Raw genomic sequence first — 55,208 nt, forward strand, 5'->3', positions numbered from 1 at the left:
GAGGTGGTGCAGATCGATATCGCGCTTCTTGTTACACATGCTTGCCTTGCCACGCCCCCACACGGGGCAACAACGAAATCAGGCGTCGAAACGCCAACTTCTCATGCAAGGCACAACGTCTCGGACTCACGGGGGGCGACTCTGCGGCCGCCTGACCAGCCTGGGATCTGGCGCTAAAGCAGGTGCTGCCACAGATCAATGTGAGGTCTCGGCACCGTCATGCTGTGAACCAGCAGGCCCTTTTCCCCAGCGCTCTGCGAGGCGACCCGCACAGCTGTCTCCACATCGGCGACATCCCCGGTCAGCACCAGGTAGCACTTGCCGCCAATGCCGAAGGCCATGTGCACCCGCACCAGCACCACATTGGCCGCCTTGACGGCCGCATCGGCGGCCTCGATGCAGGCCGCCACACTGAAGGTTTCCACCACGCCCAGCGCCTGCGTGCGCTCGACCTGGGTGACGCCGCTGATCGCCGGCAGCACCGACTCGTGGATGTTCGGCAGGACGAAGCGGTCGACCAACATGTGGCCACCCGCTTCCTCGCCGGTCGCCACGGCCTGTTGCACCGCGGCGATCTGCCCGCCGACCATGGCGATGTACTTGCCGGGGCAGATGGTCTTGGCCGAGAGCAATTGCACATCGGCGCTCTTGAGCATCAGGTCGGCAACCTGGACGCCGCGGGCAATGCTGGTCAGTTCGATCAAGCCGATGGCGTGGTGCATGGCGGCACTCCTTTGAGACTCGGTTCGGTGGCATGGGCAACCAGGCGTATGACGTCGGCGCCGACTTCGGCCACCCGTCCGTCGATGCTGGCGTGCAGCGGGACGCCCAGTTGGCCGTCGGGCAGCGTGGCGATGCATTCGCCCAGGCGTACCTGCTGCCCGGCCACGACGCAGGGCTGCGCGGCGGCGCCGATGTGCTGGCGCAGAGGCAGGCTGACTTCACGCGGGGCATGGACGGCAGTGCGCATGGGCGCCTTGTGATTGAACGGTTTCAGTTCCAGCCGCGAGATCAACCGGCTGACCGGCAACAAGCGGTATTCGGCCATGGGGTCGGCATCGCGCAACGTGCCTTCGTAGCGAGCACCTTCGGCGCGCAGGCGCGCCTTGAGCGCCTGGTTCAGGCGCATCGGCGAGATTTCTACCGGGCAGGCATAAGCCTCGCAGATGCCGCACTCCGAACAGGTCAGTGCCGAGAGCAGCACGCTGGGCTGGGCCAGGTGCTGGTAGTTGGTCGCGCGCACGATCAGGTGCGGCGGCAGTTCATGGCCGATCAGGTGCCGCGGGCACAACTCGGTGCACAGGGTGCATTGCTCGCAGACGCTGCGCGCCATGCTCAGGACGGTGCTCATGCTCTGCCGTCGACGGCGCACCAGCAGGTGATCGTCGGGCAGTACGAGCAGGCCACCGGTGGTCTTGGTGACCGGCTCGTCCAGGTCATCCACCAGGCGCCCCATCATCGGCCCGCCATTGATGTAGGCCGGGTTGGCCACGCTCGGCCCGCCCGCCAGCGCCAGGGCTTCGCGCAGCGGCGTGCCCAGCGGCAGGCTGACAGTCAGTGGTTCGCCAACCGCGCCATTCACCGTCAGCGTGCGGTGGGTTACCGGTTGCTCCAGCTCCACCGCGCGCGCGACGTTGATCAGGGTCTGCACGTTGCTCACCACCACGCCGATGGACAGCGGCAGTTGTGCGGGCGGTACGCGCCTGCCAGTGGCCAGCCAGATGGTGATGACCTCATCGCCGGCCGGGTAGATGTCCGGCAGGATGTGCAGGCGCACGCGCTCGGGGAGCAAGGGGGTCAGACGATCGATGGCGGCCTGGTACTTCGCCTTGAGCGCGATGATGCCCTGCGCGGCACCCGTGGCAGCCATGCCATAGAGCAAGCCCTTGAGCAGCCACTCGGCCTGCTCGTCGGCCATCTGCTGGTCGACCTTGAGCAGTGGCTCGCATTCGGCGCCGTTGACCAGGTAGATCTCGGCTTCGGCGTTGAGCTTGACGTGGGTCGGGAAGCCGGCGCCGCCGGCCCCTACCACGCCCGCCTCGAATACCCGGCGGCGGATCTCCTCGCGCCCCGGGCTGCGGATGTCGATCATGCGCTGGCGCCCCCCGCTCGCCGGTAACGGCTACCGCGCTTGCGCAGGCGCCCCTCGTCACACAGGCGATCCAGCCAGGCGCGCGCGGTCTCCACCGGTACGTCGAAGGCCGCCGATACTTCACTGGCGCTGCAGCCCTGGCGGTTGCGCGCGAGCAACGCCAGCAGCGCCTCGACCGGCACATCGACAGTCGGCAACGAAGGGCGCTCAGCTACCGGCGACACCGCCTCGGCGACGGCCATCGGCGCACGCGGCGCTTTCGGCGGCTCCGGCGCCAGCAGGCGAGTCACCAGCTCGGCGGTGTCGTCTTCCGGCCGGCCAATCTCCTTGCGGCTGACCAGCGCCCCCGCCCGCAGTGCCACTGCCGCGCCGGCATCCAGCGCGGCCCGGCAGGCGGCGAGATCCCCCTCCACCACCAGGCTGACCAACGCCGGATTGGTGATGGTCTGGCGCAGCAGCCGTACCGAGGCCGACTTGAGCATGGCATCGGCGGCTTCGATGCCGATGACCAGCCCCCGGACCTCCAGTAAACCGATGGCATTGAGCATGAGCTTTACCTCCTCAGCGTAACTGGATCGGTTGCCGCGCCACGTCCAGCACCGCCTCGCGGAACGCGTTGCAGGCGGCCAGGCAGGCGGCCTGGCTGCCGCTCAGGAACGCGGCCGAGTAGTTGGTCTCGGAGGGCGGCGGCACGTAGGTCACCAGTTGCACGTCGGCGGCCTTGAGCGCGGCATCGATACCGAAGGTGGCCTCCAGCGGCGGGGCGACCAGGTAGGCGATCGGATCGCCTTCGCTGATCCCGGCGGTCTGCGCCAGGTAGCTGCCGGTGCGCGATACCACGTGGGCAAGGAAGGCAATGCTTTGCGCCTCGTTGGCCCAGCGGAATGCCGGGCCGTTTTCGATGGTGGCAACCATCGAGTCGAGGCCGGCGCGCACCTCGGCCGGGTTCGGCCCGCCCAGCATGATCAACACCTCACCGGCGGTGGGCGACGGGCCATTGGCAGCGCCGGCATAGAGCGAGCGGCCATACACCACCTGGACCAGGGCCTGTTTGGTGGCCTCGTCGGCGGCGATGTAGGCGACATCGTCGGAGTCGACGCTGATCAGCCCGAGGCTGCGGATATCGTCGGGGAGTTTCAGTTCGCGGCGGAAATCGTCCTGCAGCGAAGCGATCAGGCGCATCGCGGTAACGCTGGGTTTGATCGGATCAAGGATGCTCATCAGGATTACTCTCTCAACGATTCAGGGCGATACCGGAGGCTTTCTTCTCCAGCATCCGCTTGGCCAGGTCGACGATGACCGCCGCCGCTTCCACCGGCGGGGTGCCGCCACGGTGGATGTTGGAGATGCAGGTGCGGTCGGCTTCCACCGTGCCGGCCAGGGTCGGCTTGTACACGGCGTAGCAGGACAGGCTTTCCGACTGCCCAAGGCCCGGACGCTCACCCACCAGCAGGATCACCACCTGGGCGCCGAGCAGCTCGCCGATCTGGTCCTCGACCTTGACGCGGCCGTAGCGCACGAAGAACGGCGTGCCGACATCCAGCCCGGCGCTCTTCAGGCCCTGCAGCAGCGGCGGAAGGATTTCGTCGAAGTTAACCGTCACCGCATCAGTGGACAGGCCATCGGAAATCACCAACTGTACCTGCGGGTTCTTCTTGCACTCCGCCAGCAGCGTGGCCACGGCCTTCTCGCCCAGGCGACGGCCCATGTCCGGGCGGGTCAGGTACTGGTCCTTGGACTCCACTTCCGATTGCACTTCCAGCAGGCCCTGCTGCTTCACCCAATCGGCGGACACCTCCTTGAGCACGGTGTCCTTGGAGCGCGAGTGGTCCGCCAGGAAGCGCAACAGCGCCTGCGTGCGCGGACGCACACCGGCGCGCCCAAGGCAGACGCGCGCGGCGGTGGACTTGCGGAATTCCTGGAGCACTTCCGGGCGCTGCGCGTTGTCGATGCCGATCCACTGGCGGGCCTCGGCCGAGCCCAGGTCCCAGGAGCACAGGCCATCCTCGACGCCCGCCTGCACGCTCACCGGCTCCGCCTGGGGTGCATTGGCCGGGCGTCCCTTGAGTTCGTTCAGCACGGAGCGAACGATGTCCTCGATCTGCTGCTGATGCATGTCAGTTCACCTATTAGAAGAAAATGGAGGGATCGCCCGCGCGCGGGGTCAGCCGGCCGTTGTGCATCAGGCCCATGCGCTCGAGCCACTGCTCGAACTCCGGTGCCGGGCGCAGGCCGAGCAGCTGGCGGATGGTGGCGGTGTCGTGGAAGGCGCTGGTCTGGTAATTGAGCATGATGTCGTCGCCCATCGGCATGCCGATGATGAAATTGCAGCCGGCGGTGGCGAGCAGGATCATCAGGTTCTCGTTGGAGTTCTGGTCGGCATCGGCGTGGTTGGTGTAGCAGCAGTCGACGCCCATGGAGAGGCCGCTGAGCTTGCCCATGAAGTGGTCTTCGAGGCCGGCGCGGATGATCTGCCGATCGTTGTAGAGGTACTCCGGGCCGATGAAGCCGACCACGGTGTTGACCATGAACGGGTCGTAGTGCCGGGCCAGGCCGTAGTTGCGCGCTTCCATGGTCAACTGGTCGGCACCGAAGTGCGCACCGGCGGAGAGCGCCGAGCCCTGGCCGGTTTCGAAGTACAGGCAGTTGCTGCCGGCGATGCGGTTGTACTCGGCGCCCACGGCACGAGCCTCGTCGAGCATGGCCAGTTCCACGCCAAACTCGCGCAGGCCCTTCTCGCTGCCGCAGATGCTCTGGAAGATCAATCCGCCCGGCGCGCCACGACGGATCGCCTCGACCTGGGTGGTGACGTGGGCCAGCACGCAGCCCTGGGTCGGGATGTCGAACTTGTCGATGGCCTCGTAGACGGTGTTGAGTACACGGGTGGTGTTCTCGACGTTGTCGGTCACCGGGTTGACCCCGATCACCGCATCGCCGATGCCGTAGGACAGGCCTTCGTACATCTGCGCGGCGATGCTCTTCACGTCGTCGCGGGTGTCGTTGGGCTGCAGGCGGGCGCTGAAGTGCCCCGGCAGGCCGATGGTGTTGTTCGCGCGCTTGACCACCGGGATCTTCTTCGCGCCGTAGATCAGGTCGGTGTTGGAACAGATCTTCGCCACCGCCGCGACCACTTCGGAGCTCAGGCCCTTGCGCAGGAAGGCGATGGCATCGGTGTCGGTGCTGTCGGCGAGGATGTATTCGCGCAGCTCGCCGATGCTCCAGTTGGCGACACGGGCATAGGCGGTTTCATTGATGCCGTCCTGGATCAGGCGCGTGACGCAGTCTTCCTCGTAGGGAATCACCGGGTTCATGCGGATATCAGCAACGGTCAGCTCCGACAGTACCTGCTTGGCCGCCACGCGTTCCTGGGCGGTACTGGCGGCGACACCGGCAAGGATGTCACCCGAGCGCGGTTCGTTGGCCTTGGCCAGAACCTCCTTGACGCTGCCGAACTGGTAGATCTTGCCGAACAACTGGGTCTTGAGTTTCATCGCACTGCCTCAATCAGAAAGCTCAGGAAGGGAAAGCCAGGGACTTGACGGTGACCGGGAGGATCTCGCCGTCGAAGATCGGGCTGCCGATATCGATGTAATCGCCATCGCTGGTCGCCACTTCGTCGATCACTGCCAGGGCGCGTCCGGCCAGGTGCGGCTGCAGCAACATGCCGAGCGCCTTGCCAAGGTCCTGGCTGGCGACGACCAGCAATGGATAGGGGTTGGGATAGCGCCGCTGGAACTCGGCGAGCTGCTCCACGCAGCGCTGCAGGGCCTGGTAGGCCACCGGCAGGTCGGCCGGGAGCGCCAGGGCGTATAGGTCTTCGCCGGCGCGCAGGTCCATCTGCTGCAGGCGTGCAAGCCAGGCATCGACCGCGGTCCGGCCGGCCATGCCATGCACGACCGGCACGTTGCGCAGCGGCAGTTGCAGGTCGCGCAGCCAGATGGTGCTGCCCGACAGCGACAGGCTGTGGGCACCCGCGCCAATCACCGTGGCGCGCACCGTCTGGCTCGGCTCGCGCATGGGCAGCCCGGCGAATCCGGCATCCTCGCGCAGCGCCGTCGCCAGCAGCGGGCCGATGTCGCCGTAGCGCAATGCAGCCTCGCCACGGTCCTGGTAGTAGCACTGGCCGACGCCGCCGGAGAGAGTGACCGCGTACAACGGCATCAGCGGCGGCAACGGCTCGGTCATCAGCAGTTGCCGGGCCAGCGGCGACAGGTCGCCGTCGATCACCTCGAACAACAACCGCGCCATGCGCTGCGCCACCCTGCGCAACTGCTCGATGGACAGCCCCCGGCCTTCGTCGACGTGGCCGAAGAGTTCCTCGCAGATGGCCCGAGCCGGTGCGTGCAGGTGCTTGATCTGCCCGTTCGCCTCGACTTCCACCAGGTGGCCGCCGACATTCAGGCAGGCCGATGCCACCACCCGTCCCGCTTCGAACAGCGCATAGTTGGCGGTACCGCCGCCGATATCGATGTTCAGCACGCGACCGGCCGTGGCGCTGGACAGCTCGGCGGCGCCCGCTCCGCGCCCGGCGATGACCGACTCCAGGTGCGGGCCGGCGCTGGCCACGACGAAATCGCCGAGCCGTTCGGCCAGTTTCAGGACTGCCGGGCGAGCATTGCGCGCCTTGGAGGTTTCGCCGGTGATGATGATCGCGCCGGACTCGATGTCCTCCGGCGCGAGCCCGGCAGCACGGTATTGGCCGAGGATGAAGGCGAGCAGTTCCTCCTCGCGCAGGTGCCCTTCGAAATCGATCGGGGTGAAGGTCACCGGGCTCTCGTAGGTGACCTCCCGCGAGGCGAACTCGTAGTGCGGAACCTGCGACAGCGAGGCGCGGTTGACCAGCACCAGGCGGGAGAAGATCACCTGCGTGGTGGTGGTGCCGATGTCGATGCCGACGCTGCGCAATTCCTTCCTGCTCATCGCCGCGCCTCCTACTTGGCCGGCAGCGATGCCGGGGCATCGGCGGCCAGGGTGGCCGGCTCGGACTTGGGCACGATCATCATCGCCACGATCACCGCGGTGATGCCGCCGATCAGCTTGCCGACGATCATCGGGAAGATCATCGCGGACATGTTCGCCGCGGTGAAACCCAGGTGGTCGCCCAGGGCGAAGCCGGCGGACACGGCGAAAGCGCAGTTGATGACCTTGCCGCGGTTGTCCATCTTGCCAAACATGCCGAACATCGGGATGACGTTGGCCAGGCTCGCGACCATGCCGGCCGCGGCGTCCTTGTTCATGCCCAGCAGGTTGCCGACCTTCATCAGCGGCGTGCCGAACCAGCGGGTCAGCAGCATCACCATCGGATAGGCACCCAGCAGCACGCAGGCGATCGAGCCGATCACCTCGATGGCGCGCATGGTTTCACCGGGCTGGTCACCCTTGCTCATGAAGATCGGGTCGATACCGGGGATCAGCGTCCAGCCGACGGTGTACTGCACCACGGCGGCGGCGAGGCCGACGGTGATCAGGCCGACCAGGATCTTGGCGAAGACTTCGAAGCCGGCGATGATCTTTTCCGGGCAGAACTTCAGGCCCAGGGCGATCAGCCCGGCAACGATCAGTACCGGCACCATGTTGATGAAGATCATCGCCACGGTGAACTCCACCGGCAGGCCGTTGACCTCGATGTTCGAGACCATCGCCACCAGCCCGCCGGCAATGCAGCCCAGCGGAATGGTGACAATGCCGGCCAGCGTACCGATGGCGAGGAAGCGCCGGTCAGAGGGCTCGATGATGCCCAGCGCCACGGGGATGATGAACACCAGGGTCGGGCCCATCATCGCGCCGAGGATCAGGCCCGAGTACAGCCAGGCCGCGGTATCACCGCCCGCCAGTTCCTTGGCCAGGAAGAACGCGCCCATGTCGTTGGCCAGCAGGGTGCCGGCGAACATCGCTGGGCTGGCGCCGACGCTTTCATAAAGCGGTATCACCAGCGGCCCGAGCAGCGTGGCGAGCACTGGCGCCAGCGCGGTGATGCCGACCATCGCCAGGCCCAGGGCGCCCATGGCCATGAAGCCTTCCTCGAATTGCGAGCCGGCCCCTTCGATGCTCCGGCCAACCTTGCCCAGGCCGATCAGGCCGAGGACCTTCGCCGATCCGCCGAACTGGCCGAATATCCGGTCAACCGCTGCGATCAGCAGGAAGACCATCATGACGACCATGATGATTTCATTGATGCTCATGACTGCTACTGCTCCTGAACGACTTTTAATTCCTTCGCGGCAGCCGCCTCAGCGCTGCCAGGCATCCTGGTAAATCCCGATGATCTGTGGCGCGCTGGCGGAGCGCGGGTTGCCGGCCAGGCAAAGGTCCTGCAGGGCCACTTCGGCAAGGGCGGCGAAGTCTTCGCGCAGCACGCCGAAGGAGGCCAGGGCGCGCCCGGCGCCAACCTCGTCGATCAACTGCTGCACCGCCGCGATGCTCGCTTCGCTATCCAGCGTGTCGCGGGTCAGGGCGTGGCCGATCTCGCCGTAGGCGCGCTTGCAGACCAGCTGGTTGAAGCGCATCACCGCCGGCAACATCAGCGCGTTGGCCTGCCCGTGGGGAATGCCGTAGCGCGCGCCGAGCGGGTGGGCCGTGGCGTGGCACAGGCCCAGGCCGGAGTTGGCGAACGCCATGCCGGCCATGTAGGAGGCGAGCATCATCGACTCGCGGGCGGCGATGTTGCCGCCCTGCCCCACCGCCAGCGGCAGGGCCTCGCCGATCAGTGCCACGGCGCGCAAGGCCAGGCCCTGGGTCAGCGGCGTCGCCGTGGGCGAGACGTAGGCCTCGATGGCATGGGTCAAGGCATCGATGCCGGTGGTGGCGGTGACGCCCGGCGGCACGCCGACGGTCAGGCAGGCGTCGATGATCGCCAGGTCGGGAATCAGGTCGCTGTGGACCAGCACCTGCTTCACCTGGCGCAGGCTGTCGGTGATGACCGCGACATTGGTCGCCTCGGAGCCGGTGCCCGCCGTGGTCGGCACCGCGATCAGCGGTACGCGGCGGCGCACCGCGCGGCCATCCTGGCCCAGGCTGCCGAGGTCGTGGCCCGGGTTGGCGGCGAGCATGGCGGTGACCTTCGCCGCGTCCAGTACCGAACCGCCTCCGAAGGCCAGCACGCCATCGCAATGGGCAGCGAGCAGTTGCCGGCTGGCGGCTTCCACGGTTTCGCTGTGCGGCTCGCCGCCGGGATAGATCAGGTATTCGCAGACCACGCCGGCATCTTCCAGCGAGCGCAAGAGCCCCTGGTCCAGGCCGTGCTCGTGCAGCAGGCCATCGACCATCACGAAGACCCGGCTGATGCCGCAGGCCTGGATCGCTTCGCTGGCGCGCACGATGGCGCCGGAGCCGATGTAGGTGCTGGGCGGCACACGGAACTCGCGCACGGCGCGAGCATTGAGCATATCCAGGGCGCGGTAGATGACCCGCCCGACATCCTGAGCATTCATCGCGAAGCTCCTTGTGTGTCCCGCAGGCCGCAGCTGGCAATGGCCAATGGCGTGGTGAACAGTGGCGGCGCGGGCAGCACCACGCGCTGGGCGGGGAAAGCGGCAGCGAACAACGACTGCACGCCGGGCAGGGCGCAGGAACCACCGGAGAGGTAGATTTCCGCCACCTCGAAACCCGTCAGATGCTCGCGGACGATGTCGCTCATCTTTTCGAACACCGGCCGCACCAGCGGCCAGAGCGTTTCGCCGTCCGCGCGCTTGCGCTGCTCGGCTTCCTCCAGCGACACCTTGAGATGGCCGGCCAGCACCAGGCTGACGTGATGCCCGCCGGTGGGTTCGTCTGCGGAGTGGATGACCTTGCCATCGCGCACGATGGGCACGCCGGTAGTGCCGCCGCCGATGTCGACCACGGCGGCACTTTCCAGCTGCAGCATGCGGGCGACGGCGGAGGGTTCGTCGATCACGCAGCTGACATCCAGGCCCGCCGCTTCCAGCACGTTGATCGAGATGCGCGGCTCGGTGCCCGGCGGATAGGAAGTCGCTGCCTGGGTGAAACGCACGCCCAGTTGCTCCTGCAGGCTGTCCAGTTGCCGGCGCACGATGTTCACCGCGCCGAAGAAGTCCCAGACCACGCCGTCGCGTACCACGTCGGCCCAGTCCAGGCGCACAGCGACCGGCAGGCCATCGGCGTCGAGCACCATCGACACCACGTCACAGGTGCCCAGGTCGATGCCCAGGGTCAGTGGCCCCGGCTCGACGACGGCCTGCTCGGGCTCGGACAGGTAGAAGGCTGCACGCCGCAGGCGTGGCAGCAGCCATTGCTGCAGATCGCGTTGCATGGCGGCCTCAGACAATGCGCAGTTGATCGACCATGACGCAGCGACGCAGGCGCACGAAGGTCCGCGCCGAGGTCACGCCTTCGCCAGTGGGCGTGGTGATGGTCATGGTGGTCCAGCCTTCGCCGCCAAAGCCCAGGCCGGCGATGCACGGGCCGTTCTTGACGAAGATGCTGGTGTCGATGGCGTTGGCCATGCGGTCCAGGTTGCGCAGGTTGCTCGAATGCATGGCGGCGGTGTGGTGGCAGCCGCCTTCGAGCTTCACCGCCAGGTCGATGGCCTGATCGACGTTGGCCACGCGCACCAGCGGCAGCACCGGCATCATCATTTCGGTGACGGCGAAGGGATGCTCGGCCGGGGTTTCCACCAGCAGCAGCCGGGTCGTCGCCGGCACTTGCAGACCGATGGCCGCGGCAATCTTCACGGCGTCGCGGCCCACCCAGTCGCGTGACACCGAGCCGCGGCCGTGCTCGTCGACTTTCGGCAGCAGCAGGGGCAGCAACTGGCGAGCCTGCTCGGCGCTCAGCTCGACCGCGTCGTGCTTGAGCATCTCGGCCTTCAGGCGGTCGGCCACGCTGTCGACCACGATCAGCACCTTTTCGTCGGCGCAGATGATGTTGTTGTCGAACGAGGCGCCCCGCACGATATCGCGGCCGGCGCGGGCAAGGTCGGCGGTCTCGTCGACGACCACCGGCGGGTTGCCGGCGCCGGCCGCGATCAGGCGCTTGTTGGTGTGCTTGCGCGCGGCTTCCACCACAGCCTCGCCGCCGGTGACCACCAGCAGGCCGATACCCGGATAGCGGAACAGGCGCTGGGCAGTCTCGATGTCGGGGGTCTTCACCGTGGTGATCAGGTTGGCCGGTGCGCCGGCGGCAACCATCGCCTCGTTGAGCAGGCTGATGGTGCGCTGCGACACGCGCCTGGCAGCCGGGTGCGGGGCGAACACCACGCTGTTGCCGGCGGCGATCATGCTGATGGCGTTGTTGATCACGGTGGCCGCGGGGTTGGTCGATGGCGTCACCGAGGCAATCACTCCCCAGGACGCGTTCTCGATCAGGGTCAGGCCGTGGTCGCCGGTCAGTACCTGCGCCTGCAGGCACTCGGTGCCGGGCGTATGCAGAGCCTGGGCGATGTTCTTGGCGGTCTTGTCGTCGATACGGCCCATGCCGGTCTCCTCCACCGCCAGCTCGGCCAGCTCGCGGGCATGGCGCTCGCCGGCCGCGCGAATCGCGGCGATGGCGCGATCTCGCAGCGCCACCGAATGCAGCGACTTCTGTGCCTGGGTGGCAGCGGCGACGGCGTCATCCAGCTCGAGGAAAACGCCCGGCGCGCAGGTCTCGCCCAGTGCGGGCGTCGCGTCGGTCGCGGAGCTCGCCCCTATCGAAGCGAGTACCGCCTTGACCACCTGTTCGATTTCCTTCGGGTTGATATCCACGTCATGCCTCACAGAATTCAGGGATGAGTCGGCCCACTCCGTCCGGCGAGGGCCAGCAGAGAGAGCGTCCAGAAAATGTCGGCGCCTGTCGGCGCTCGTGTTGTGGGGTGCAACCGCTACTTGCGGTAGAACACTCCGCCGTCGATCACCGCCTCGTCGACGATGCCGACCACGCACAGATCGATCGGTGCGCGTCCATCGGCGCTGGTCTGGCGCGCGGAACTGCCGCTGGCCAACAGCACCCATTCGCCGTTACCGGCACCAATGGTGTCGGTCGCGACCTGTTGCTCGCCGGCGGGCTGGCCGTCGGCACCGATGCCTCGCACCAGGAGCAAGCGATCCAGCCCGAGCCCCGGGTGCTTGACGGTGCAGACCACCTGTCCCACGACCACTGCCAGTTTCATTGCCAATATCCTTGCTGGGCCGCTCGCCAGCGTCGGTGCCCGTCGTGGGCCACCGACGCGGAGAGGCGGCGGGAAGTACGCGGCGCGTTATCCGGTACAAGGCACGAAGCGCCCCTTGCACGGGACTTCGCGAACGGCCGGTCAATCCACCAGGCGATCGCTGGTCAGCTTGATCGGGAACACTTCTTCCAGGTCCGAGTGCGGACGCGGGATCACCTGCACCGAAACCACCTCGCCCACACGCTGGGCAGCGGCGGCGCCGGCATCGGTAGCGGCCTTGCAGGCGGCAACGTCGCCACGGACCATCGCGGTCACCAGGCCACCACCGATCTGCTTGACGCCCACCAGCTTGACGCGAGCGGCCTTGACCATGGCGTCGGACGCCTCGATCAGCGCCACCAGGCCCTTGGTTTCAATCATGCCTAAAGCTTCCATAACTCACTCCTCACAATCGACAGCCCTTGCGGACTTCAATCGAGTGGCTGACCACTCGCCTCACCCCCGGAACGGCGGGGGCACCGTCTGCTTCGGAACGGTCGCTCAGGCGACGCGTTCCACCTCCGTGGAACCGCCGCCCATCTTGCTGGCCAGCAGAACCGTCTGAATCATTTCTTCGCTCGTGCAACCGCGCGACAGGTCATGCAATGGCGCGCGCATGCCCTGCAGCATCGGGCCGATGGCGCTCATCCCACCCAGTCGCTGGGCGATCTTGTAGCCGATGTTTCCCGCCTCCAGGCTGGGGAAGACGAACACGTTGGCCGCGCCGCCCAGCGGGCTGTCCGGTACCTTCAGCGCAGCCACCTGCGGGACGAAGGCGGCGTCGAACTGCAGCTCGCCATCGATGCACAACCGGGGCTGGCGTTGGCGTACCAGGGCGCAGGCCTCGCGAACCGCATCGGCATCGGGATGCCGCGCACTGCCATTGCTGGAGAACGACAGCATCGCCACCCGCGCCGGCTCGCCGGTCACGCGTTCGAAGCTGGCCGCCGAGCTGATGGCGATGTCTGCCAGTTGCTCCACGGTTGGCCGCGGCACCACGCCACAGTCGGCGAAGCCCAGTACCTGGCCATCGCCCGGGGGCAACATGAAGAACACCGAGGACAGCGTCCGGTTGCCCGGCTCCAGGCCCACCACGCGCAGCCCGGCACGCAGGACGTCGGCGGTGGAACTCAGGTTGCCGGCAATGCACAGGTCGACCTGCCCGGCCTCCAGCATCGCCGCGGCGAACCACAGCGGATTGCCCAGCTGCTCCAGCGATTGCTCCGGGGTCAGGCGGCTCTGCCGCTGCGCCAGGCTTTCGGCGAAACGCTGGCGCCACGGCGAGTGACGCGGATCGAGCACCGGCACCTGGCCGAGATGGATACGCCGCTCCAGGCAATAGCTGCGCAGGGCGAAGGGGTCCGCGACCAGCAATGGCTCGGCCAGCCCTTCGGCCTTGAGGTACTGCGCGGCCTCGATGGCCCGGCGGTCCAGGGCGTCGGGGAAAACCACCCGCGGCGGATTCAGCCGGGCAGCCCGGCGACACTCATCGATCAGGCTCACGGCCGCTCTCCTTCGACACGCTCGCGCAGCGTCTGGCTGTTCGGCCAGGGCTTGCCACGCAGATTCATTGCACTCATCAGCATCGCCACATAGAGGGCACTGGAGAGTCGGTTCAGCACATGCAGCAGGTCCGCGCGGCGGACCTGGAAACCAGGTGCGGTGAACACCTGGGCCGCGCTGATTTCCACTTCACGCACCTTGGCGCGCAGCAGGTTGAGCAAGGCCGCCGGACGGCCGAGGCCCAGTTCGGGGACGACATGGTCATGCCCCAGGTATTTCAGCGGCGCGTGGGAAATCCGGTGGATGAGCGCGTCGTCCAGCCCGCCCACCGTGAAACCGGCCAAGGGTTCATCGACGGCGTCGGCGCGCATCAGTTGCCCCAGCACCGAGCGGATATCGGCGAGCCACAGGGCCAGCTCGCTCGGCTCGCGCAACTCCACCTGCAGCCAGACGGCCAGCGCGATCGCCGCATCCAGCTCAGCGCGAAAACGCAGGCGCGGGTCGCTCTTGGCAACCAGCTCGGTGGCGCTCAGGTGCGTCATTCCCGCCGGCTTGCGTTCGGGGGCGTGGCCACACAGCTGGCAGCAAGCGCGCGGTTTCTCGGCGCTGCCGGTGAGCCCGTGCACGGGTTGCAGCTGGGCGCCCTCCTCGCCTTGTACTTCACGGTAGAGGCGCCCCTGCTCATCGAGGAACTTCACCGAAAGCCGCCGCTCTTCGATCAGCGTGCGGGCGGCCGGCGTCAGTCGCGCGTCGGCCGGCAGGCGCAGCTCGGTGCCCTCGCTCAGGCCGTGGCGCTCGCGCAACCAGGTTTCGGTGATGAAGGTGCTCATGGCTGCCTCACTGTTCCTGCCAGTTGGCCGGCCAGGCCACATAAAGGAAGCGCACGCGGCTGGGCGTACCGAACTCGATGTGGCTGCCCTTGGGAATGAACAGCACATCGCCTGGCCTGCCGATCAGCGTCTCGCCGTTCTGGCGAATGTGCAGCTCGCCTTCCAGCACCAGGTCGACCTCGTCGTAGTTCAGCGTCCAGGGGAAGAAGGCGTTCTCCCACTGCATGAAGCCGGCGCCCATGCTGCTGCCATCTTCGCTGCCGACCACGTCGGTGATACCGATCTGGCCGCCGCCCTCGACGCCATCCAGCAGGCCGAAGCGCACCGAGTCGCCCTTGACCAGCTTGATCCCGCCCGAACCGGTGCGGGCCTCGAACCCGGCCTGCGCGGCGCTTGCCTGGGCCGGGCCAGCCTGGGCGGCTTTGCGCACGAGCTGCTCCACCAGGGCTTCATCCACACCGGCCGGCAGCCGCGCCATGACCGCGGCGCGAATCTGCGCCAGGTCGTTTTCACCGGCAATCCCCGGGGCCTCCTGCTTCTCGACGGTCATCGCGGGTTGCGCGGTCGCGCCGACCACCCGCTCGATGAGTGCCAGCCCCGCTTCCTCGGCGATCATTCGCGCCTCGGGTGTGACGATGCAGTGCGGCAACTCGACCTGCAGCGCAGTCTGGCCGGCAGCGACGGCCTCGCGGATGGTCCCGGCGGTAATCAGCTTCTTCATTTCAACTCTTCCTCGATCCGATGGCCTTCGCTCAGCAGTTGGCGCAAGCGCTCAATGCTGGCGGGGTCGTCGCGCGTGGTATGGACAAAGGGGCCTTCGATGCCGTGGCGCCGCAGCAGGCTCTCGACGGCGGGCAGATCGACACCGGGCAGGTCGCACTTGCTGATCACCGCGAGCACGCGCTTGCCGGCATGGATGTCCAGCAGGCCGGGCGGCAACCGGCATTCGTTCGAGTCGGCCGGGTGCACGTAGACCAGCACGTCGACGTCATCGGTACTGGTGATCAGCGCGCGATAAAGACGCGGGTGGCTGACAAATTCGCCGGGGGTATCCAGCGCGCCACAGGGGTCGTAATCCAGCGCCTGGGTCTTGCGGGCGGCTTCGTCGCGCCCGCGCAGCGCATTGAACAGGGTGGTCTTGCCGGCTCCGACGCCACCCACCAGGGCGTATCGCAAGGTGCTCATCATCAGCTCCGGGTGACCGTGCAGACGCTGTAGTCGAGCAGCCGGCCCAGCGCCTCGCAGGTCCGCTGCAACGCCTCTTCCACCGCGCCGACGCTGCCGTGCAGCACCAGGGCGCCGCTGAAGCGATCGAGGAAACCGATCTGCACGTCGGCCGCCTTGGTGGCGAAGTCACCGGCGATCATCGCGGTCTCTCCGGGGGTCAGCGTCATGATGCCGATGGCCTGGGCGCCGGGGACGCCGATCTTGCTCGAGAGGTCTTCCTGCGGATGGGCGATCAGGTGCGCCAGGGTGACCTGCTTCCCCGGTACAAACTCCTGGATGATTCGCTCTCTGGACATTGCCTGGCCCTCCTGACTTGACCCGAAGGCTAAGGAGCAAGGATCGACAGGCCCTATCTATTTCCGGCAAATCTGCAGCGCTGCCGCGGCACCCTTGCGCCCGGTCAACTTTCGCGCTGATCGTCACGCCGTCTGAGCGATTTCGTCGCAGTTCGGGAAAGCGAGGCGGGCCCTGCTGTGGCGCAGCTTTCAATGCGGCGTGAAGACGCCTGCCCGGGTTGCCCGCCTGGCAATGGGGGGACTGCTGGTACTTGCCCGCACCGGAACTAGCTCGTAAGGTTCGCCCCGTTTTCGTTCGAGGTAACGGGAAGCAGGTGAAAGACCTGCGCTGCCCCCGCAACGGTAACCGGCGCACTCCCTGCGGGAGTGCAACATCGCCATCCGCCACTGCATGAACGCGGGAAGGCGGCGATGTGATGCCGGCAGCCCGGAGACCGCCCTCGACACGCCCCGACAGGTGTTGCGGAGGGCCGCACCGTCAAGCGCGGTGCTGCATCGTCCGCCCTTGTCACGCCCTCCTCGAAAGTCATCCGACCGCTTTTGAGGACGCTCCATGAAACTGACCCGACTCGCCCTGGCCACCAGCCTGCTGCCCGGCATGGCCTTCGCCGCTGGCGACATCTACACGCTCTCCGACCAGGTGATCACCTCCGCCCGCCAGGCCCAGCCGCGCGCCGAAGCCACCTCGGCCAACAGCGTGTTCACCCGCGCCGACATCGAACGCCTGCAGGTGCGCAGCGTCCCCGCCCTGCTCGCCCGTGTGCCCGGCGTGCAGATGGGCAGCTCCGGCGGCGTGGTGTCCTATTCCGTACGCGGCACCAGCACCGCGCAGACCCTGGTACTGGTGGACGGCCAGCGCATCGCCTCGGCCAGCAGCGGCATCGCCCGCCTGGATTACCTGAGCGTCGACAGCATCGAACGCGTCGAGGTCACCCGTGGCCCGCGCTCGGCGCTGTATGGCGCCGATGCGATCGGTGGGGTCATCCAGATCTTCACCCGCCGCGGCGAAGCCGGGCTGCATCCGGAAGTGCGCCTGGCCGCCGGCAGCCACGGCACCTTCGAGCGCAGCCTGAGCCTTTCCGGCGGCAACGAGCAGACCCGCTACAACCTCGGTGGCAGCCTCGACGAGAGCCAGGGCTGGGACCGCACCAGCGACAACGTCGGCGCCGACAACGACCACGACTCCCAGCGCAACAAGGCCGTGCACCTGAACCTGGACCATCGCTTCAGCGAGGACTGGAAGGCCGGCCTGAACCTCAACGACCAGCGCGGCAAGAACGAATACGACGACGCCTACAACTTCGAGCCCGGTACGCCGCAGGACGAATTCCGTGTCAGCAGCTACAGCGCCTACCTCGACGGCCAGATCACGAAAATGTGGAACAGCCGCCTCGAACTCGGCCGCAGCTTCGACCGCAACAAGGCCGTGGGCGCGGCCGATAGCTGGAACAACGGCACCCTGGAAACCACCCGCCACTCGGCGAGCTGGATCAACCGCCTGCAGCTCGACGAAGCCAACCAGCTGGCCCTGGGCACCGACTGGTACCAGGACAAGGTCGACGGCAGCACCGCCTTCGCCGACGACCAGCGCAGCAACCGCGCGTTCTTCGCCCAGCACAGCTTCAAGGGCGACAACTTCGGCACCGAGCTGGGCATCCGCCACGACAACAACCAGGCCTACGGCAGCCAGAACAGCTGGAACGCCGCCTTCAGCCTGCCGGTCGGCGACAACCAGACCTGGATCGCCAGCTACGGCGAGGGCTTCCGCGCGCCGACCTTCAGCGACCTCTACTACCCCGGCGCGAGCAACCCGGACCTGAAGGCCGAGACCTCGAAGACCTATGAGCTGCAATGGCGCGGCGACATCGAAGGCACACACCTGGAAGCCTCGCTGTACCGCACCGAGATCGACGACCTGATCGCCTGGGACAGCACCAGCAATCAGCCGGAGAACATCAACAAGGCGCGTATCAATGGCTTCGAGGCCAGCGTTGCGCGCGACGTGCTGGGCTGGCAGGCCGCCCTCGGCCTGAGCATGATCGACCCGCGCGACCGCGATACCGGGCACACCCTGCCCTATCGCGCGCGCCGCACCCTGAGCCTGGACCTGGATCGACAGTTCGGCGCCTTCGGCGTCGGCGGCACCTGGCGCGCGGTCAGCCAGCGCTACGACGACGCGGCCAACACCCGCGAACTCTCCGGCTACGGCGTGCTCGACCTGCGCAGCAGCTGGCTGGCCAGCAATGAAATCCGCTTCGACCTGAAGCTGGATAACGCCCTGGACCGCAACTACACCCTGGGCGACTACCTGCGCCCGACCAGCCCGATGGACTTCATGGGCGAAGCCCGCCCCTACCGCGAACCCGGCCGCACCGCGCTGCTGGCGGTAACCTGGACGCCGGAGCTGTAGGGCGCAAGGCATTTCGTAGGATGGCGTGGAGCGAAGCGATACCCATCGTGCCTGGCACTGCCAGCATGGGTATCGCCTAGGCTCCACCCATCCTACGGATCTGGCGAGCGCGGCGCCTCCCGGCAACGCCAAGCGGCTCCCTTTCCCTCTGGAGCGGGGCGCGCAGACAGGGCCGGGGGGAGGGGAAATCCAGCGCGCCAATGCCAAAACGGAATACCCGCGGGAGCGGATTCATCCGCGATGGATTCGAGTGGCCGGATGCCGATCGCGGACGGAGTCCGCTCCTACGCAGTGCCGATCTGCTGGCGCAGGTTCAGATGAAGATCAGGAGCGCAGCTTTTCGCGAGCAAGCTCGCTCCTACAGGGTACGGCGCACGTGAGAGTTGGCCGCGCGCCGGGCCGCTCTTCGTAGAAGCGAGGGGGGCGCCTAGCCTTTGCTCGCGAACCCGCATTGCAGCGGACTAAACCAGTACCCCCGCCATCCGCCCCAGCTCCGCGCAGTCCCGCGCGTGCCAGTCGGTCAGCTCGGGCCAGGGATTCTCAGCAAGATTCACCAGCGCACTCTGCGCCCCAGCAGCCCGCGCGCAATCGAGATCGAAGCGGTAGTCGCCGACCATCAGCATCTTCTGCGGCGCCACGTCCCAGCGCGCGGCCAGGCGCAGCAGGCCGTCCGGACTCGGCTTGGGGTCGGCCTCGCCACGGCCGAGAACATCCTCGGTGAGGAAGCAATCGCCAATGCCGATGGCTGCCAGCGTGATCAGCGCCAGCTCGTGGGCGTTGCGGGTGAGGATGCCCAGGCGGTAGCCCGCAGCATGCAGCGCACGCACCAGTTCCACGGCGCCCGGCGCCGCCCTGGACGCCACCGCCAGCTCGCGCTCGTGCTCCAGCAGCCAGGCGTGCTTGGCTGCTGCCTCATCCTCCGGCAGCGCAGCCAGGTGGGTGAGGATGTCGTGCTCCTGGGGTATCCCCAGCGCCCGCTTGATCGCCGGGAAATCGTGCACCGCGAGCGTCAGGGTGCCGTCCATGTCGAACACCCAGTGGCGAATCTCTCCCAGTGGCAGGGCAAACGTCATGCCCAGTCCTCGCGGCGACGGATCAGGCCTTCCTGGGTCGAGGAAGCGACCAGCTGGCCGTCACGGTTGAAGATGCTGCCGCGCACGAAGCCACGGCCATTGCCGGCCCAGGGGCTGTCGATGGCATACAGCAGCCATTCGTCCGCGCGCAGGTCGCGGTGGAACCACACGGAATGGTCGATGGTGGCGACCTGCATATCCTTCTGCCACACCGAGCGACCGTGGGGCAGCAGCGAGGTGGTGAGGAAGCCGAAGTCCGAGGCGTAGGCGAGGATGTACTTGTGCAGCGCCGGCACGTCCGGCAGCTTGCCGTCGGCGCGCAGCCAGAGGTACTTGATCGGCTCGCCGACGGTGGGCTCGTAGGGGTCGTTCTGGGTGACCGGGCGGATCTCGATGGGTTTGGGATAGAGCAGTTTGTCGCGGATGCGCTCGGGGAATTTTTCCGCCCCGGCCTTCTTCAGTTCGAGGTCGGTGGGCAGGTTTTCCGGGCCGACCACGTCGGGCATGCTGATCTGGTGCTCGAAGCCTTCCTCGTCGGTCTGGAACGAAGTGCTCAGGGCGAAGATCGGCTGGCCCTTCTGGATCGCCGTGACGCGGCGGGTGCTGAAGGTGCCGCCGTCGCGCACGCGGTCGACCTGGTAGACCACCGGTTTGCTGGCATCGCCCGGGCGCAGGAAGTAGCCGTGCATCGAGTGCACATGGCGTTCCGGCTCGACGGTCTGGCTGGCCGCCGACAGCGCCTGGCCGAGCACCTGTCCGCCGTAGAGCTGGCGGAACCCGAGGTCCTGGCTCGTGCCGCGGAACAGGTTTTCTTCGATCTGCTCCAGGCTCAGCAGAGCCACCAGGTTGTCCAGGATCTGGGTCATGCGCGTTGTTTCCTCAATTGCGGTCTTGCTGAAGTGGGGGTCGGCGTGGCGACGGATAGGCGGGAAGGCTGGTGAGCCGTTCATCCCAGACCGCGCGGCCGATGGTGAAATGATAGAGGCTGACCGGGCAGTCCGGACCACCGCCGAGCAATTCGTCCAGCGCCGGATCGAAATAGCAGCCGATGCCGGTGCCCGACAGGCCCGCCGCTTCGGCTTCCAGATAGAGCAACTGGCCGAGCTGGCCGGCTTCCCAGTACAGGCGCGGGTAAGTCCAGGCGCCCTCGGTCAGCGCGGCGTCGAGGTCGGCCAGCATGGCGAAGGCAACACAACCGTCGCTGGCGATGTCCTGCCCGCAGGAAAGGAACGCCGACAGCCCGCGGGCATCGCCGGAGAGCAGGCGGTACAGCGGCAACCCACTCTCCTCCAGCGCTTGCCACAGGTAATCCTCACGCAAGCCGCCTGCCGCGCGGCCGCTGCGGCCCAGCCAGTACAGGCCCGGTTCCAGGCCCTGGACGCGGTGCACGAACAGCAGCAGGTCGATGCGCGCCGGCTCACCGGTGCAGGCCAAGGGTACCGGCGAGCGCCCGGGCATCAGGCGGCGCAGCCAGGCATACAACAGCTCGGCGTGAATGCCGCTGCGGCCATCCATGGACTGTGCGCTGCGCCGGCGATGGAGGATCGGGCGCAGCGGCAGGCCGGGGTTATTCACAGCCGCCTCGGCTTTCGTTGCCGACCAGTCACAGAGCGGTAGCACGGGGGCGCGACACAGCTGGTGCACGCGCTCCAGCTCCGGCCAGTGGCGATATTCGCGCGACAGGCGATTGGGCGCGCCGGCCAGCGGCAGCTCGGCAAGCCCCTTGAGCAGCGTGCCTGGCAACGGGAACTCGGCAGGGTGTGGCGGGCCGACCCACAGCAGCGCGTCGGCGAATTCGCTTTCGCTGAAACCTTCCCGGTCGAGACCGAGCAGCGCATCCAGCTGCGGCTCGGCGACGCCGCGCAGCAGGCGTACTTGCCAACCCTGGATCGCCGCGGCGATACCCAGGCCGGCCAGCGCGTGGCCGAGGTCGTGATTGCAGTAGCGATAGGCGCGCTCGCCGTACTTCCAGGCTTCGCGCCAGGGAATGCTGGCCAGTGCCAGCAGGAAGCCGCCCGCGGGCAAGGCGCCGTTCAGTTGATCGGCCAGCGGCGCGGGCAGTTCGGCGCGCACCTCCAGCACATGTTCATCGGCGCTGTAGTGCGCCAGCAGTGCAGCGTTATCCACAGCCCCGGAAGGCAGCAGCAGATAGGCTTCGGTCGGGTGCAGGTTGCCGCTGGAGGGGTTGACCCGCAGCGCCCAGCGATTGCCACCGGCCTCCTTCCACGCCGAGATCGCCAGGCTGTCGTAGAGCAGCTGCGAAACGCTGGCAAGGTTCAGCGGCGCCGGTTGGCCGATGGGGCCGCAGAAGGCGTCGTCATAGCCCGGCGACTCTTCCTGCGGCCGCTGCAGCAACTCGATGCAGCGCGCGCCGGCATAGCGGCGAAAGGCGGCCGGCTGGGTCGCCCAGTCGAGTTGGCCGGGGCCGGGGGCAAAGCCCTCCGGGCGATGGCTGCTCAGTGGGTGATAGGCGCGCACGCCGTCTTCCGCCTTCATTGGCGACCAATCCGGTACAGCACATGGGGTCGCAAGGCGTGGCCTTCCGGCAGGCGCGGGTGCTCGAAGTCGCCGGCTTCATCGCGAATCATCCCCAGGCGTTGCATCAAGCCCCGGGACGGCAGGTTGGCCGGTACGGTGAAGGCCACCACTTCCTCCAGCTGCAACTGCTCGAAAGCGAACGCCAGCGCGGCGCGGGCCGCTTCCAGCGCATAGCCCTGGCGCCAGTAGGCGACGTTGAAGCGCCAGCCGATCTCCACCGCCGGCGTGAAGGCGGCCTCGAAGGACACCCGCGCCAGCCCGAGCACGCCGATGAATGCGCCATCCTCGCGGCGCTCGACGATCCACTGGCCGAAGCCATGCTCGTCGAAGTGCACGAGGATGCGTGCCGCCAGCAGGTCGCTCTCCTCGCGGCTCATGCAGGCGGGAAAGTGGCGCATCACCTGCGCGTCGGCGTTCAGCGCAGCGAAGGGTACGAGGTCCTCCGCACGCCAGGGGCGCAGCAGCAGGCGCTCGGTAGTCAGGCTCGGGATATCCATGGTCGGCACCACGCGTCAGCAAAGGTGAGCATGATACCCGGCCACGGGCCAGTAGGAGGCAATCCGTCAGACCAGGCGCAATCGATTCAGCATCGAGCGCCGTCATCTGGTATTTTTCTCCTACCTTCGCTGTCGGTCACTGCCTTGACCGTGCTCACGCAGACAGCCGCGCCGCCCGGGCGCACCTCGAAAAAGACCAAGGAAACCCAATGACGACCTCCACCACCGGACTGCAACGCAGTACGGCTCTGGTGCTTTTCGCCCTTGCTGTCGGCGGCTTCGCCATCGGCACCACCGAATTCGCCACCATGAGCCTGCTGCCCTACTTCGCCCCGGCGCTGGGCATCGATGCCCCCACCGCCGGCCACGTGATCAGCGCCTACGCCCTCGGCGTGGTGGTCGGCGCGCCGCTGCTGGCGGTGCTCGGCGCGCGCCTGCCACGGCGCACCCTGCTGGTACTGCTGATGGCGCTGTTCGCGGTCGGCAACGGCCTCAGCGCCCTGGCGCCGACCTACCACTGGATGCTGCTGTTCCGCTTCATCAGCGGCCTGCCCCACGGCGCCTACTTCGGCATCGCCGCGCTGGTCGCCGCCTCCATCGTGCCGCCGCACCGGCGCACCGTGGCGGTCGGGCGGATGTTCCTCGGCCTCACCGTCGCCACCATCATCGGCGTGCCGCTGGCCAACTGGCTGAGCCAGGCCGTGGGCTGGCGCTGGAGCTTCGCCCTGGTGGCGGCGCTGGGCGTGCTGACCATGATCTGCGTGCGCCTGCTGGCGCCCTACTCGCCCGCCGAGCCGGATTCCAGCCCGCTGCGCGAGCTGGGTGCGCTCAAGCGCGGCCAGGTCTGGCTGACCCTGGGCATCGGCGCCATCGGCTTCGGCGGGCTGTTCGCGGTGTACACCTACCTGGCCGATATCCTCGGCGCCGTCACCCACGTTTCGCCGAGCATCGTGCCGCTGGTGATGGCGGTATTCGGCATCGGCATGACCCTGGGCAACCTGTTCATCCCGGTGCTCGCCGACCGCGCCGTGATGCCCACCGCCGGCGGCCTGCTGGTGTGGAGCGCGGTGGTGCTGGCGATCTTCCCGTTCACCGCAGGGAACATCTGGACCATCTCGATCTGCGTCTTCTTCGTCGGCTTCGGCGGCGCCCTGGGCACCGTGTTGCAGACCCGCCTGATGGACGTCGCCGAAGACGCCCAGGGCCTGGCGGCAGCGCTGAACCACTCGGCCTTCAACTTCGCCAATGCGCTGGGCCCATACCTCGGCGGCCTGGCCCTGGCGGCCGGCTACGGCTGGACCTCGCCGGGCTGGGTCGGCAGCCTGCTGGCCATCGGCGGCTTCGTGCTGTGGTCGGTGTCGGTGGCCAGCAGCCGTGCGGCGAGCCGCAACGCCACGGCCTCCAGCGAAGGCTGAAAAGCAGAGGGCCGGCGCGATGCCGGCCCTTTCGTCTGCGCGCCGCGCCGACGTACCCTGTGCAGCATATTCCCGAGCCGCCGACGCCATGCCGCTGCCCCTGGTCTACCACGACGACTACAGTCCGCCCTTCCCGGACAATCACCGCTTCCCCATGGAGAAGTTCCGCCTGCTGCGCGACCACCTGGTGGACAGTGCGCTGGTCACCGACGAGCAATTGCTGCGCCCGCAACTCTGCCCGGTGGATATCCTGGCCCTGGCCCACGACCGCGATTACATCGAGCGCTACTGCAGCGGCGCGATGGAACGCGAGGAGCTGCGTCGCCTCGGCCTGCCGTGGAGCGAAGCGCTGGCGCGGCGCACGGTACGCGCGGTGGGCGGCTCATTGCTGACGGCAGAACTGGCGCTGCAGAACGGTTTGGCCTGCCACCTCGCGGGCGGCACGCACCACGCGCACCATGACCACGCCTCGGGCTTCTGCATCTTCAACGACCTGGCGGTGATCAGCCTCTACCTGCTGGAAAGCGGCAGGGCCAACCGCGTGCTGATCTTCGACTGCGACGTGCACCAGGGCGACGGCACCGCGCGCATCCTGGAGAACGTGCCGGACGCGGTCACGGTGTCATTGCACTGCGAGAAGAACTTCCCCGCGCGCAAGGCGCACAGCGACTGGGACATTCCCCTGCCGCTGCACCTGGGCGACGCGGACTACCTGAAGGTGGTGCAGGAAGCGCTGGACTATCTGCTACCGCTGTACCAGCCGGATATCGTGCTCTACGACGCCGGCGTCGACGTGCACAAGGACGATGCCCTGGGCTACCTGCAGCTCACCGATGCGGGATTGGCCGCGCGGGACGAGCACGTCATCCGCCGCTGCCTGTCCAGCGACATCCCGGTGCTTGGCGTGATCGGCGGCGGCTATGACAAGGACCGCCACGCGCTGGCCCGGCGCCACGGCATCCTGCACCACAGCGCCGCGCGAGTGGCACGCGAGCTTCAGCTGCTGCGGTAGCGCGAATTGTTGGTGTCCATCCGCGACGGCAGGCGCTGCTGCTCCCAGCGCAGCAGTTCATGCTCCGAGTAGCCCAGCAGCGCAGCGGTCCGGGAACGGCTATCGGCGGCGTAGTGCTTCTCGCAGAAGCGCGCCACCTGCTCCGGCACGTGGTGCTGCAGCAGCTCCTGGGCACGCAGCGGACCTGCATACTGCAGGTAGCGCGGCAGCAGGCGGCTCCAGTTGGTGAACACATAGAGGTTGTGCAGCGCGATCTGTATCGACAGCAACTCGAGTATCCGTTGCTCGAACTTCACTTTCGAACCCTGCAGGTTCTTGTTCAGTCGCACCACCATGTGGGCCACCGCCTCGTTGAGAAGGGTGCGAATCTCCTCGCTGGGAAGGCTGCGGATGACAATGTCGAGGCCATTCACGCGCACGCGGGTGTCGCTGCCCTCCACCCACAGGTGGGCCTCATGAGAGCGAAGGTAATCACGGACTTTCATCGACAATCGGACCAAGGTTGCAAGAGGCCCGCATGCTGATGGATTCACAAAAGCGCCAACATCGGCGCAATCCCGATAACCTGTAGGAATTCTCGCAACCCCCATCATTCAGGGTGCGGAAATCCACTTCCCCAGGCCTGCGGATTTTCCACGACAACGCTGCAGCGGACTGTGGATAAGCGCCGGAGAAGCGCCTGCCGCGCCCGCCCGCACAGGCTTCCGCAGGGCCGGACAAAAAATGCGCAACCGCCCCGCAGCGCCCCTGCGCTAGAATTGCGCCCTTTCCCGCACACCTTCGCCTGGCCCCTGCATGACCGTATCGCGCCCCCTCGCCTCCCGTACCGCCCTCGTCATCGGCGGCGGCCCCGCCGGCCTGATGGCGGCCGAAGTCCTGGCCAGTGCCGGCGTGCAGGTGGAACTGTTCGATGCCATGCCCTCGGTCGGGCGCAAGTTCCTGCTGGCCGGCGTCGGCGGCATGAACATCACCCACTCGGAAGCGCGCGAGCCGTTCCTGTCGCGCTACGGGAAGCGCGCGCAAACCCTGGCGCCGCTGATCGAGGCATTCGACAACCAGGCGCTGTGCGCGTGGATTCATGGCCTGGGCATCGACACCTTCGTCGGCACCTCCGGCCGCGTCTTCCCCAGCGACATGAAGGCCGCGCCGCTGCTGCGCGCCTGGCTCAAGCGCCTGCGCGAAGCCGGCGTGGTCATCCATACCCGCCACCGCTGGCTGGGCTGGGAGGTCAACGGCGCGCTGCTGATCGAAGGGCCGGAAGGCCAACGCAGCGTGACGGCCGACGCCACCGTGCTCGCCCTCGGCGGCGGCAGCTGGCAGCGCCTGGGCTCGGACGGCGCCTGGGTGCCGCTGCTGGCCGAACGGGCTGTGGATATCGCGCCGCTGCGCCCGAGCAACTGCGGCTTCGAGGTGCAAGGCTGGAGCGAGTTCTTCCGCGACAAGTTCGCGGGGGCACCAGTCAAGCCGGTGGCGCTCTCGCTGGATGACGGCGCGCCGCGCCAGGGCGAGTTCGTGGTTACCGCCGGCGGCATCGAAGGCAGCCTGATCTATGCGCTCTCCTCTGCCATTCGCGAGCGAATCGAGCAGGCCGGCAGCGCCACGCTGAAGCTGGACCTGCTGCCCAACCGCAGCCTGGAACAGGTGGCGAAAGCCGTGGCGCAGCCGCGCGGCTCCAAGTCCATGGCCAATCACCTGCGCGGCCGCCTGGGCCTGGACGGTGTGCGCGCCGGGCTGCTGCGAGAGTTGTCCACAGCCGCCGACTATGCCGACCCGCAGCGCCTTGCCGGCCTGATCAAGGCGCTGCCGCTGAGCGTGGTGCGCCCCCGTCCGCTGGACGAAGCCATCAGCAGCGCCGGTGGCGTGACCTTCGAGGCGCTGGACGACTGCCTGATGCTCAAGGCACTGCCGGGCGTGTTCTGCGCCGGCGAAATGCTCGACTGGGAAGCGCCCACCGGCGGCTACCTGCTCACCGCCTGCTTCGCCAGCGGTCGCGCGGCCGGGCGCGGCGCGCTGGACTGGCTCGAAGCACAAGACTGAGCGCTGCACTTCCTGGAACCATAGTGCTAGATTCTCGACTCCCACTCAGGAGTCGCCTGCATGCCGCTGACCTTCCGCCGCGCCCGCCCCGATGACGTCGACGCCGCCATCCCGCTGATCTACAGCGCCGGCCCCGACGCCTTCGACTACGCCTTCGCCCGCCCCGGCCGCAATAGCGCGCAGGACTTCCTGCGCTACGCCTTCGTCCAGGGCGGCGGGCAGTTCGGCTGGCGCCAGCACTGGGTCGGCGAACAGGACGGGCAAGTGGTCGCGGCCGGCACGGTGTTCGGCGGCGAAACGAACCTGGGCTACCTGCTGGCCGCTACGCGGCAGATTCTCGGTTACTTCGGGCTGGGTTCGGCGGGGGTGATCCGCCGCGGCCTGCAATTGGAAAAAATCATCTGCCCGCCGCCCCGGCGGACGCTCTATCTCGCGCACCTGGGGGTGACCCCCAGCCTGCGCGGCGAAGGCCTCGGCAGCCAGCTGATCGAGCACTTCCTGCAGATCGGCCGTGACAGCGGCCTGCCCATGGCGGCGCTGGATGTCTCGGTGGCCAACCCCAAGGCCCAGGCACTCTACGAGCGCTTCGGCTTCGCGGTACAAGTGGAGCGTGTCTCGACGCTGCCGGGGGTCTCCAGCCATCGCTACATGCAGCGCCAGCTCTGAGCTAGACTCGCGGCCAGGCGCCCGCCAGAGGCGCCCGGATCCCGTAGAGAACACCGTCGAGAAGCCTGCTCACGACTTACCAGGAAGGTTGCCCATGAGCACTGCCAGCGTTGAACTGAAAGTCTTCGTCCCCGCCCGCGATTTCGCGCTCTCCCAGCAGTTCTACAAGGACCTGGGATTCCTCTCGCCGTGGAACTCCGAGGAACTCGCCTACTTCCACCATGGCGATCACTGCGCCTTCCTGCTGCAGAACTACTACGTCAAGGAATTCGCCGAGAACCTGATGCTGCACCTGCTGGTGGAGGACGCCGACGCCTGGTACGCCAGCGTGCGCGACGCCGGCCTGGCCGAACGCTACGGCGTGCGCCTCGGCACACCGGAAGACCAGCCGTGGAAGATGCGCGACTTCACCCTGCACGACCCGAGCGGCGTGCTCTGGCGGATCGGGCATAACCTCGACTGACGCGTTCGCACGCGGTGTTCCTGTAGGAGCGGATTCATCCGCGATCCAGCCGCAAGGCCGGCCTGAAACCATCGCGGACAGAGTCCGCTCCTACGAGACGCTTCTGCGCTTGCGTCGGCCCTCACCCTAACCCTCTCCCTAGGGGAGAGGGGACCGTTAGGTGCAGGATGAAACGTCGGCAACAGTCGCACGGACGGCTCCCTCTCCCCCTGGGAGAGGGCTGGGGTGAGGGGAAAGCATCGGCACGAGCTTCCCGAGAAAGACAGTTGCTCCTACCCGGGACCGACCTGAAGTGATTATTTCAGGTACCACCCCCAGGGCTGGTCGGAGATGTACTCGGTCACCTGCTTCACCTCCAGGTAGTTCTCCAGCCCCCACACGCCCAGCTCGCGGCCAATCCCGCTGTGCTTCATGCCGCCCCAGGGCGCCTGGGTGAAGGTGGGCTGCGAACAGTTGACCCAGACGATCCCCGCCCGCAGCCCGTCCGCCACCCGTGCGGCGCGCTGCGGATCGCCGGACATCACCGCGCCGGCCAGGCCGAAGCGGCTGTCGTTGGCCAGGCGCAGGGCCTCGGCCTCGGTCTTGAAGCGCTTCACGCAGAGCACCGGGCCGAAGATTTCCTCGCGCCAGATCAGCGCGTCCTCGGCCGGCTTGTCGAAGATCGCCGGCTCGATGAACCAGCCCTGCTCCAGCCCCGCCGGGCGCTTGCCGCCGGTGAGCAAACGAGCACCACCGGCGCGGCCCTTGTCGACGAAACCGAGCACCTTCTCGTGCTGCCCCTGGCTGACCAGTGGGCCGAGCAGCACGCCCGGCTCCAGCCCGTTGCCGATGCTGATGGCGCGGGTGGCTTCCACCAGCCGCTCGATCAGGCGCGGGGCAATGCCCTCCTGCACCAGCAGGCGCGAGGTGGCGCTGCACACCTGGCCCTGGTTCCAGAAGATGCCGAAGAGAATCCACTCCACCGCCGCCTCGACATCGCTGTCATCGAAGACGATGAAGGCCGACTTGCCGCCCAGCTCCAGGCTGACGTTCTTGATGTCCTGGGCCGCCGCCGACATGATCCGCGAGCCGGTCGGCACGCTGCCGGTGAAGGCCAGCTTGTCCACGCCCGGATGCTGGCTCAGCGGTCCGCCGGCCTCCGCGCCCAGCCCCGGCAGCACGTTCAGCACCCCGGCCGGCAGTCCGATGGCATCTGCGGCGGCGGCCAGTTCCAGCGCGCTCAGCGGCGTCAGCTCGGACGGCTTGAGCACGCAGGTGGCGCCTGCCGCCAGGGCCGGGGCGACCTTCCAGGCCGCCATCAGCAGCGGGTAGTTCCAGGGGATGATCTGCCCGGCCACGCCCACCGGTTCCTGGCGGATACGGCAGCGGAAGCGCTCGTCGGGCAGTGGCAGAATCTGGTCCTGACGCTCGTCCAGTTCCCGCGCCAGGTCGGCGTAGTAGCGGAAGCAGCCGATGGCGTCGGCCACATCCCACTGCGCCTCGGGCAGCGGCTTGCCGTTGTCGCGCACTTCCAGTTCGGCCAACGAGTCCTGGTCGCGTTCCAGTTCGCCGGCCAACGCTTCCAGCCATTCGGCGCGCTCGCTGCCACGGCTCTGCCCCCAGCCACGATTGAACGCGGTACGCGCCGCGCGCACGGCGTGGTCGACGTCTTCCTCGGTGGCCGCCGGCACTTCGCGCAGCGGCTGGCCGGTGGCCGGGTCATAGCTGGTGAAACGGCCGCCCAGGTCCGGCCTGACCCACTGCCCGTTGATGTAGAGCTGCTCGCGCATCCTCGAGTCTCCTTGAAGTCGGCCCTCAGGCGGCCTGAACGCCGGTGCGGCGGTTCTGCAGGTAGCGGGAGGTGAACAGCAGCGCCAGCGAGGCGCAGATGATCACCGTGGAGATGGCGTTGATCTCCGGCGTGATGCCGCGGCGGATCGACGAGAAGATGTAGATCGGCAGCGTGGTTTCCGAGCCGGCGACGAAGAAGGCGATGATGAAATCGTCGAAGCTGAAGGTGAACGCCAGCAGGAAGCCGGCAAGGATGGCCGGGGCGATCTGCGGCAGGGTCACCCGCCAGAAGGTGTCCAGCGGCGGCGCGTAGAGGTCGGCGGAGGCTTCCAGCAGCGACTTGTCCATCGCCTCGACACGGGTGCGGACGATCACCATCACCAGCGCCATGGTGAACAGCGAGTGCGCCGCCACCACGGTGCCGAAGCCCATGTTGAGTTTCGGCAAACCCATGTCCAACAGCACCAGCAGCGGGTTGAGGACATCGAACAGGGTGATGAAGGCGATCAGCGTGGCGATGCCGATGACGATGCCCGGCACGATGATCGCGCAGTAGGTCAGCGCGTCGAACAGCAGGCGCACGCGCTTGCCGACGCGTTGCAGGCCGAACACCGCGAGGGTGCCGAACAACGTGGCGATCAGCGCCGAGCAGAAGGCGATCAGCGCGCTGTTGCCCAGGGCCTCCATGATGAACGGGTTGCCGAAGGCGCGGCCGAACCACTGCACCGAGCAGCACTGGAAGCTCAGCCCGCTGCGCCCGGCGTTGAAGGCGAAGAGCATGATCAGCGCGATGGGCGCGTAGAGGAACAGGTAGACCGAGGTGGAGTAACTGCGCAGCCACATGTCAGAGCACTCCGTCGTTGCGTGAGCCGCCGTAGCGCGCCACGAGTTTCAGGTAGACGCCGATGATCGCCAGCATCATCGCCACCAGGGTCATCGCCACCGCGCTGCCGAACGGCCAGTTGCGTGATTGCAGGAACAGGTCGACCAGTGCGTTGCCGACGAAGAACACCTTGCCGCCACCGAGGATCGCCGGGATCAGGAACTCGCCCATGAGCAGGATGAACACCAGCATCACCCCGGTGATCACCCCCGGCGCGGACAGCGGCAGGGTCACCCGGCGGAAGGTCTCGAAGGCGCTGGCACCGAGGTCGCCGGAGGCTTCCAGCAGGCGCTTGTCGAGCTTCTCCAGGGTCACGTAGATGGGGAACACCATCAGCGGCAGGTAGCCGTAGACGATGCCGATCAGCACCGCATAGGGCGTGTTGATCAGGCGCACGTCGGCGATGCCGAAGCTCTCCAGCAGCGCGGGAATGCCGCGGCCGCTGAGGATGAAGATCCAGGCGTAGGTGCGGATCAGGAAGCTGGTCCAGAACGGCACGATGACCAGCGTGAGCAGCAGCGACTTGTTGCGCCGCACCTTCACCGCCAGGAAGTAGGCCAGCGGGTAGGCTGCCAGCAGGCAGGCCAGGGTGCCCAGCGGCGCCAGGGTAAGAGTGTTCCAGAAGGCCTGGGCGCGGGAACCGAGGTTCAGGTAGTTCTCCAGCGTCAGGCCGCCGCCGTAGCCGCCCACGGCGCTGCGCTCGCCGAAGCTGAAGACCAGGATGATCACCAGCGGCATCAGCAGTAGCAGCAGGAACCACAGGGTGGACGGCAGGAGCAGCAGGAGCGTGACGCGCCGGCCGAGGCTTTTCGCGCGCGAGACCGCGGGCGTCGCCTGGGTCTGTGGCAACGGGGCGCTGACAGCGATGTTCATGTTCGATTCCCTACGCATGGAGTTACGCAGTTCCCCTGTAGGAGCGAGGGGGCGCCTAGCCCTTGCTCGCGAAAGAATTCACCGGCATCTCGGGAGCTGGGCGGTTCGCGAGCAAGCTCGCTCCTACAGAGAGACCTTCCTCAGGCGGCCTTGAAGCGCGCCATCAGTTCGGCGCGCACCGGGCTGGTGAGGGTCGCCGCGGCGCCGAACTCCAGCGGTGACAGACGCTCGGCTGCCGGGTACATGATCGGGTCGTCGAGCATCTCCTTGGAGAGCAGCGCGTCGACGCGCTTGTCGCCGCTCGGGTAGCCGTGGGAGAGCACCTCCAGCTTGTTGTGCTGCGGGTCGAGCAGGTAGTTGATGAACGCGTAGGCGGCATCCTTGTGCTCGGCGCTCTTGGGAATGGCGAAGAAGTCGCTCCAGATCTCGCCGCCTTCCTTGCCCAGCACGAACGTCATGTCCGGGTTGTCGCGGTGCAGCTGGGAGGCGTCGCCGGTCCAGGCCATGGCCATCCAGGCATCGCCGTTGCGCAGCGAAGGCTGGATGTCGGAGTTGATCGCGAACAGGTGCGGCTTGGCCTGGATCAGCAGCTTCTCGGCCTCGGCCAGTTCCTTCGGGTCCAGCGAATTGAAGCTGTAGCCGTAGTACTTGAGTGCGTTGCCGATGGCGGTGAGCTGGTAGTCGTGGACGATGGTGCGGCCCGAGGCGCTGGTCAGGGTGAGGTCCCAGAACTGCTTCCAGGAATCCGGGCTGCCCTTCACGCGGCTGGCGTCATAGACGATGCCGGTGGTGCCCCAGTTCTTCGGCACCGCGTAGACCTTGCCGTCCACCGTGCCCTGGGCCATGAAGCGTTCCTCGAAGGCCTTGGGGTCGAAGTTGGGGATGCGCGACAGGTCCAGCGGCTCGATCAGCCCGAGCTGCACGTAGGTGCTGATGGTGTAGTTGGTCGGCACGAAAACGTCCCAGCCGCTGCCGCCGGCCTGCAGCTTGGCGAGCATCTCCTCGTTGGAGCCGAACACGTTCATCTGCACCCGCGCGCCGGTGGCCTTGGCAAAGGCGTCGAAGTTTTCCTGGCTGTGGTAGTTGGGCCAGGTGGCCAGCGCCAGGCGGTCACCGATATTGCTGCCCTCGGCCGCGTAGGCCTTGCCGGTCAGCAGACCGGGAGTGTTGGCGGCGACCACCGCCATCGCCAGCCCCAGCCCGGTCTTGCCGAGAAAGTCGCGCCGCGTGATGGAGCCGTTTTCCCAGCTGCGCATGGTCTTGATGAAGCTCTTCTTGTCCATCTTCACTCCCCGCCTGTCTGCTGATTGTCGTTATGCTTGGATCGTCGGGCTGAGCCCGGCTCAAAGGGCCATGGCCAGGCCACTGGCCTGGTTCCAGCCGACCTGCACCGGCGCGCCGTGCTCGAAGGCTTCGGCCTCGCCGCCGGCCTTGCGCGGCACACGCACGCAGACGATGCCGAAGGCGTCGGTACGCACGCGGTATTCGATGAGGTTGCCCAGGTAGATGCGGTCCTCGACGCGGCCCTTCAGGCGCACTTCGCGCTGCAGTTCCGAATCGACGGCGGCGATGCCGACCAGCTCGGGGCGCACGGCGATGCAGCCTTCGGCCTGGAGCGCGAGCGAGGGGCCGGTCGGCGTCGGTGGGCTGCTCAGTTCCAGCCCGGCCGGCGTGCCCAGCACCACGCGGCCGCCATCGAGGCGGCGGACGGTGCCGGCGAACAGGTTGGACTCGCCGATGAAGTCCGCCACGTAGCGGCTCGCCGGGGTCTCGTAGAGGGCTTCGGGAGTGGCGGTCTGGATGATCAGGCCGTCCTTCATGATGCTGATGCTGTCGCTCATCGACAGCGCTTCTTCCTGGTCGTGGGTGACCAGCACGAAGGTGATGCCGACCTCGCGCTGCAGGCGCAGCAGCTCGGACTGCATTTCCTTGCGCAGCTTGCGGTCCAGCGCCGCCAGCGGCTCGTCGAGCAGCAGCACGGTGGGCTTGTTCACCAGGGCGCGGGCCAGCGCCACACGCTGTTGCTGGCCGCCGGAAAGCTCGTGGGGCTTGCGCGTGCCGAAGCCGGACAGGCGCACCATCTCCAGCGCCTCGTCGGCCATGCGGCGCTGCTGCGCGCGATCCGGGCGCGGCGTACGGTAGCGCAGGCCGTAGGCGATGTTCTCGGCCACCGTCAGGTGCGGGAACAGCGCGTAGTGCTGGAACACCATGTTCACCGCACGCTGGTGCGCCGGCACTCCGGCCACTGCCTGGCCGGCCAGCAGGACTTCGCCTTCGCTGGGCTGCTCGAAGCCGGCGATCATCCGCAGGGTGGTGGTCTTGCCGCAGCCGGAGCTGCCTAGGAAGGAGTGGAAGGCGCCGCGCTTGACCTTGAAGCTCAGCCCGTTGACCGCCGGCACGCTGCCGTAGCGCTTGACCACGTTACGGAACTCGATATCGACATCCTGACCGCTTTCCATCACCGCGCTCCCACCTTGTTCTTGTTGGTGGTCACGCTAACAACCGGGGTTTCGGGGTGTATATATCCCTCGGGGGATAGATGGCGGGATTGGATCGTGCCTACCGAATCAAAAGCCCCTCACCCTAACCCTCTCCCGCGAGCGGGAGAGGGGACTATTCAGCGCAGGATGAAACCTTTTGCTTCAGCCGGCATGGACGGCTCCCTCCCCCTCAGGAGCGGGGCGCGCAGCCAGGGCTGGGGTGAGTGAAAGACAGCAGTACGGAGCGTACCTGTAGGAGCGAGCTTGCTCGCGAACGAGCTTCCAGCAACTCCGGTGGTGATCGGTTCGCGAGCGAGCTCGCTCCTACGAAGAGCCGTGCACTCAGCGACGTAGGGCGCATAACGCCCCAGGCGTTATCCGCCGCCTGCAGCGTAACCAGAGGCAATGGCGGATAACCGTGAACGGTTATTCGCCCTACGGGTTGCCGACACTCAGCCCGCCGCGCGCATCCCACCCGCAACGTCACGCCCCGCCAGCGACGTAGGGCGCATAACGCCCCAGGCGTTATCCGCCGCCTGCAGCGTAACCAGAGGCAATGGCGGATAACCGTGAACGGTTATTCGCCCTACGGGTTGCCGACACTCAGCCCACCGCGCGCATCCCACCTGCAACGTCACGCCCCGCCAGCTCGCGGATGAACAGCCCGAGCAGCTCCGACTGGCTGCCGATGCCGAGCTTGGCGTAGAGGTTCTTGCGGTGGATCTTCACAGTGCCGGGGCTGATATCCAGTTGCTCGGCCACCGAGGCGCTGGAGTGGCCGCGCAGCAGCAGCTGGACGATTTCCTGCTCGCGGGGCGTGAGCAGCTGGGCGCCGAACTGGTCGAAGGCTTCGCGGATCTGGTAGTCCAGGTCCTGCGCCGGGCGTGGTTGCGCGCGGCGCAGCTCCCAGGCCTCGCGCACCACCTGCTCGACCACCGGCCGCGCACATTCGAGCAGCTGCATCTCGTCGCGGCTGTAGGCGGGGCTGGAGGTCTTGCGCATCAGCGAGAGCACCGCGGTGGCGCAATCGGCCAGGTCGATGAAGAAGGCAATCTCCTCGGTCAGGCCGGTCTGCTGGTAGTAGGTCTGGTAGTACTCGCCGACGTAGAAGTGGTCCGGCGCAAACTGCCGCAGGCGCCACAGCCCCGGTGCCTGGTGGCGGGTACAGGCGAGGTAGAAGGGATCGAGCAGGTAGGGACCGACCTGGTAGTCCTCGACGTAGACGTGGCGGATGTCGGCCGGGAAGGTATCGAACAGGTCCAGTGGCCGGTGGTTGCCTTCGTAGACGAAGAGCACGAAGTTATCCACCGCACAGACCTGCTGCAGCCACTGGCTGAGGCCGAGCAGGCGCGGACGACCGGCGGCCAGCGGGAGCAGATGGGCGACTCCGCCGGTCCAGGCTTTGAGTTCCTTGTGGCGCATGGGCTGTCGTTCTTGTTGTGTGCGCGATGGGCACACTATAGGCGTTCGGGATTCCACACGGAAATGCAGCTTTTGCGCCACACCCCGCAAGGCCCCGCCACGCCTGGCGGCAGCCCCCGACTCAGCCCTCGGCGGCGCACCGCGATGAAGCAGACGCGCGCCTTAACGGCTCAGGGGCGGCGACCGCCCTTGCCGCCCGGCTTTCCAGCAGGCGACTTGCCAGACGGAGACTTGCCGCCTGCCGGTTTTCCGCCAAGACCGAACCCCGGCGCCTTGCGCACCGCCTTGACCTGCGGCTTGTCGTCCAGCAGCGAGCCCAGGTGCACCTTGCCCGGCTTGCCTTCGGGCACCTTGGGTTGCTTGGGCTTCTTCGGCTTTCTGGTTATCTGGCCGCCAGGAGCGGTGACGGGCACCCGATGCTCCGCCTCGAAGCCATCTTCTTCCTGGCGCTGCAGGGTCTGGCCGATCAGCGTCTCGATGGCCGCCAGCTGCTGCACCTCGTCCGCGCAGACCAGCGAGATCGCCTGCCCGCTGGCCCCGGCACGGCCGGTACGACCGATACGGTGCACGTAGTCTTCGGGGACGATGGGCAGGTCGAAGTTGACCACCAGTGGCATCTCCTCGATATCCAGGCCACGGGCGGCGACGTCGGTGGCGATGAGGAAGTCCACTTCGCCGGCCTTGAACCGCGCCAGCGCGCGCAGGCGCGACGGCTGCGGCTTGTCACCGTGGATCGAGTCGGCGCGGATGCCTTCCTTCTGCAACTGGCCGACCAGCTCGTCGACGCCCTTGCGGGTCTTGGCGAACACCAGCGCCTGGCGCCAGCCCTGCTCGCGCAGCAGGTGCAGGAACAGCTCGGCCTTGCGCTTCTTGTCGACGGTGACCAGGTGCTGCTTCACCGTCTTCGCCGCCGTGTTGCGTGGCGCCACGTCGATGGTCAGCGGGTCGCGCAGCAGCTCGCGGGCCATCTGGCGGATGGCGTCGGAGAAGGTCGCGGAGAACAACAGCGTCTGCCGGCGCCGGGGCAGCGCGGCGAAGACTTCATCCAGCTCGCGGGCAAAGCCCAGGTCGAGCATGCGGTCAGCTTCGTCGAGCACCAGGGCCTGGAGCTGGGTGAACTTCAGGGCGTTCTGCCGGTACAGGTCGAGCAGGCGACCAGGTGTGGCCACCAACACGTCGACGCCCTTGCGCAGCTTCATCATCTGCGGGTTGATGCTGACCCCGCCGTAGGCCACGGCGGTGCGCAGCGGCACGTGCTGGCCGTAGGCGCGGAAACTCTCGTGGACCTGCTCGGCCAGCTCGCGGGTCGGCACCAGCACCAGCGCACGGATCGAGTTGGCCGCCACCTGCGGGCCTTCCTGCAGCAGCTTCTGCAACAGCGGCAAGGCGAAGCCGGCTGTCTTGCCGGTGCCGGTCTGCGCAGCGGCGAGCAGGTCGCGACCCTTGAGCACCGCGGGAATGGCCTGGGCCTGCACCGCCGTCGGGTTCTGGTAGCCGAGCCCGTCGAGGGCGCGCAGGAGGGGATCGATCAGGCCGAGGTTGGCGAAGGTCATGGAGCGCTCGCAATACGAATTCGGAATGGGCGGCATTGTAGCCGCAAGGATCAGGAGCGCAGCAGCAGCCCGCCCTCGATGGGCACGTAGCGACTGGCCGCGCGGATCAGCGCCTGGGCGGTGAGGCCCGGCACGCCATAGGCGGTGGCATCGGTGCCGCCGGCGCGGACGCGCTCGAGCAGCAGGTCGAAATCGCCGTCACCGGAGGCCAGGACGATCTCGTCCACGTTCGGCGCAGCGTCGAGGATGTCGATGGTGATGCCCACGTCCCAATCGCCCTTGGCCGAGCCATCGGCGCGCTGGATGTAGGGCTTGAGCTTCACGGTGAAGCCGAGCTTGCGCAGGATCTGCTGGAACTGCTGCTGCCTGGCATCGCCGCGGTCGATGGCATAGGCGTAGGCCTGGACGATAGTGCCCTGGGCACTCAGCTCGGCCCACAGCGCGGCGTAGTTGAAGTGGCAGCCGTAGGCCTGACGCACGGTGTAGTAAAGGTTCTGCACGTCGGCGAACAGGGCGATGGTCTTCAACGGTGACTCCGGGACACGAACAGCGGGGGCGCATTATCGGCAGTGCGCGCGGCCCCCGCCAGTCCCGGCGGGCGGGATCAGCTGAACATGTCGCCGTCGTCACCGCCGAAGAAGCCGGAATCGTCGCCGAAGCTGCCACCGTCGTCATAGTTGGCGTCACTGAAGTTGCTGTCGGCATAGCGGTCGCCGCCGCCGAAGGAGTCGTCCGTCTGCGAGTCATCGAAGCTCGAAGGCTCCGGCTGCACCGGCTGTTCCTGGATCACTTCGACGATTTCCTGCGGCTGGTTGTGGTGGAACATGCTGGTCAGCAGGTCCGCCACCATCACCCCGCCAGCTACGCCCGCCGCAGTCTGCAGGGCGCCACGCAGGAAGCCGCCGCCCTGCGGTGCGGCCTGGGCCGGCTGGGCAGGCCTGAAGTCGTTCGGGTTGCTGGCGCCGGGGTTGTTCGCGTAGGCCGCATTGCCGCCGGGTTGCGAGAAGCGCGTCTGGCCCCAGCCGTCCGGGCGTTGCTGCGCTTGCGCCGGACGCTGCTCCTGGCTCTGCCCGCCGCCGAACAGCCCGGCGAGGAAGCCGCCGCTGCTCGGGCGCTGCTCCTGCGCCCGCGCCTGCTGCGCTTCCAGTTCCTTGACGCGCTGGTCCAGGCGCTTGATCGCCGCTTCCTGGATCAGCATCGCCTGGGCCATGTAGTACGGCGCGGCAGGCTGCTGCACCAGGTGCCTGTTGATCTGCGCCTCGGCATCGGCGTCGCGGGGCGCGGTCTGCGCTTCGGCGTCGCGCAGGCGGGCGAACAGACCATCGATCAGGGATTGCTCTTCGGAATTCATGGCAGGCCTCGAGTGAGCGGGTGAATCAAAACGGATCGCTGTAGCGAAACATTGGATCGGGTCGGAAAAAAACAAGTTCCGGTCGCAGAATTCTCGCGCCTTCTATCTGAGGGTTTGCTTAAGTTAGAGTCGAAGCCCTCGGACAGTATCGGGTTACTGATGAATCCCCTTTCCATCCTTCGCGACACCTGGTTCTTCTTCTCCCGTCACCTCGGCATCCTGGTGCCACTGTGCCTGCCGTGGATCGTCATCGAGACGCTGGTGCAGCAGCAGATCAACGTCGCCGCCGGCCCGCAGAACATCGCCCCCTGGGGCATGGCCGCGGGCCTGGTGTTCTATCCGATCTACACCGCCAGCCTGATTCTCTACATGATCGACACCGGCGAAGGCGTGCAGCGCAGCGTGCGTGAGCTGTGGAGCGCCGCGCTGCGCCTGTGGCCGGCCTTCGCCCTGCTCTCGGCGATCAGCTCGCTGCTGATCGTGATCGGCCTGTACCTGATGGTGCTGCCGGGCATCTTCGTGATGGTCAAGCTGGCCTTCGCCGAGTTTCTTCTGGTACAGCGCGGCCGCGCGCCCATCGATGCGATGCGCGAAAGCTTCAGCCTGACCACCGGGCACTTCTTCCTGCTGCTGATGACCTCCCTGGCCATCCTTGCCCCGGTGTGGATCGCCGAGAACTGGATCGCCGAGGCCAGCCAGGACGCGCCGCTGCTCAGTGTCGCACTGCACTCGCTGAGCGGGTTCTTCCAGCTGCTGCTGACGGTGGCCGCCTACCGCATCTTCATCCTGCTCGGCCGCGAGGCCGCCTGAGCGGCAGCACGTCGAAACAAATACCCCGGCACGTCGCGGGCCGGGGTTCTACGCTGGAGTCTCCTTTCCCCGAGTATGGAGACTCGCCGTGAGCGACTTCCCGCCCAGCTGCCTTTCGCACATTTCCATCGGCACCAACGATTACCCGCGCGCCAAGGCGTTCTACGACGCCGTGCTGCCAACCCTGGGCTGCCGGCAGATCATGGAGCACCCCGGCGCGGTGGCCTTTGGCCGCGAGTTCCCCGAGTTCTGGCTGCAGACGCCTATCGACGGGCGCCCCGCCAGCGTCGGCAACGGCACGCACTTCGGCTTCATGGCCAACTCCCGCGCGGAAGTGGACGCGTTCTATCGCGCCGCGATAGCCGCCGGCGCCACCGACGAAGGCGCCCCCGGCCCGCGCCCGCTGTATGGCGACCCTTACTACGGCTGCTTCATCCGCGACCTCGACGGGCACAAGATCGAGGCATCGTTCTGGGACATGGCCCTGGCCGGCGGTGGTTTCGACACGCACTCGCATTGAGCGCAGGAGCGGTCTGTCCCCGATTGGCCTCGGCGCGAAGTGAAATCGATCGCGGACAAAGCCCGCTCCTACCCATCGCTCAGGCACCGCGCTCCGGGCCGGCAAAGAACCTGTAGGAGCGAGCTTGCTCGCGAACCCGCACCGCTCTGACGTCGCCGATGAATCCGTTCGCGAGCAAGCTCGCTCCTGCGAAAAGCTACTGCCCCGGCCTGAGCCCCGACATCTTCGGCACCAGCAGTTTCTCGAACAGCCGCGGGAAGAAGCGCGCCAGCAGGCGCGCCCGCCAGTTGACGTTGGACAGCACCAGCAATCGCCGACGGCGCACCGCGCCCTGGTAGATCGCCTCGGCGACGTCGCGTGGCGAGGCGACTTCCGCGCCCAATACCACCGCCGGCTGGCGGATCACCGAGCCGTCGCCGACCAGCGCATTCTTGCGCAGGTCGGTGGCAGTGAAGCCCGGGCAGGCCAGGGTGATTGCTACACCGGTGCCGCCCAGCTCCATGCGCAACGTGTCGAACAGCCCGTGCAGCGCATGCTTGCTGGCGTTATAGGCGCTGCGATAGAGCAGCGGGGCGAAGCCGGTCAGCGAGCTGAGCACGACAATCTGCCCGTGCCGCGCCAGCAGGCTGGGCAAAGCCGCCTGGGTGCAATGCAGCGCGCCATAGAAATTCACCGCCATCACCCGCCGGAACACCGCCAGCTCGGTCTCGATGAACAGGCTGCGGTGGGTAATCCCGGCGTTGTTCACCAATACGTCGATGCCGCCGAAGCGCTCGACCGCCAGCACCACCGCGCGCTCCACGGCCTCCGCATCGGCGATGTCGCAGCGCAGGCCGAGTGCCTCGACGTTCAGGTGTTCGCGCAGGTGCTGCACCAGGCTGTCCAGCGCAGCCTGGTCAAGGTCGAGGATCACCGGGTGCGCGCCGGCCTGGGCGAAGCGCAACACCAGGGCGCGACCGATGCCGGAACAGCCGCCACTGACCAGCACCACCTTGTGCCGATAAGCGGAGTGGGAAAAGCGTGTGCGGGGCATGGCGATCTCCCAAAGCCCGCAGGGCGCGAGTGCAGCGTCTTGCGAACTACATCTCACAAGGTTTCAGGATAATTCCCACAAGGAACGCAGAGATGAAATACAAAGCCACAGCCACTATCCTCTGGCCCCAACAAGCATAGCCCCTGGTCACCCATGAGCCTCTCGCTTCGCCGTCGCGCCCTGTTCCTGCTGTTCATCGCCCTGCTGCTCGCCATCACCGCCGCGGCCTGGCTGCTGGCCTGGCATCCGCCCGGGCGCGAAACGGTCGCCGCGCAGTGCCGCGCGCCCGCGCCGCAACTGCTGCCTGGCCAGGCACTCAAGGTGATGACCTGGAACGTCCAGTACCTGGCCGGCAAACGCTACATTTTCTGGGACGACCTGCCGGACACCACCGGCCCCGACGACAGCCCCAGTCCCGAGGACATCGCCTACAGCCTCGACGAAGTGGTGCGGGTGATTCGCGATGAAGCGCCGGACATCGTCCTGCTCCAGGAAGTGGACGACGGCGCCGCCGCCACCGGCAAGCAGGACCAGCAGGCGCTGATCGGCGACCGCCTGAGCGACCTCTATCCCTGCTCGATGGCTGCCTTCGACTGGAAGGCGCGCTTCGACCCCAATCCCCACGTGTTCGGCAGCGCCGGGCGCAAGCTGGTGACCTTCAGCCGCTTCCAGATCAGCCACGGCGAGCGCATTGCCCTGCCACAGCGCTCATCCATCCCGCTGCTACGTCTGTTCGCCCCGCAACCGGCGCTGCTGCAGAGCGACCTGCCGATTCGCGGCGGCGGCCAGCTCAGCGTGATCAACACGCGCCTGGAACGGCCCAACGGCGACGACACCCCGCAGCGCCAGGTGGAAGCCGTCGAAGCCCAGTTGAGCACCCTGCAGGCCGCCGGTCGGCCGTGGCTGCTGGGCGGCGACCTCGGCCTGCTGCCCCTGGGCCAGTACCCGTACCTGCCGGAAGTCCTGCGTGCGCCCTACCGCGCCAACAGCGAGCTGAACCTGCTGGCGGCGCGCTTCCCGGTTGTCCCGGCGGTGGAGGAGTCCAGTGGCGCGGCCCAGGCGGACTGGTACACCCACTTCCCCAACGACCCGCGCGTGCACCAGCCCGACCGCACCCTCGACTACCTGTTCCACAGCCCCAGCCTGAGCCGCCTGGACGCCGCCGTGCGCAGCCACGACACCCTGCGCATCTCCAACCACCTGCCGCTTTCCGCGCGCTTCCTGCTGCCCCACTGAGCATTACGGCACATCGCCACTGGTGGCAACTGGACAACCGCGGCACTGCGGTCGCATGCTCGGCTCGCTTCGAACAAAAACGATAACGAGCACACCAGGCCATCCATGCATTTGAGCCGTCTCGCCGGGCTGATCATCGCCCTCTTCTGCCTCAACGCCAGCGCCGTCGACAGGCCCACGCTGGCCGACCGCCTACCGCATCCGCTACCCGCGCTGACCGTCGGCTACTACGAATTCCCGCCCTACACCTACACCGCTGCGGACGGCAGCACCCGCGGCAGCGGCGCTGAAATGGTCCGGCGCATCCTGCTCAAGGCCGGCTACCGCGCCGACTTCCGCCCACTGCCCAGCGCCCGCCTGTACCTCGGCCTGCAGGACGGCAGCGTGCAACTCTGGGCCGGCGCACCGGGCAAGCAGGAACTGGCGGGCAGCACCCTGGAGTGCGAGCGCGTGCTCGGCCATGTCGAGTTGAATCTCTACCGCAGGCCCGCGCAGCCGTCGCCGAAAGTCCCCGAGGGCCTGACCGGCAGCCGGGTCATCCTGATCAGCGGCTACAGCTACTGGCGACCGATCACCGACCTGCTCGCCGACCCGAAGCTGAAACTGGAACTGCACCGCACCAGCACCCATACCGCAGCCCTGCAGATGCTCGAGCGTGGCCGTGGCGACTACCTGATCGACTACCAGACTCCGGTGGAACAGGCACGCCGGGAGCTGAACATGGCACCGCTGGCCTTCGACAACCTGTACAGCGTGCCGACCAAGCTGATCGTCTCCCGCCATGCGCCCGGCGCCGAAGCGCTGCGCGCACAGCTGGACCAGGCCTACGACGAATTGCAGGCAGCGGGTTACGAGATGAAATTGCCCTGAATCCTGAAAACGGCACGCCTGTAGGAGCGAGCTTGCTCGCGAACAATCCTCGCCCCAACACCACCGGGGAATCCGTTCGCGAGCAAGCTCGCTCCTACAGAAAAGCCGTTCTGTGGAGCTTGAACCCTGGGTAGGAGCAACTGTCTTCTTCAGGTCAGTCCGTGCCGGTGATTCCCCCTCACCCCAGCCCTCTCCCTTGGGGAGAGGGGGCAGATTGCGCCGGCTGAGGCCATGGTTTCATCCTGCGCCGAACGGTCCCCTCTCCCTCTGAGCGGGGCGCGCAGCCAGGGTTAGGGTGAGGACGCCCCCTGCGCCGAGGTTATCCCGTAGGAGCGGACTCCGTCCGCGATCGACTCCCCGCCACTCCCCGACATCACGGATGACCTGTAGGAGCGAGCTTGCTCGCGAACCCAATACGCTACAGAGCCTTGTTCGCGAGCAAGCTCGCTCCTACCCAAGGCGCAGCGCCATCCTCAGCTCTTTCGCGGCTTCGCCCGCGCCGTGGGCTCGGCGATCAGCGGGTCGTCCGGCCAGTAGTGCTTCGGGTAGCGCCCCTTCAGGTCCTTCTTCACCTCGGCGTAGGTGCTACGCCAGAAGTTGGCCAGGTCCTGGGTCACCTGCACCGGCCGCTGCGCCGGAGATAGTAGATGCAACTTCACCGCCACACGTCCCTGGCCAATGCGCGGCGTATCGGCCAGACCGAACAGCTCCTGCAGGCGCACCGCGAGCACCGGCGGGAACTCGCTGTAATCCAGGCGAATGTTCGAGCCCGAAGGCACCTGCAACGTGCGCGGCGCCAGTTCATCCAGGCGTTGCGGCAATGGCCAGGGCAGCAGCGCATGGAGAATCCCACTCAACTCCAGGTTGCCGAAATGCGAGAGTCGCGACACCTTGCCCAGATACGGCAACAGCCAGTCTTCCAGCGAATCCAGCAGCGCGGCATCGCTGACGTCCGGCCACTCGCTCTCGCCCTTGCCGTCCAGATCGAGCCGCCGTAACAAGGCGATGCGCGCTTGCCACTGCCGCAGCTCCGGCGTCCACGGCAACAACTCCAGGCCCTTGCGGCGCACCAGCCCTAGCAAAGCGCGGCTGCGGGCTTCGGCGTCGAGATTGGGTAGCGCCTCGGTGGACAGCACCAGCTCGCCGACCTTGCGCTGACGCTCGGCGCGCAACACGCCTTCACGCTCGTCCCACTCCAGCTCGTCGTGGACGCTGACCTGCTCGGCGAGAATCGACTCGAACAGCGCCGGCTCCAGCGCCGCCGCCAGGTAGATGCGCTCCTCGCGCTGGCCCTGGCGGCTGCCGAGGTCGGCGATCACCAGCCAGGCTTCCTTCATCAGCGCATCCGGCTCACCGAACAGCGCGGCGCGGCCGTTGGCCAGGCGGTACTCACCGCCACCGGCGCGGCGCTGGCGGGCGATGCGGTCCGGATAGGCGAAGGCCAGCAGGCCGCCGAGCCAGCGCGGATGTTCCGGGTCGACCACCGGTTCACGGGCGGGCCCCCGCAGGTAGCCCTTGAACTGCCGCGCCAACTGGCGAACCCGTTGCACTGCCCCACGGCTCGCGCGCTGGCCGCTCTGCTCGCCGGCCAGTAAAGCGATGCGGTGATGCAGGTCGGCGTCGTTGCCGCGCAGGATGTCGCGTTCGCCCAGCAGGGCGGCCAGATCACAGGCCAATTGTCCCAGCCCCAAGGCGTGGCCGCGCAGCAGCAGGTGGGCGATTCGCGGGTGCGCCGGCACCTCGGCCATGGCCTGGCCGTGGGGCGTCAGTGCTCCCCCGCCGCTGCGCGAGGCCAGCGCGCCGAGACGCTCCAGCAGGTCCTGGGCCTGCGCATAAGCGGCAGCAGGCGGCAGGTCGAGCCAGGCCAGCTCCTGCGGAGCGACGCCCCAGCGAGCCAGTTGCAGGGCCAGGCCAGCCAGGTCGGCCTGGAGAATTTCCGCCGCGCCGTAAGCCGGCAGTTGCTCGTGCTGCGCCTCGGACCACAGGCGATAACAGGCGCCCGGCTCCAGGCGTCCGGCACGGCCGGCGCGCTGGGTAGCAGAGGCACGGGAGATGCGCTGGGTGTCCAGGCGGGTCATGCCGCTACCCGGATCGAAGCGCGGCACCCGCGCCAGCCCCGCGTCCACCACGACACGCACGCCGTCGATGGTCAGGCTGGTTTCGGCGATATTGGTCGCCAGCACCACCTTGCGCTTACCGGCCGGCGCGGGCTCGATGGCGGCGCGCTGGGCGTCGAGGTCGAGTTCGCCGTGCAGCGGACAGATGAGTATTTCGGGGCGACCGGCCAATGCCTCGCCCAATTGATCGGCAACGCGGCGAATCTCCGCCTGGCCGGGCAAGAACACCAGCAGGCTGCCGGGCTCGTCGGCCAGCGCCTGCTGCACCGTCTGCACCACGCGCGGCTCGATGAACTCACCGGCCTGCCACGGCCGGCCCCAGCGGATATCCACCGGGAACATGCGGCCCTCGCTGCGCACCACCGGGGCGTCGTCCAGCAGCGCGGACAGGCGCTCACCCTCCAGAGTCGCGGACATCACCAAAACCTTGAGCGGCGGCTCATCGCGCAGCAGCGCGCGGCCGTTGAGGGTCAGGGCCAGCGCGAGATCAGCATCCAGGGAGCGCTCGTGGAATTCGTCGAAGATCACCAGGCCGACGCCTTCCAGCGCCGGGTCATCCTGCAGGCGGCGGGCGAGGATGCCCTCGGTGACCACCTCGATGCGCGTCTTCGGGCCGACCCTGCTGTCCAGGCGGATGCGGTAGCCGACGGTCTCGCCGACCTTCTCGCCCAGTTCGCTGGCCAGCCGCTCAGCCGCGGCACGGGCGGCCAGGCGGCGCGGCTCCAGCATCAGGATCGACTGCCCGGCCAGCCAGCCCTCGTTCAGCAGCGCCAGCGGCACGCGAGTGGTCTTGCCGGCGCCGGGCGGCGCTTCCAGCACCACCTCGTGGCGCTCGGCCAGGGCCTGGCGCAGCTCGGGGAGAACGCTGTCGATGGGTAGGGCGATCATGCCGGCTCCTGGAACTCGAGTGTCATAAGGCGGTAACCCGGCTTGCGCGGGGGGCGGCGATTATAGCGGGCGAACCAGGCTGCCAACTCGGCAGTCATAGAAGCAACCAGAACGCTGACTAGTGCGAAACTGCCAGCAGCTGTTCAGGACTCGTTGTTATAGTTGTCCGCATCATCCTCCCGGAGGTTTTCCATGCGTCTTGCCACCCGTGTGTCCTGCGCCGTTCTGAGCGCCGCCCTGTTCAGCCAGCTGACCGCCTGCGGCACCCTGTTCTATCCCGACCGTCGCGGCCAGATCGACGGCCGCATCGACCCGGCCATCGTCGCCTTCGACGCCATCGGCCTGTTGTTCTACATCATCCCTGGGCTGATCGCCTTCGGCGTAGACTTCGCCACCGGCGCGATCTACCTGCCCGATGCGAAGTACTCCGTCGCGCCGGAAAAGCTCAAGGATGCCGTGGGTGAAGACGGCAGCGTGGACAAGGCTAAACTCAAGGCGATCCTCGAGCGTGAAACCGGCCGCAGCCTGCCCCTGGACGACCCGCGTCTGATCCAGCGCAGCGGCAGCCTCCAACAACTCGCCAGCCTGGGCCTGCGCCCGGAGGCCTGATATGCACGGCGCTCTCGCTTCACACCTTCAGCAACTCCTGGCGTACCACCAGTGGGCCTACGAACGCATCCTGGAGGCTGTCGCGCCCCTGGATGAAGAGGCCTATCGCGCGCCGCGCGGGCTGTTCTTCGGCAGCCTGCACGGCACCCTCAACCACCTAGCGGTGGTCGATCGCATCTGGTTCGCCCGTGTGCAGCGCGAGCCCTGGCAGTTCGAACGGCTCGACGCCGAGGCCGCGCCCGATCGCGCCGGCCTCGCAGACTTCCTCAATGACGGTGTCGGCGCCTGGCGCCTGTGGCTGAGCAAGCAGAGCGACGCCACCCTCGGCACCCAGCTGGACTACCGCAACATGGCCGGGCAGGAACACCGCCAGAGCCTGGCGAACATCGTCCAGCACCTGGTCAACCACGGCACCCACCACCGCGGTCAGATGAGTGCGGCGATCACCGCGCTGGGCCACAAGGCGCCGCTGCTGGACTACATCTACTTCCTGCCCAACCGCCTGGACACCTGATGCTCAAGCACGCCAGCCACGCCCACCTCATGCGGCTGGCGACCTTTGCGTCGCTCGGCGTCGCCAGCACCCTGATCGTTGCCAAGGCCATCGCCTGGTGGCTCAGCGGCTCGGTCAGCCTGCTCGCCGGCCTCACCGATTCGCTGCTCGACGGCGCCGCCTCCTTCCTCAATCTGCTGGCGGTGCACTACGCCATCCGCCCGGCGGACGACGACCACCGCTACGGCCACGGCAAGGCGGAATCGCTGTCCGGGCTGGCACAGGCGCTGTTCATCGCGGTCAGCGCCGTGCTGGTCGGTGCGCAGGCCATCGACCGCCTGCAACACCCGGAACCGGTGGAAGCCGCCGGCTGGGGCATCGCCGTGATGATCCTGTCCCTGGCACTCACCGCCGGCCTGCTGATGGTGCAGGGCTATGTGGTGAAGATCACCGGCTCCAACGCCATTCGCGCCGACTCCCTGCACTACCGCTCCGACCTGCTGCTCAACAGCAGCATCCTGGTCGCCCTGCTGCTGGCGAACTTCGGCTGGCAGCAGATGGACGCCATCTTCGGCCTGGGCATCGCCTTCTACATCCTCTGGAGTTCGTTCCAGATCGCCCGCGAATCCGTCGCCGTGCTGATGGACGAGGAACTGCCCCCGGACGTCAGCACGCGCATGCTCGAACTGGTAAAGGAAGTGCCCGGCGTGCTGGGCGCGCATGACCTGCGCACACGGATTTCCGGCACGCACTGGTTCGTCCAGCTGCATCTGGAACTGCCCGGCGAGCTGTCACTGTCGAAGGCCCATCACCTGTGCGACGAGGCGGTGCTGGCGATCCACAAGGAATTCCCGCGGGCCGAGGTGCTGGTGCACGCCGACCCGCAGGAAGTGGTGGGCAAAGAGACGATCAGTTGACGCTGTAGCCGCGGCCACTCAGGCAGGCGCCCAGCGCGCGGCGGTAGTTGTCGGCGACGTCGGCCGGCGGCGCGTAACTGGCCGAGGCCGGGTCGAAGCCGCTCTGCTGCACCGCCCAGCCATGGCACTCATAGCGATCGCGGGCCTGCTGGTCCGGCCCCTGGTTGTACAGCGGGTAGGCGATCACGTCATAGCCGGTCTGCGCCACGGCCACCGGCTGCTGCTGGGGCGGCGCCACGACTTCGTAGTCCTGCGAGCTGGCCTGCCACAGGTAGTAGGTGCCGGCAGCCAGGAAGTAGCCGATGCTGCCGACCCACACCTGCTCGGCGTAGGACGGCAGATAGCGCACGCGCACCCCGTAGGGCGGCGTCACTACCACGTAGCGCGAGCCGTAGGGGCGGTACCAGTAGCCGTCGTTGAAGTAGTAGTCATTGCCACGATAAGTCACGCGGTAGTGCCCGCTCGGCATGGCATTCACCACATAGCCTGGCCGCCAGTAGGACGGATGTGGCCCCCAGTTGCCGTGGGGCGGCGGCCGCCCCTGCCAGTTGCCGGATGGTGGGCGCACTTCATGGGAACCGAACTTGCCCGCGTTGTCGTTATTGGCGGGCGGACGGTTCTGCCATTGGCTGTCGCCATAGCCCGGCGGGCGGCCCTGACCGCCCTGCCACTGATTGCCGTTATTGCCATTCTGGCCCGGAGGGCGGCCGTGCCACTGGCCGTTGTCATGGCCGTTGCCGTTGCCGTTGCCGTTTGGCGGATGCCCTTGCCATTGGCCGTTGTTGTTACCGCCATTGCCCGGTGGGCGACCCTGCCATTGGCCATTGTTGTTGCCGCCGGGAGGTCGGCCCTGCCACTGGCCGTTGTTGCCACCGCTGGGCGGACGCCCCTGCCAGCCACCGCCAGAACCGCTCGGGACTTCGTGGGAGCCGAACTTGCCACCGCCAGCGTTGCCCGAACCGCCGGAAGGACGTCCCTGACCACCGCCCTGGCTCGGCGGCTGGCCCTGGCCGCCCTGCGTATCCGCGCCGCCAAAACCGGCAGCCGTGGCGGTCTGCACGGCCAGCGCCAGCGAAAGCACAGCGAAGGAGGCGAACCGCCCGATGCCCGACTTCATGAATTCCTCACTTCGGCGACGGCCGAAAACAGTGATGTGACAATGCCATAGACCACGGCGCAACGCCCGCATTGCAAGGTGTTGGGTAAAGTCAGGGTAAAGATGGGGGCAAATCGCGGGCAAGAAAAAAGGGAGGCTCGTCAGCCTCCCTTTGTGGAATCTCGTCCTGCTCGTCGCTGTTGGCGCCGGCTCACCTCGCTCCGCCTTCTGGGCAGTGCGTAGCCCGGTGGCCGGCGCGATCCTGTGGGTTCGGCGGGCCGCGAAGCGCCTGATTGGGCGGATCGCAGGGGACGTAATGTCCGGGCTGTGAATCTGGAAGAAATAGTACGGCGACAGAGCAAGGAAATGATTGCTAAGATTGCTCATACAGGCACCACCTGAGCAACAAACAGCTAAAAATTACGCCAAAAGCGCAATTCAATTAAAATCCGAGGCTTTCATGGACAAGCTGGACCGCTACGACCTGCGAATTCTTGCCGAACTGCAACGCGATGCGCGCATCTCCAACCAGGAACTGGCCGAACGCATCGGCCTGTCCCCCTCTCCTTGCTCGCGGCGGGTCAAGCAGCTCGAGGACGACGGCTACATCGTCCGTCAGGTCGCCCTGCTGGACAGCAAGAAACTCGGCCTGAGCCTTACCGCCTTCGTGCTGATCGGCATGGACCGGCACACCCCGGAGCGCTTCGAGCACTTCCAGCAGATCATCGGCAAGTGTCCCGAAGTGCTGGAATGCAGCCTGGTGACCGGGATGGACGCAGACTACCAGCTCAAGGTGATGGTGCCGGACATGGAGCACTATCAGCACTTCCTGCTCGGCACGGTCACGCGCATCGAGGGCGTTACCAGCGTGCGGTCGAGCTTCGTGCTGCGCAACGTGCTGGCGAGCACCGAATTGCCGCTGGATCACCTGCGCGTCTGATCAGTTTTTTGTGGGAGCGAGCTTGCTCGCGAACAGAGCCCGCCCCGCACGCCGATGCCTGGGCGGTTCGCGAGCAAGCTCGCTCCTACAGCCATTCCCGTCGCTGATGAGTAATGCGACCTGCAGAAGCAGCCAAGCCTGCGACACAGCAGCGCACCCTGTCTCCCGCCGAACGAAATCGATACCGGAAATTTCCCCGCCAGCCGGGCTGCGGCGGGAATTTTCGCGGCATTGCGTCCGTCGCGCAGGAGGAACTGGTCAATTTATGAACGGCTCTGAACGACAAAGCGTCGCATGCGTATAATGCGCGCCTTCTCCACCACCACCCTCAGTCCCGGCGCCCCACGAGACACGTCCGTACCGGGCAGGAGCAGCAATGAACGAAAGTTTCGAAGACTGGATGATGTATGGCCTGGTGACCGGCCTGATCCTGTTCATGGCCTTCATCGTCTGGGACCTCGCGAAGAAGTCCAAGGCCGGCCGCATGGGCACCATGGTGCTGTTCTTCGCACTGGGCCTGGGCGTGCTCGGTTTCCTGATCAAGTCGGTGGTCGTCGCCGGACTCGAAGGCGGCTTCTGAAGCACGTCCCCGCCCCGATGATCACAGCTCGGGGCTGACTTCCCGCCACTCTCCCGGCTGCAGTCCGTCCAGCTGCCACGGCCCGATGCGCACGCGCACCAGGCGCAGCGTGGGCAGGCCGACCGCCGCCGTCATCCGCCGCACCTGGCGGTTGCGTCCCTCGCGGATCACCAGTTCCAGCCAGGCCGTGGGCACCGACTTGCGGAAACGCACCGGCGGGTCGCGCTCCCACAGCTGTGGCTCATCCAGGCGCCGCGCCTCGGCCGGCAGGGTCGGGCCGTCGTTGAGCTGCACGCCCTTGCGCAACTGGTCGAGCTGCTCGTCGCTCGGTTCGCCTTCCACCTGCACCCAATACGTCTTCGGCAGCTTGTGCTTCGGATCGGCGATGCGCGCCTGCAGGCGGCCGTCGTTGGTCAGCAGCAACAGGCCTTCGCTGTCGCGGTCCAGGCGCCCGGCCGGATAGACGCCCGGCACATCGACAAAATCCTTCAGCGTTGCGCGACCGTCGCTGTCGTTGAACTGCGTCAGCACGTCGAACGGCTTGTTCAGCAGGATCAGCCTGGGTTGCGCCGGCGGCGCCTTGGCCACGCGGCGGGGCGCGGGACGGGCGGCAGGACGGCGATTGGCGGGGCGCGGAGGACGAGGCATGGCGAAAAGACTGGTAACCGAGGTTGGGGTACGGCGAATGCCCGGCATGCTAGGTTGTGCCGAGTACTCATCGCAAGAGCAGGCACAAGCATGCCCACGAGCCACCCCACCTGGCTGATCACCTTGCAGAACCTCAGCGGTCGCCTCGGCGCCCGCTATCGCGGCCCGCAGTCGGCGCACTTCGACGGTACCCGCTTCCAAAATCTCGACCGCCAACCGCACAACGGCCTGCGCGCCTTCCTCAAATGGCAGCGTGAGCGCGGCCGCCAGCAGGAATGGATCGCCCAGCCCGGCCCCGACGCCCGCCCGGAGACACCAGCGCGCGTCGCAGGCGACGAGCTGCGCGTCACCTACATCAACCACGCCACCCTGCTGATTCAGCACCGCGGCCTGAACATCCTCACCGACCCGCTCTGGTGCGAGCGCACCAGCCCGTTCAGCTTCGTCGGCCCCAAGCGCGTACATCCGCCGGGTCTGGCGCTGGACGAGTTGCCGCCGATCAACCTGATCCTGGTCAGCCACAACCATTACGACCATCTGGATATCCACAGCCTGCGCGAGCTGGCCCGGCGCTTCCCGTCGGCGAAGGTGGTGACCGGCCTGGGCAATGGCGAGCTGATCCGCGCCTGCGGCTTCACTGACATCGCCGAGCTGGACTGGTGGCAGAGCCTGCCGATGCCCGAGGGCATGCTGCTCACTGGCGTGCCGGCGCAGCACTGGTCGGCGCGTTCGCGGCGCGATACCAACCGTACGCTGTGGATGGGCTTCGTGCTGGAGTCGCCGGACGGCCCGCTGTTGTTCCCCGGCGATACCGGGCTGGGCGAAGAGTTCGGTCTGATGCATGAACGCTTCGGCCCCATGCGCTTCGCCGCCCTGCCCATTGGCGCCTATGAGCCGCGCTGGTTCATGCGCCACCACCACATGAACCCGGACGACGCCGTGCAGGCGCACCAGCATCTCGACTCGCAGTGCAGCATGGCAATCCACTTCGGCACCTTCCGCCTGAGCGATGAAGGGCAGTTCACGCCGCTCAGCGACCTGGCCAAGGCCCTCGAGCAGCGCGGCGTGGCCGCAGAGCGTTTCCGCGCGCCCAAGCCCGGCGAGCAGTGGCTCGTGCCACCGATGCCGGATGCTTCCCTCTAGGAGCGAATGTGCTCGCGAACGTGCTTTCCGGCGGCGGCAGTGCTGGGTGGTTCGCGAGCAAGCTCTCTCCTACAGAGAGCCGGGCGTAAGGCCCCTACGAAAGCGCACGGCGGTTGTCCCTGGGTAGGAGCGAGCTTGCTCGCGAATGTGCTTTCCGGTGGCGGCAGTGCTGGGCGGTTCGCGAGCGAGCTCGCTCCTACAGAAAGCCGGGCGTAAGGCCCCTGCGAAAGCGCACGGCGGTTGTCTCTGGGTAGGAGCGAGCTTGCTCGCGAATGTGCTTTCCGGCAGCGGCAGTGCTGGGCGGTTCGCGAGCGAGCTCGCTCCTACAGAAAGCCGGGCGTAATGCCCCTGCGAAAGCGCACGGCGGTTGTCTCTGGGTAGGAGCGGACTTCGTCCGCGATTGGCGTCAGGCCAACACCGGCCCACCGACAACACCCGGTTCGCGAGCCAGCTCCCTCCAGCGAAGAGCAGTCTCAGTTCTCCCGCACCCGCTTGCTGCAGCAGTTGCGATAACGCTTGCCGCTGTTGCATGGGCACGGCTTGTCGCCGCGGCCGCCCAGTTCCAGCCAGCTTTCCAGCCGTTGACGCATGGATTCGCGGACTTCCCGGCGCTCGTCATCCATCTGCGCTTTGCTCAGCTCGCGGCTGAGCCAGAGGTAATCCTCCAGCAGCTCGTCACGCTCCAGCGCATGCAGTTGTTCGGCCAGCGGCACGCCTTCGTAGCGGCGCTTCGGGTCGGGCAGGAAGGCGATGGCTTCGCCGCCCGGCAGCACATTCCACAAGCGACCCTGGGCATCGCGCCAGCAGGCGCTGAAGCGGGCGCGCAGGGCTAGCCCCGGCCACTCTTCCAGGCACCAGCCGTCTACCCGCTCACCGCCCAGCCCCTCCACCGCCTTGCCCACCGAGAACCAGGGTTCGCCGGCGATGCTGTCGGGCAGCGGTAGCGGTGCGGCGACTTCGGGCGTGCCGTTTTCCACCAGGCGGCGGGCGAAGCGGCGCAAGGGGTTGGTCAGGTGCGAGGGGGCGCGAAACGGCATGCAATCACCAGCGGAAGAGGTCGGCGAAAGTCCGACCGAAGGGACGCACCACGGTTCCCCGTGGCGCGGGAGGCGAGCATTCTAGGCTCGCCTCGGGCTGCGTCAACGCGGGCGATTCAGTAGCTGCGCGTGGAGATGGGCTTGGCCTGCGTGCCCAACTCGCGCAGCAGATCGTCCAGCAGCGATGAAGCCCCGAAGCGCAGGTGCTCCGGAGTGATCCAGCCGGCGCCGAAATGCTCCTCCACCAGCGCCCGGTAGAGCTGCGCATCGGCCAGCGTGCGCAGGCCGCCGGACACCTTGAGCCCTACCTTGCCGCCCTCCTCCTCGATGGTTTCGAGCATCACCCGCACCGCCTCGGGCGTGGCGTTCACCGCCACCTTGCCGGTGCTGGTCTTGAGGAAGTCGGCGCCACCGGCGATGGCTTCGCGGCAGGCCGTGCGGATCAGCTGCGGATCGGCCAGCTCGCCGGTTTCCAGGATCACCTTGAGTCGGTGGTACGGTCCGCACAGCGTCTTGCAGGTACGGATCAGCTCCACGGCAGCGGTTGCCTCGCCGGCCTTGAGCTTGCGCCAGGGGTAGACCAGGTCGATCTCGTCGGCGCCCTCTGCGAGGGTCTTGCGCACCTCCTCCACCACCTCCGCCAACGGCGCAGTGCCGGCGGGGAAGTTGCACACGCTGGCGACCTTCACGCCGCGTCCGCCCAGGGTGTTGAGCGTGCGCCGGGCCACATGCACCAGCTTCGGCCACACGCACACCGCCGCCGCCTCGCCATACGGCGTCAGCGCGCGGCGGCAGAGCTCCACGGTGCTTTGCAGGTCATCGCCGGCATTCAGCGAGGTCAGGTCCAGCAGGGCGAGCACGCGGCCCGCCGGGGTCTTGCGAGGATCGGTCATCGGCAACACTCTCCATCGGCTTTCTTCAGACGGCCTGCACCGTAGGGCGCATAACCTGGAACAGGTTATCCGCCGCAACCGCCACGGCGGATAACGCTGGCGCGTGATGCGCCCTACGCGGCTTCCTTGATGCAGCCGGGGCAATCACCATCGCCCTGGCAGCCGCGCCGCGCCCTGTCGCAGATCAGCGGAACGGCGGCTCGTCAAAGCTGCGCAGCTTGCGCGAGTGCAGCGAGTTGAGCTGGGTGCGCAGCAGATCGACGGCGGCGATGCCGATGGACAGGTGCTGGCTCACCGCGCGCTGGTAGAACGCGGTGGCCGCGCCGGGCAGCTTGATCTCGCTGTGCAGCGGCTTGTCCGACACGCACAACAGCGTGCCGTAGGGCACCCGCAGACGGTAACCCTGCGCGGCAATGGTGCCGCTTTCCATGTCCACCGCGATCGCCCGCGCCAGGTTGATCAGCGGACGTTCCTGGGCCCAGTGCAGCTCCCAGTTGCGGTCGTCGTAGGTGAGCACGGTGCCGGTGCGCAGGCGGCGCTTGAGCTGGTCGCCGCGCTCGCCGGTGACCACCGCCGCGGCCTCCTGCAGCGCCAGTTGCACTTCCGCCAGCGCCGGGATCGGGATGTGCGGCGGCAGTACGCGGTCGAGAATGCCGTCGCGACGCATGTAGGCGTGGGCCAGCACGTAGTCGCCGATGGTCTGCGATTGGCGCAGGCCGCCACAGTGGCCGACCATCAGCCAGCAGTGCGGGCGCAGCACGGCGAGGTGGTCGGTGATGTTCTTCGCGTTGGACGGGCCGACGCCGATGTTCACCAGGGTCACACCGTCGCCATCTTCGGCGA

At 67.3% G+C, this 55,208-nt stretch carries 56 protein-coding genes and 1 riboswitch (2 of these 57 running past the window's edge); of the genes, 16 read left to right on the forward strand and 40 right to left on the reverse strand.

Annotated elements, in window-relative coordinates; translation table 11 throughout:
• The 19 genes from eutR to eutS form a co-directional block, all read right to left on the reverse strand.
• Positions 1-39: the beginning of an HTH-type transcriptional regulator EutR gene (gene eutR, locus N5C91_RS11685; RefSeq protein WP_279829757.1), read on the reverse strand. The gene continues 1,020 nt to the left of window position 1, outside the view; the window shows 39 of its 1,059 coding nt (coding positions 1-39); it begins with the start codon at positions 37-39; its stop codon lies beyond the left edge, outside the window.
• Positions 40-173: 134 nt separating this feature from the next.
• Positions 174-722, reverse strand: coding sequence for a BMC domain-containing protein (locus tag N5C91_RS11690; protein ID WP_236172513.1), 549 nt, complete (start codon positions 720-722; stop codon positions 174-176).
• Complete coding sequence (locus N5C91_RS11695) at positions 701-2,092, reverse strand: 4Fe-4S dicluster domain-containing protein (RefSeq protein ID WP_279829760.1); 1,392 nt, start codon at positions 2,090-2,092, stop codon at positions 701-703. The genes N5C91_RS11690 and N5C91_RS11695 overlap by 22 nt, the downstream gene beginning before the upstream one ends.
• Complete coding sequence (locus N5C91_RS11700) at positions 2,089-2,640, reverse strand: BMC domain-containing protein (protein ID WP_236172511.1); 552 nt, start codon at positions 2,638-2,640, stop codon at positions 2,089-2,091. Before N5C91_RS11700 ends, N5C91_RS11695 begins: the two co-directional genes overlap by 4 nt.
• 13 nt (positions 2,641-2,653) lie before the next feature.
• Positions 2,654-3,313, reverse strand: coding sequence for an ethanolamine utilization microcompartment protein EutL (eutL, locus tag N5C91_RS11705; RefSeq protein WP_236172510.1), 660 nt, complete (start codon positions 3,311-3,313; stop codon positions 2,654-2,656).
• Positions 3,314-3,326: 13 nt separating this feature from the next.
• Entirely contained in the window at positions 3,327-4,208 is an 882-nt protein-coding gene (gene eutC / locus N5C91_RS11710; RefSeq protein ID WP_279829762.1) for an ethanolamine ammonia-lyase subunit EutC, read from the reverse strand.
• 13 nt (positions 4,209-4,221) lie between these two features.
• Entirely contained in the window at positions 4,222-5,583 is a 1,362-nt protein-coding gene (locus N5C91_RS11715) for an ethanolamine ammonia-lyase subunit EutB (protein WP_236172508.1), read from the reverse strand.
• Between the two features lie 22 nt (positions 5,584-5,605).
• Positions 5,606-7,012 (reverse strand): ethanolamine ammonia-lyase reactivating factor EutA, encoded by a 1,407-nt coding sequence (locus N5C91_RS11720; protein ID WP_279829764.1) that lies wholly within the window; start codon positions 7,010-7,012, stop codon positions 5,606-5,608.
• 11 nt (positions 7,013-7,023) lie between these two features.
• Positions 7,024-8,274 (reverse strand): ethanolamine utilization protein EutH, encoded by a 1,251-nt coding sequence (gene eutH / locus N5C91_RS11725; protein WP_279829765.1) that lies wholly within the window; start codon positions 8,272-8,274, stop codon positions 7,024-7,026.
• A 48-nt stretch (positions 8,275-8,322) separates the two neighbouring features.
• Positions 8,323-9,522, reverse strand: coding sequence for an iron-containing alcohol dehydrogenase (locus N5C91_RS11730; RefSeq protein ID WP_279829766.1), 1,200 nt, complete (start codon positions 9,520-9,522; stop codon positions 8,323-8,325).
• Positions 9,519-10,361: an ethanolamine utilization protein EutJ gene (gene eutJ, locus N5C91_RS11735; RefSeq protein WP_279829769.1), complete on the reverse strand. Its 843-nt coding sequence runs from the start codon at positions 10,359-10,361 to the stop codon at positions 9,519-9,521. Before eutJ ends, N5C91_RS11730 begins: the two co-directional genes overlap by 4 nt.
• Before the next feature lie 7 nt (positions 10,362-10,368).
• Positions 10,369-11,793: an aldehyde dehydrogenase EutE gene (locus N5C91_RS11740; protein ID WP_279829771.1), complete on the reverse strand. Its 1,425-nt coding sequence runs from the start codon at positions 11,791-11,793 to the stop codon at positions 10,369-10,371.
• Between the two features lie 116 nt (positions 11,794-11,909).
• Entirely contained in the window at positions 11,910-12,197 is a 288-nt protein-coding gene (gene eutN / locus N5C91_RS11745) for an ethanolamine utilization microcompartment protein EutN (protein ID WP_279829773.1), read from the reverse strand.
• A 141-nt stretch (positions 12,198-12,338) separates the two neighbouring features.
• The gene (gene eutM / locus N5C91_RS11750) at positions 12,339-12,632 is read right to left on the reverse strand and encodes an ethanolamine utilization microcompartment protein EutM (RefSeq protein ID WP_236172501.1); all 294 of its coding nucleotides are present in this window, start codon (positions 12,630-12,632) and stop codon (positions 12,339-12,341) included.
• Between the two features lie 105 nt (positions 12,633-12,737).
• On the reverse strand, positions 12,738-13,739 hold the full coding sequence (locus N5C91_RS11755) for a phosphate acetyltransferase (RefSeq protein ID WP_236172500.1): 1,002 nt from the start codon (positions 13,737-13,739) through the stop codon (positions 12,738-12,740).
• A complete protein-coding gene (gene eutT, locus N5C91_RS11760) occupies positions 13,736-14,569 on the reverse strand; it encodes an ethanolamine utilization cob(I)yrinic acid a,c-diamide adenosyltransferase EutT (protein WP_236200535.1) in 834 nt (277 codons plus the stop codon). Before eutT ends, N5C91_RS11755 begins: the two co-directional genes overlap by 4 nt.
• Before the next feature lie 7 nt (positions 14,570-14,576).
• The gene (gene eutQ, locus N5C91_RS11765) at positions 14,577-15,290 is read right to left on the reverse strand and encodes an ethanolamine utilization acetate kinase EutQ (protein ID WP_279829777.1); all 714 of its coding nucleotides are present in this window, start codon (positions 15,288-15,290) and stop codon (positions 14,577-14,579) included.
• Positions 15,287-15,754 (reverse strand): EutP/PduV family microcompartment system protein, encoded by a 468-nt coding sequence (locus N5C91_RS11770; RefSeq protein WP_236172497.1) that lies wholly within the window; start codon positions 15,752-15,754, stop codon positions 15,287-15,289. The genes eutQ and N5C91_RS11770 overlap by 4 nt, the downstream gene beginning before the upstream one ends.
• Before the next feature lie 2 nt (positions 15,755-15,756).
• Positions 15,757-16,092 (reverse strand): ethanolamine utilization microcompartment protein EutS, encoded by a 336-nt coding sequence (gene eutS, locus N5C91_RS11775; RefSeq protein WP_236172496.1) that lies wholly within the window; start codon positions 16,090-16,092, stop codon positions 15,757-15,759.
• Between the two features lie 259 nt (positions 16,093-16,351).
• Positions 16,352-16,550: riboswitch (cobalamin riboswitch) on the forward strand.
• A 95-nt stretch (positions 16,551-16,645) separates the two neighbouring features.
• Here eutS and N5C91_RS11780 point away from each other — a divergent pair.
• Entirely contained in the window at positions 16,646-18,502 is a 1,857-nt protein-coding gene (locus tag N5C91_RS11780; RefSeq protein ID WP_279829780.1) for a TonB-dependent receptor, read from the forward strand.
• A gap of 461 nt (positions 18,503-18,963) precedes the next feature.
• Here the strand turns inward: N5C91_RS11780 and N5C91_RS11785 are convergent, their stop codons facing one another.
• From N5C91_RS11785 to N5C91_RS11800, 4 genes are read right to left on the reverse strand one after another with little or no spacing between them, the layout of a single operon-like run.
• A complete protein-coding gene (locus N5C91_RS11785; RefSeq protein ID WP_279830028.1) occupies positions 18,964-19,563 on the reverse strand; it encodes an HAD family hydrolase in 600 nt (199 codons plus the stop codon).
• Between the two features lie 8 nt (positions 19,564-19,571).
• Positions 19,572-20,441: an acyl-CoA thioesterase II gene (tesB, locus tag N5C91_RS11790; RefSeq protein WP_236200537.1), complete on the reverse strand. Its 870-nt coding sequence runs from the start codon at positions 20,439-20,441 to the stop codon at positions 19,572-19,574.
• Between the two features lie 13 nt (positions 20,442-20,454).
• Positions 20,455-22,071, reverse strand: a complete 1,617-nt coding sequence (locus N5C91_RS11795) for a nitroreductase family protein (RefSeq protein ID WP_279829782.1) — start codon at positions 22,069-22,071, stop codon at positions 20,455-20,457.
• Complete coding sequence (locus N5C91_RS11800; RefSeq protein ID WP_279829783.1) at positions 22,068-22,610, reverse strand: GNAT family N-acetyltransferase; 543 nt, start codon at positions 22,608-22,610, stop codon at positions 22,068-22,070. The genes N5C91_RS11795 and N5C91_RS11800 overlap by 4 nt, the downstream gene beginning before the upstream one ends.
• 209 nt (positions 22,611-22,819) lie before the next feature.
• Between N5C91_RS11800 and N5C91_RS11805 the strand changes: the two genes are divergently transcribed.
• On the forward strand, positions 22,820-24,025 hold the full coding sequence (locus N5C91_RS11805; protein ID WP_279829785.1) for an MFS transporter: 1,206 nt from the start codon (positions 22,820-22,822) through the stop codon (positions 24,023-24,025).
• An 88-nt stretch (positions 24,026-24,113) separates the two neighbouring features.
• Entirely contained in the window at positions 24,114-25,037 is a 924-nt protein-coding gene (locus N5C91_RS11810) for a histone deacetylase (RefSeq protein ID WP_236172490.1), read from the forward strand.
• Here N5C91_RS11810 and N5C91_RS11815 read toward each other — a convergent pair.
• Complete coding sequence (locus N5C91_RS11815) at positions 25,022-25,522, reverse strand: hypothetical protein (protein ID WP_236172489.1); 501 nt, start codon at positions 25,520-25,522, stop codon at positions 25,022-25,024. The genes N5C91_RS11810 and N5C91_RS11815 overlap by 16 nt on opposite strands.
• A gap of 310 nt (positions 25,523-25,832) precedes the next feature.
• On the opposite strand from N5C91_RS11815, the gene N5C91_RS11820 reads away from it, so the two are divergent.
• The 3 genes from N5C91_RS11820 to N5C91_RS11830 all read left to right on the forward strand — a co-directional run bounded on the left by N5C91_RS11820 (position 25,833) and on the right by N5C91_RS11830 (position 28,203).
• Complete coding sequence (locus N5C91_RS11820; protein ID WP_279829786.1) at positions 25,833-27,074, forward strand: TIGR03862 family flavoprotein; 1,242 nt, start codon at positions 25,833-25,835, stop codon at positions 27,072-27,074.
• Between the two features lie 60 nt (positions 27,075-27,134).
• Positions 27,135-27,740: a GNAT family N-acetyltransferase gene (locus tag N5C91_RS11825; RefSeq protein WP_279829788.1), complete on the forward strand. Its 606-nt coding sequence runs from the start codon at positions 27,135-27,137 to the stop codon at positions 27,738-27,740.
• Positions 27,741-27,834: 94 nt separating this feature from the next.
• Positions 27,835-28,203, forward strand: coding sequence for a VOC family protein (locus N5C91_RS11830; protein WP_279829790.1), 369 nt, complete (start codon positions 27,835-27,837; stop codon positions 28,201-28,203).
• A 296-nt stretch (positions 28,204-28,499) separates the two neighbouring features.
• On the opposite strand, the gene N5C91_RS11835 is transcribed toward N5C91_RS11830, so the two are convergent.
• The 9 genes from N5C91_RS11835 to N5C91_RS11875 all read right to left on the reverse strand — a co-directional run bounded on the left by N5C91_RS11835 (position 28,500) and on the right by N5C91_RS11875 (position 38,535).
• Complete coding sequence (locus tag N5C91_RS11835; protein WP_279829791.1) at positions 28,500-29,972, reverse strand: aldehyde dehydrogenase family protein; 1,473 nt, start codon at positions 29,970-29,972, stop codon at positions 28,500-28,502.
• A 25-nt stretch (positions 29,973-29,997) separates the two neighbouring features.
• A complete protein-coding gene (locus tag N5C91_RS11840) occupies positions 29,998-30,816 on the reverse strand; it encodes an ABC transporter permease (RefSeq protein ID WP_279829792.1) in 819 nt (272 codons plus the stop codon).
• 1 nt (position 30,817) lies between these two features.
• Positions 30,818-31,729 carry an ABC transporter permease gene (locus tag N5C91_RS11845; protein WP_279829793.1) on the reverse strand — a complete coding sequence of 304 codons (912 nt, stop codon included), beginning with the start codon at positions 31,727-31,729 and terminating at the stop codon, positions 30,818-30,820.
• 140 nt (positions 31,730-31,869) lie between these two features.
• On the reverse strand, positions 31,870-33,012 hold the full coding sequence (locus tag N5C91_RS11850; RefSeq protein ID WP_236172482.1) for a spermidine/putrescine ABC transporter substrate-binding protein: 1,143 nt from the start codon (positions 33,010-33,012) through the stop codon (positions 31,870-31,872).
• Between the two features lie 60 nt (positions 33,013-33,072).
• The gene (locus tag N5C91_RS11855; protein ID WP_279829794.1) at positions 33,073-34,188 is read right to left on the reverse strand and encodes an ABC transporter ATP-binding protein; all 1,116 of its coding nucleotides are present in this window, start codon (positions 34,186-34,188) and stop codon (positions 33,073-33,075) included.
• 624 nt (positions 34,189-34,812) lie between these two features.
• Entirely contained in the window at positions 34,813-35,631 is an 819-nt protein-coding gene (locus N5C91_RS11860; RefSeq protein ID WP_279829796.1) for a LuxR C-terminal-related transcriptional regulator, read from the reverse strand.
• A gap of 170 nt (positions 35,632-35,801) precedes the next feature.
• Complete coding sequence (locus N5C91_RS11865) at positions 35,802-37,184, reverse strand: DEAD/DEAH box helicase (RefSeq protein ID WP_279829798.1); 1,383 nt, start codon at positions 37,182-37,184, stop codon at positions 35,802-35,804.
• Positions 37,185-37,234: 50 nt separating this feature from the next.
• Positions 37,235-37,711 (reverse strand): NYN domain-containing protein, encoded by a 477-nt coding sequence (locus N5C91_RS11870; protein ID WP_236172478.1) that lies wholly within the window; start codon positions 37,709-37,711, stop codon positions 37,235-37,237.
• Positions 37,712-37,788: 77 nt separating this feature from the next.
• Positions 37,789-38,535: a DUF2076 domain-containing protein gene (locus N5C91_RS11875; RefSeq protein ID WP_236200550.1), complete on the reverse strand. Its 747-nt coding sequence runs from the start codon at positions 38,533-38,535 to the stop codon at positions 37,789-37,791.
• Positions 38,536-38,694: 159 nt separating this feature from the next.
• On the opposite strand from N5C91_RS11875, the gene N5C91_RS11880 reads away from it, so the two are divergent.
• Positions 38,695-39,345 (forward strand): hypothetical protein, encoded by a 651-nt coding sequence (locus N5C91_RS11880; RefSeq protein WP_236172476.1) that lies wholly within the window; start codon positions 38,695-38,697, stop codon positions 39,343-39,345.
• An 88-nt stretch (positions 39,346-39,433) separates the two neighbouring features.
• Complete coding sequence (locus tag N5C91_RS11885; RefSeq protein WP_279829801.1) at positions 39,434-39,865, forward strand: VOC family protein; 432 nt, start codon at positions 39,434-39,436, stop codon at positions 39,863-39,865.
• A 196-nt stretch (positions 39,866-40,061) separates the two neighbouring features.
• Here the strand turns inward: N5C91_RS11885 and N5C91_RS11890 are convergent, their stop codons facing one another.
• Positions 40,062-40,898, reverse strand: coding sequence for an SDR family oxidoreductase (locus N5C91_RS11890; RefSeq protein ID WP_279829803.1), 837 nt, complete (start codon positions 40,896-40,898; stop codon positions 40,062-40,064).
• A 153-nt stretch (positions 40,899-41,051) separates the two neighbouring features.
• Between N5C91_RS11890 and N5C91_RS11895 the strand changes: the two genes are divergently transcribed.
• The gene (locus tag N5C91_RS11895; RefSeq protein WP_279829805.1) at positions 41,052-42,134 is read left to right on the forward strand and encodes an endonuclease/exonuclease/phosphatase family protein; all 1,083 of its coding nucleotides are present in this window, start codon (positions 41,052-41,054) and stop codon (positions 42,132-42,134) included.
• Between the two features lie 105 nt (positions 42,135-42,239).
• Positions 42,240-43,004: a transporter substrate-binding domain-containing protein gene (locus N5C91_RS11900; RefSeq protein WP_236172472.1), complete on the forward strand. Its 765-nt coding sequence runs from the start codon at positions 42,240-42,242 to the stop codon at positions 43,002-43,004.
• A 473-nt stretch (positions 43,005-43,477) separates the two neighbouring features.
• On the opposite strand, the gene hrpB is transcribed toward N5C91_RS11900, so the two are convergent.
• Entirely contained in the window at positions 43,478-46,009 is a 2,532-nt protein-coding gene (gene hrpB / locus N5C91_RS11905; RefSeq protein ID WP_279829807.1) for an ATP-dependent helicase HrpB, read from the reverse strand.
• Between the two features lie 192 nt (positions 46,010-46,201).
• On the opposite strand from hrpB, the gene N5C91_RS11910 reads away from it, so the two are divergent.
• Genes N5C91_RS11910 through N5C91_RS11920 form a run of 3 tightly spaced genes read left to right on the forward strand, consistent with a single transcriptional unit; the run spans position 46,202 to position 48,028 of the window.
• Positions 46,202-46,618 carry a polyribonucleotide nucleotidyltransferase gene (locus tag N5C91_RS11910; RefSeq protein ID WP_279829809.1) on the forward strand — a complete coding sequence of 139 codons (417 nt, stop codon included), beginning with the start codon at positions 46,202-46,204 and terminating at the stop codon, positions 46,616-46,618.
• A gap of 1 nt (position 46,619) precedes the next feature.
• Positions 46,620-47,132 (forward strand): DinB family protein, encoded by a 513-nt coding sequence (locus tag N5C91_RS11915; RefSeq protein WP_236200556.1) that lies wholly within the window; start codon positions 46,620-46,622, stop codon positions 47,130-47,132.
• Positions 47,132-48,028 (forward strand): cation diffusion facilitator family transporter, encoded by an 897-nt coding sequence (locus N5C91_RS11920; protein ID WP_236172469.1) that lies wholly within the window; start codon positions 47,132-47,134, stop codon positions 48,026-48,028. Before N5C91_RS11915 ends, N5C91_RS11920 begins: the two co-directional genes overlap by 1 nt.
• Here N5C91_RS11920 and N5C91_RS11925 read toward each other — a convergent pair.
• Complete coding sequence (locus tag N5C91_RS11925; RefSeq protein WP_279829812.1) at positions 48,021-49,145, reverse strand: DUF6515 family protein; 1,125 nt, start codon at positions 49,143-49,145, stop codon at positions 48,021-48,023. The two genes, N5C91_RS11920 and N5C91_RS11925, sit on opposite strands and share 8 nt — an antisense overlap.
• Positions 49,146-49,584: 439 nt before the next feature.
• On the opposite strand from N5C91_RS11925, the gene N5C91_RS11930 reads away from it, so the two are divergent.
• Together N5C91_RS11930 and N5C91_RS11935 are read left to right on the forward strand one after the other, a co-directional pair.
• A complete protein-coding gene (locus tag N5C91_RS11930; RefSeq protein ID WP_024763946.1) occupies positions 49,585-50,064 on the forward strand; it encodes an Lrp/AsnC family transcriptional regulator in 480 nt (159 codons plus the stop codon).
• 376 nt (positions 50,065-50,440) lie between these two features.
• Positions 50,441-50,644, forward strand: a complete 204-nt coding sequence (locus N5C91_RS11935) for a DUF2788 domain-containing protein (RefSeq protein ID WP_015475469.1) — start codon at positions 50,441-50,443, stop codon at positions 50,642-50,644.
• 21 nt (positions 50,645-50,665) lie between these two features.
• Here the strand turns inward: N5C91_RS11935 and N5C91_RS11940 are convergent, their stop codons facing one another.
• Complete coding sequence (locus N5C91_RS11940; RefSeq protein WP_236172577.1) at positions 50,666-51,232, reverse strand: pseudouridine synthase; 567 nt, start codon at positions 51,230-51,232, stop codon at positions 50,666-50,668.
• Between the two features lie 150 nt (positions 51,233-51,382).
• Between N5C91_RS11940 and N5C91_RS11945 the strand changes: the two genes are divergently transcribed.
• Positions 51,383-52,435 carry an MBL fold metallo-hydrolase gene (locus tag N5C91_RS11945; protein WP_279829817.1) on the forward strand — a complete coding sequence of 351 codons (1,053 nt, stop codon included), beginning with the start codon at positions 51,383-51,385 and terminating at the stop codon, positions 52,433-52,435.
• A 473-nt stretch (positions 52,436-52,908) separates the two neighbouring features.
• On the opposite strand, the gene N5C91_RS11950 is transcribed toward N5C91_RS11945, so the two are convergent.
• From N5C91_RS11950 to amn, 3 genes are all read right to left on the reverse strand, one after another.
• A complete protein-coding gene (locus N5C91_RS11950) occupies positions 52,909-53,472 on the reverse strand; it encodes a hypothetical protein (RefSeq protein WP_279829819.1) in 564 nt (187 codons plus the stop codon).
• Positions 53,473-53,588: 116 nt separating this feature from the next.
• Entirely contained in the window at positions 53,589-54,365 is a 777-nt protein-coding gene (deoC, locus tag N5C91_RS11955) for a deoxyribose-phosphate aldolase (RefSeq protein WP_279829821.1), read from the reverse strand.
• Positions 54,366-54,549: 184 nt separating this feature from the next.
• On the reverse strand, positions 54,550-55,208 hold the 3' end of the coding sequence (amn, locus tag N5C91_RS11960) for an AMP nucleosidase (protein WP_236172466.1). The gene runs 817 nt beyond the window's last position; 659 of the gene's 1,476 nt are visible here — the last part of the coding sequence; its start codon lies beyond the right edge, outside the window; it ends in the stop codon at positions 54,550-54,552.

The sequence above is a fragment of the Pseudomonas sp. GD03903 genome, from assembly GCF_029840045.1.
Taxonomy (GTDB): Bacteria; Pseudomonadota; Gammaproteobacteria; order Pseudomonadales; family Pseudomonadaceae; genus Pseudomonas; species Pseudomonas pseudonitroreducens.

Coding starts and splice junctions, on each gene's coding strand:
- N5C91_RS11690 (WP_236172513.1), bottom strand. CDS start 722: ATGCACCACGCCATCGGCTTGATCGAACTGACCAGCATTGCCCGCGGC.
- N5C91_RS11695 (WP_279829760.1), bottom strand. CDS start 2,092: ATGATCGACATCCGCAGCCCGGGGCGCGAGGAGATCCGCCGCCGGGTA.
- N5C91_RS11700 (WP_236172511.1), bottom strand. CDS start 2,640: ATGCTCAATGCCATCGGTTTACTGGAGGTCCGGGGGCTGGTCATCGGC.
- eutL (WP_236172510.1), bottom strand. CDS start 3,313: ATGAGCATCCTTGATCCGATCAAACCCAGCGTTACCGCGATGCGCCTG.
- eutC (WP_279829762.1), bottom strand. CDS start 4,208: ATGCATCAGCAGCAGATCGAGGACATCGTTCGCTCCGTGCTGAACGAA.
- N5C91_RS11715 (WP_236172508.1), bottom strand. CDS start 5,583: ATGAAACTCAAGACCCAGTTGTTCGGCAAGATCTACCAGTTCGGCAGC.
- N5C91_RS11720 (WP_279829764.1), bottom strand. CDS start 7,012: ATGAGCAGGAAGGAATTGCGCAGCGTCGGCATCGACATCGGCACCACC.
- eutH (WP_279829765.1), bottom strand. CDS start 8,274: ATGAGCATCAATGAAATCATCATGGTCGTCATGATGGTCTTCCTGCTG.
- N5C91_RS11730 (WP_279829766.1), bottom strand. CDS start 9,522: ATGAATGCTCAGGATGTCGGGCGGGTCATCTACCGCGCCCTGGATATG.
- eutJ (WP_279829769.1), bottom strand. CDS start 10,361: ATGCAACGCGATCTGCAGCAATGGCTGCTGCCACGCCTGCGGCGTGCA.
- eutN (WP_279829773.1), bottom strand. CDS start 12,197: ATGAAACTGGCAGTGGTCGTGGGACAGGTGGTCTGCACCGTCAAGCAC.
- eutM (WP_236172501.1), bottom strand. CDS start 12,632: ATGGAAGCTTTAGGCATGATTGAAACCAAGGGCCTGGTGGCGCTGATC.
- eutT (WP_236200535.1), bottom strand. CDS start 14,569: ATGAGCACCTTCATCACCGAAACCTGGTTGCGCGAGCGCCACGGCCTG.
- eutQ (WP_279829777.1), bottom strand. CDS start 15,290: ATGAAGAAGCTGATTACCGCCGGGACCATCCGCGAGGCCGTCGCTGCC.
- N5C91_RS11770 (WP_236172497.1), bottom strand. CDS start 15,754: ATGAGCACCTTGCGATACGCCCTGGTGGGTGGCGTCGGAGCCGGCAAG.
- eutS (WP_236172496.1), bottom strand. CDS start 16,092: ATGTCCAGAGAGCGAATCATCCAGGAGTTTGTACCGGGGAAGCAGGTC.
- N5C91_RS11780 (WP_279829780.1), top strand. CDS start 16,646: ATGAAACTGACCCGACTCGCCCTGGCCACCAGCCTGCTGCCCGGCATG.
- tesB (WP_236200537.1), bottom strand. CDS start 20,441: ATGACCCAGATCCTGGACAACCTGGTGGCTCTGCTGAGCCTGGAGCAG.
- N5C91_RS11795 (WP_279829782.1), bottom strand. CDS start 22,071: ATGAAGGCGGAAGACGGCGTGCGCGCCTATCACCCACTGAGCAGCCAT.
- N5C91_RS11800 (WP_279829783.1), bottom strand. CDS start 22,610: ATGGATATCCCGAGCCTGACTACCGAGCGCCTGCTGCTGCGCCCCTGG.
- N5C91_RS11805 (WP_279829785.1), top strand. CDS start 22,820: ATGACGACCTCCACCACCGGACTGCAACGCAGTACGGCTCTGGTGCTT.
- N5C91_RS11810 (WP_236172490.1), top strand. CDS start 24,114: ATGCCGCTGCCCCTGGTCTACCACGACGACTACAGTCCGCCCTTCCCG.
- N5C91_RS11815 (WP_236172489.1), bottom strand. CDS start 25,522: ATGAAAGTCCGTGATTACCTTCGCTCTCATGAGGCCCACCTGTGGGTG.
- N5C91_RS11820 (WP_279829786.1), top strand. CDS start 25,833: ATGACCGTATCGCGCCCCCTCGCCTCCCGTACCGCCCTCGTCATCGGC.
- N5C91_RS11825 (WP_279829788.1), top strand. CDS start 27,135: ATGCCGCTGACCTTCCGCCGCGCCCGCCCCGATGACGTCGACGCCGCC.
- N5C91_RS11830 (WP_279829790.1), top strand. CDS start 27,835: ATGAGCACTGCCAGCGTTGAACTGAAAGTCTTCGTCCCCGCCCGCGAT.
- N5C91_RS11835 (WP_279829791.1), bottom strand. CDS start 29,972: ATGCGCGAGCAGCTCTACATCAACGGGCAGTGGGTCAGGCCGGACCTG.
- N5C91_RS11840 (WP_279829792.1), bottom strand. CDS start 30,816: ATGTGGCTGCGCAGTTACTCCACCTCGGTCTACCTGTTCCTCTACGCG.
- N5C91_RS11845 (WP_279829793.1), bottom strand. CDS start 31,729: ATGAACATCGCTGTCAGCGCCCCGTTGCCACAGACCCAGGCGACGCCC.
- N5C91_RS11850 (WP_236172482.1), bottom strand. CDS start 33,012: ATGGACAAGAAGAGCTTCATCAAGACCATGCGCAGCTGGGAAAACGGC.
- N5C91_RS11855 (WP_279829794.1), bottom strand. CDS start 34,188: ATGGAAAGCGGTCAGGATGTCGATATCGAGTTCCGTAACGTGGTCAAG.
- N5C91_RS11860 (WP_279829796.1), bottom strand. CDS start 35,631: ATGCGCCACAAGGAACTCAAAGCCTGGACCGGCGGAGTCGCCCATCTG.
- N5C91_RS11865 (WP_279829798.1), bottom strand. CDS start 37,184: ATGACCTTCGCCAACCTCGGCCTGATCGATCCCCTCCTGCGCGCCCTC.
- N5C91_RS11875 (WP_236200550.1), bottom strand. CDS start 38,535: ATGAATTCCGAAGAGCAATCCCTGATCGATGGTCTGTTCGCCCGCCTG.
- N5C91_RS11880 (WP_236172476.1), top strand. CDS start 38,695: ATGAATCCCCTTTCCATCCTTCGCGACACCTGGTTCTTCTTCTCCCGT.
- N5C91_RS11890 (WP_279829803.1), bottom strand. CDS start 40,898: ATGCCCCGCACACGCTTTTCCCACTCCGCTTATCGGCACAAGGTGGTG.
- N5C91_RS11895 (WP_279829805.1), top strand. CDS start 41,052: ATGAGCCTCTCGCTTCGCCGTCGCGCCCTGTTCCTGCTGTTCATCGCC.
- N5C91_RS11900 (WP_236172472.1), top strand. CDS start 42,240: ATGCATTTGAGCCGTCTCGCCGGGCTGATCATCGCCCTCTTCTGCCTC.
- hrpB (WP_279829807.1), bottom strand. CDS start 46,009: ATGATCGCCCTACCCATCGACAGCGTTCTCCCCGAGCTGCGCCAGGCC.
- N5C91_RS11910 (WP_279829809.1), top strand. CDS start 46,202: ATGCGTCTTGCCACCCGTGTGTCCTGCGCCGTTCTGAGCGCCGCCCTG.
- N5C91_RS11915 (WP_236200556.1), top strand. CDS start 46,620: ATGCACGGCGCTCTCGCTTCACACCTTCAGCAACTCCTGGCGTACCAC.
- N5C91_RS11920 (WP_236172469.1), top strand. CDS start 47,132: ATGCTCAAGCACGCCAGCCACGCCCACCTCATGCGGCTGGCGACCTTT.
- N5C91_RS11925 (WP_279829812.1), bottom strand. CDS start 49,145: ATGAAGTCGGGCATCGGGCGGTTCGCCTCCTTCGCTGTGCTTTCGCTG.
- N5C91_RS11930 (WP_024763946.1), top strand. CDS start 49,585: ATGGACAAGCTGGACCGCTACGACCTGCGAATTCTTGCCGAACTGCAA.
- N5C91_RS11935 (WP_015475469.1), top strand. CDS start 50,441: ATGAACGAAAGTTTCGAAGACTGGATGATGTATGGCCTGGTGACCGGC.
- N5C91_RS11945 (WP_279829817.1), top strand. CDS start 51,383: ATGCCCACGAGCCACCCCACCTGGCTGATCACCTTGCAGAACCTCAGC.
- N5C91_RS11950 (WP_279829819.1), bottom strand. CDS start 53,472: ATGCCGTTTCGCGCCCCCTCGCACCTGACCAACCCCTTGCGCCGCTTC.
- deoC (WP_279829821.1), bottom strand. CDS start 54,365: ATGACCGATCCTCGCAAGACCCCGGCGGGCCGCGTGCTCGCCCTGCTG.